Source organism: Isoptericola sp. NPDC019482 (genome assembly GCF_040632295.1).
In the GTDB taxonomy this organism is placed as follows: Bacteria; Actinomycetota; Actinomycetes; order Actinomycetales; family Cellulomonadaceae; genus Isoptericola.
On sequence record NZ_JBEYBQ010000006.1, the window covers coordinates 1 to 55,594 of the forward strand.

General features: G+C 73.7%; 55 protein-coding genes (1 of these 55 cut by a window edge). 37 read left to right on the plus strand and 18 right to left on the minus strand.

What is annotated here, in order from left to right:
- Positions 1-190: 190 nt before the first annotated feature.
- Positions 191-1,579, minus strand: coding sequence for a phytase (locus ABZ493_RS06375; RefSeq protein ID WP_430581342.1), 1,389 nt, complete (start codon positions 1,577-1,579; stop codon positions 191-193).
- 262 nt (positions 1,580-1,841) lie between these two features.
- On the opposite strand from ABZ493_RS06375, the gene ABZ493_RS06380 reads away from it, so the two are divergent.
- Positions 1,842-3,050, plus strand: coding sequence for a DUF4143 domain-containing protein (locus ABZ493_RS06380; protein ID WP_430581343.1), 1,209 nt, complete (start codon positions 1,842-1,844; stop codon positions 3,048-3,050).
- Between the two features lie 6 nt (positions 3,051-3,056).
- Here the strand turns inward: ABZ493_RS06380 and ABZ493_RS06385 are convergent, their stop codons facing one another.
- Together ABZ493_RS06385 and ABZ493_RS06390 are read right to left on the minus strand one after the other, a co-directional pair.
- A complete protein-coding gene (locus ABZ493_RS06385) occupies positions 3,057-3,728 on the minus strand; it encodes a TrkA family potassium uptake protein (protein ID WP_430581344.1) in 672 nt (223 codons plus the stop codon).
- Between the two features lie 45 nt (positions 3,729-3,773).
- The gene (locus ABZ493_RS06390) at positions 3,774-5,162 is read right to left on the minus strand and encodes a potassium transporter TrkG (RefSeq protein WP_430581345.1); all 1,389 of its coding nucleotides are present in this window, start codon (positions 5,160-5,162) and stop codon (positions 3,774-3,776) included.
- A gap of 64 nt (positions 5,163-5,226) precedes the next feature.
- Between ABZ493_RS06390 and ABZ493_RS06395 the strand changes: the two genes are divergently transcribed.
- Positions 5,227-6,402: an acetoin utilization protein AcuC gene (locus ABZ493_RS06395; RefSeq protein ID WP_430581346.1), complete on the plus strand. Its 1,176-nt coding sequence runs from the start codon at positions 5,227-5,229 to the stop codon at positions 6,400-6,402.
- Between the two features lie 154 nt (positions 6,403-6,556).
- Positions 6,557-6,655: a 30S ribosomal protein bS22 gene (locus tag ABZ493_RS06400; RefSeq protein ID WP_003792170.1), complete on the plus strand. Its 99-nt coding sequence runs from the start codon at positions 6,557-6,559 to the stop codon at positions 6,653-6,655.
- Positions 6,656-6,752: 97 nt separating this feature from the next.
- Here the strand turns inward: ABZ493_RS06400 and ABZ493_RS06405 are convergent, their stop codons facing one another.
- Positions 6,753-7,556: an HAD-IB family hydrolase gene (locus ABZ493_RS06405; protein ID WP_430581347.1), complete on the minus strand. Its 804-nt coding sequence runs from the start codon at positions 7,554-7,556 to the stop codon at positions 6,753-6,755.
- 41 nt (positions 7,557-7,597) lie between these two features.
- Here ABZ493_RS06405 and ABZ493_RS06410 point away from each other — a divergent pair, with 41 nt between their 5' ends.
- Together ABZ493_RS06410 and ABZ493_RS06415 are read left to right on the plus strand one after the other, a co-directional pair.
- The gene (locus ABZ493_RS06410) at positions 7,598-7,864 is read left to right on the plus strand and encodes a glutaredoxin family protein (protein WP_430581463.1); all 267 of its coding nucleotides are present in this window, start codon (positions 7,598-7,600) and stop codon (positions 7,862-7,864) included.
- A gap of 31 nt (positions 7,865-7,895) precedes the next feature.
- A complete protein-coding gene (locus ABZ493_RS06415) occupies positions 7,896-8,555 on the plus strand; it encodes a redox-sensing transcriptional repressor Rex (protein WP_430581348.1) in 660 nt (219 codons plus the stop codon).
- Between the two features lie 56 nt (positions 8,556-8,611).
- On the opposite strand, the gene ABZ493_RS06420 is transcribed toward ABZ493_RS06415, so the two are convergent.
- Positions 8,612-9,160 carry a YceI family protein gene (locus ABZ493_RS06420; RefSeq protein WP_430547745.1) on the minus strand — a complete coding sequence of 183 codons (549 nt, stop codon included), beginning with the start codon at positions 9,158-9,160 and terminating at the stop codon, positions 8,612-8,614.
- A gap of 102 nt (positions 9,161-9,262) precedes the next feature.
- Here ABZ493_RS06420 and ABZ493_RS06425 point away from each other — a divergent pair, with 102 nt between their 5' ends.
- From ABZ493_RS06425 to ccsB, 8 genes are all read left to right on the plus strand, one after another.
- Positions 9,263-9,769, plus strand: coding sequence for a MarR family transcriptional regulator (locus ABZ493_RS06425; RefSeq protein WP_430581349.1), 507 nt, complete (start codon positions 9,263-9,265; stop codon positions 9,767-9,769).
- Positions 9,770-9,988: 219 nt separating this feature from the next.
- Positions 9,989-11,203, plus strand: a complete 1,215-nt coding sequence (locus ABZ493_RS06430) for a pectate lyase (protein ID WP_430581464.1) — start codon at positions 9,989-9,991, stop codon at positions 11,201-11,203.
- A 203-nt stretch (positions 11,204-11,406) separates the two neighbouring features.
- Positions 11,407-12,213, plus strand: a complete 807-nt coding sequence (locus tag ABZ493_RS06435; protein WP_430581350.1) for a pectate lyase — start codon at positions 11,407-11,409, stop codon at positions 12,211-12,213.
- 90 nt (positions 12,214-12,303) lie between these two features.
- A complete protein-coding gene (locus ABZ493_RS06440) occupies positions 12,304-12,948 on the plus strand; it encodes a histidine phosphatase family protein (RefSeq protein ID WP_430581351.1) in 645 nt (214 codons plus the stop codon).
- Positions 12,945-13,580 carry a TlpA disulfide reductase family protein gene (locus tag ABZ493_RS06445; protein WP_430581352.1) on the plus strand — a complete coding sequence of 212 codons (636 nt, stop codon included), beginning with the start codon at positions 12,945-12,947 and terminating at the stop codon, positions 13,578-13,580. Before ABZ493_RS06440 ends, ABZ493_RS06445 begins: the two co-directional genes overlap by 4 nt.
- Positions 13,580-14,359, plus strand: coding sequence for a cytochrome c biogenesis protein CcdA (locus ABZ493_RS06450; protein ID WP_430581353.1), 780 nt, complete (start codon positions 13,580-13,582; stop codon positions 14,357-14,359). The genes ABZ493_RS06445 and ABZ493_RS06450 overlap by 1 nt, the downstream gene beginning before the upstream one ends.
- Positions 14,359-16,128: a cytochrome c biogenesis protein ResB gene (locus tag ABZ493_RS06455; protein WP_430581354.1), complete on the plus strand. Its 1,770-nt coding sequence runs from the start codon at positions 14,359-14,361 to the stop codon at positions 16,126-16,128. The genes ABZ493_RS06450 and ABZ493_RS06455 overlap by 1 nt, the downstream gene beginning before the upstream one ends.
- A gap of 2 nt (positions 16,129-16,130) precedes the next feature.
- Entirely contained in the window at positions 16,131-17,129 is a 999-nt protein-coding gene (gene ccsB, locus ABZ493_RS06460; RefSeq protein WP_430581355.1) for a c-type cytochrome biogenesis protein CcsB, read from the plus strand.
- A 78-nt stretch (positions 17,130-17,207) separates the two neighbouring features.
- On the opposite strand, the gene ABZ493_RS06465 is transcribed toward ccsB, so the two are convergent.
- On the minus strand, positions 17,208-17,567 hold the full coding sequence (locus tag ABZ493_RS06465) for a PLD nuclease N-terminal domain-containing protein (RefSeq protein ID WP_430581356.1): 360 nt from the start codon (positions 17,565-17,567) through the stop codon (positions 17,208-17,210).
- Between the two features lie 55 nt (positions 17,568-17,622).
- Between ABZ493_RS06465 and ABZ493_RS06470 the strand changes: the two genes are divergently transcribed.
- Complete coding sequence (locus ABZ493_RS06470; RefSeq protein ID WP_430581357.1) at positions 17,623-17,898, plus strand: DUF4229 domain-containing protein; 276 nt, start codon at positions 17,623-17,625, stop codon at positions 17,896-17,898.
- 31 nt (positions 17,899-17,929) lie between these two features.
- Here ABZ493_RS06470 and ABZ493_RS06475 read toward each other — a convergent pair whose 3' ends face one another.
- Complete coding sequence (locus ABZ493_RS06475; protein ID WP_430581358.1) at positions 17,930-18,799, minus strand: 1,4-dihydroxy-2-naphthoate polyprenyltransferase; 870 nt, start codon at positions 18,797-18,799, stop codon at positions 17,930-17,932.
- Between the two features lie 49 nt (positions 18,800-18,848).
- Positions 18,849-20,081, minus strand: a complete 1,233-nt coding sequence (locus ABZ493_RS06480) for an AMP-binding protein (protein WP_430581359.1) — start codon at positions 20,079-20,081, stop codon at positions 18,849-18,851.
- 106 nt (positions 20,082-20,187) lie between these two features.
- Between ABZ493_RS06480 and ABZ493_RS06485 the strand changes: the two genes are divergently transcribed.
- Positions 20,188-21,294: a DUF3048 domain-containing protein gene (locus tag ABZ493_RS06485; protein ID WP_430581360.1), complete on the plus strand. Its 1,107-nt coding sequence runs from the start codon at positions 20,188-20,190 to the stop codon at positions 21,292-21,294.
- Positions 21,295-21,363: 69 nt separating this feature from the next.
- Complete coding sequence (locus ABZ493_RS06490) at positions 21,364-22,425, plus strand: DUF3048 domain-containing protein (protein WP_430581361.1); 1,062 nt, start codon at positions 21,364-21,366, stop codon at positions 22,423-22,425.
- Between the two features lie 22 nt (positions 22,426-22,447).
- Here the strand turns inward: ABZ493_RS06490 and ABZ493_RS06495 are convergent, their stop codons facing one another.
- The 4 genes from ABZ493_RS06495 to ABZ493_RS06510 all read right to left on the minus strand — a co-directional run bounded on the left by ABZ493_RS06495 (position 22,448) and on the right by ABZ493_RS06510 (position 27,806).
- The gene (locus tag ABZ493_RS06495) at positions 22,448-24,094 is read right to left on the minus strand and encodes a PQQ-binding-like beta-propeller repeat protein (RefSeq protein ID WP_430581362.1); all 1,647 of its coding nucleotides are present in this window, start codon (positions 24,092-24,094) and stop codon (positions 22,448-22,450) included.
- A gap of 87 nt (positions 24,095-24,181) precedes the next feature.
- A complete protein-coding gene (locus ABZ493_RS06500) occupies positions 24,182-25,801 on the minus strand; it encodes a PQQ-binding-like beta-propeller repeat protein (protein ID WP_430581363.1) in 1,620 nt (539 codons plus the stop codon).
- Positions 25,802-25,897: 96 nt separating this feature from the next.
- Positions 25,898-26,890: a 1,4-dihydroxy-2-naphthoyl-CoA synthase gene (locus ABZ493_RS06505; RefSeq protein ID WP_430581364.1), complete on the minus strand. Its 993-nt coding sequence runs from the start codon at positions 26,888-26,890 to the stop codon at positions 25,898-25,900.
- Between the two features lie 4 nt (positions 26,891-26,894).
- Positions 26,895-27,806: a DMT family transporter gene (locus tag ABZ493_RS06510; protein WP_430581365.1), complete on the minus strand. Its 912-nt coding sequence runs from the start codon at positions 27,804-27,806 to the stop codon at positions 26,895-26,897.
- 126 nt (positions 27,807-27,932) lie between these two features.
- Between ABZ493_RS06510 and ABZ493_RS06515 the strand changes: the two genes are divergently transcribed.
- Genes ABZ493_RS06515 through ABZ493_RS06535 form a run of 5 tightly spaced genes read left to right on the plus strand, consistent with a single transcriptional unit; the run spans position 27,933 to position 30,888 of the window.
- Positions 27,933-29,333, plus strand: a complete 1,401-nt coding sequence (locus ABZ493_RS06515) for a PLP-dependent aminotransferase family protein (protein WP_430581366.1) — start codon at positions 27,933-27,935, stop codon at positions 29,331-29,333.
- A 53-nt stretch (positions 29,334-29,386) separates the two neighbouring features.
- Positions 29,387-29,797: a hypothetical protein gene (locus ABZ493_RS06520; RefSeq protein WP_430581367.1), complete on the plus strand. Its 411-nt coding sequence runs from the start codon at positions 29,387-29,389 to the stop codon at positions 29,795-29,797.
- Entirely contained in the window at positions 29,790-30,029 is a 240-nt protein-coding gene (locus ABZ493_RS06525) for a helix-turn-helix transcriptional regulator (RefSeq protein WP_430581368.1), read from the plus strand. Before ABZ493_RS06520 ends, ABZ493_RS06525 begins: the two co-directional genes overlap by 8 nt.
- Positions 30,029-30,373 (plus strand): SdpI family protein, encoded by a 345-nt coding sequence (locus ABZ493_RS06530; RefSeq protein WP_430581369.1) that lies wholly within the window; start codon positions 30,029-30,031, stop codon positions 30,371-30,373. The genes ABZ493_RS06525 and ABZ493_RS06530 overlap by 1 nt, the downstream gene beginning before the upstream one ends.
- On the plus strand, positions 30,370-30,888 hold the full coding sequence (locus ABZ493_RS06535; protein ID WP_430581370.1) for a hypothetical protein: 519 nt from the start codon (positions 30,370-30,372) through the stop codon (positions 30,886-30,888). The genes ABZ493_RS06530 and ABZ493_RS06535 overlap by 4 nt, the downstream gene beginning before the upstream one ends.
- Before the next feature lie 14 nt (positions 30,889-30,902).
- Here ABZ493_RS06535 and ABZ493_RS06540 read toward each other — a convergent pair whose 3' ends face one another.
- On the minus strand, positions 30,903-32,612 hold the full coding sequence (locus ABZ493_RS06540; protein ID WP_430581465.1) for a BCCT family transporter: 1,710 nt from the start codon (positions 32,610-32,612) through the stop codon (positions 30,903-30,905).
- 338 nt (positions 32,613-32,950) lie between these two features.
- Here ABZ493_RS06540 and ABZ493_RS06545 point away from each other — a divergent pair, with 338 nt between their 5' ends.
- The 4 genes from ABZ493_RS06545 to ABZ493_RS06560 all read left to right on the plus strand — a co-directional run bounded on the left by ABZ493_RS06545 (position 32,951) and on the right by ABZ493_RS06560 (position 37,905).
- A complete protein-coding gene (locus ABZ493_RS06545; RefSeq protein WP_430581371.1) occupies positions 32,951-33,118 on the plus strand; it encodes a hypothetical protein in 168 nt (55 codons plus the stop codon).
- Positions 33,119-33,193: 75 nt separating this feature from the next.
- Entirely contained in the window at positions 33,194-34,210 is a 1,017-nt protein-coding gene (locus ABZ493_RS06550) for an o-succinylbenzoate synthase (RefSeq protein ID WP_430581372.1), read from the plus strand.
- Positions 34,207-36,036: a 2-succinyl-5-enolpyruvyl-6-hydroxy-3-cyclohexene-1-carboxylic-acid synthase gene (gene menD / locus ABZ493_RS06555; protein WP_430581373.1), complete on the plus strand. Its 1,830-nt coding sequence runs from the start codon at positions 34,207-34,209 to the stop codon at positions 36,034-36,036. Before ABZ493_RS06550 ends, menD begins: the two co-directional genes overlap by 4 nt.
- A gap of 96 nt (positions 36,037-36,132) precedes the next feature.
- On the plus strand, positions 36,133-37,905 hold the full coding sequence (locus ABZ493_RS06560; RefSeq protein WP_430581374.1) for a trypsin-like peptidase domain-containing protein: 1,773 nt from the start codon (positions 36,133-36,135) through the stop codon (positions 37,903-37,905).
- A 197-nt stretch (positions 37,906-38,102) separates the two neighbouring features.
- Here the strand turns inward: ABZ493_RS06560 and ABZ493_RS06565 are convergent, their stop codons facing one another.
- A complete protein-coding gene (locus tag ABZ493_RS06565; protein WP_430581375.1) occupies positions 38,103-38,702 on the minus strand; it encodes a TetR/AcrR family transcriptional regulator in 600 nt (199 codons plus the stop codon).
- A 156-nt stretch (positions 38,703-38,858) separates the two neighbouring features.
- Here ABZ493_RS06565 and ABZ493_RS06570 point away from each other — a divergent pair, with 156 nt between their 5' ends.
- The gene (locus ABZ493_RS06570) at positions 38,859-39,449 is read left to right on the plus strand and encodes a DUF6230 family protein (protein WP_430581376.1); all 591 of its coding nucleotides are present in this window, start codon (positions 38,859-38,861) and stop codon (positions 39,447-39,449) included.
- A 28-nt stretch (positions 39,450-39,477) separates the two neighbouring features.
- A complete protein-coding gene (locus tag ABZ493_RS06575) occupies positions 39,478-41,046 on the plus strand; it encodes a DUF6114 domain-containing protein (protein ID WP_430581377.1) in 1,569 nt (522 codons plus the stop codon).
- 114 nt (positions 41,047-41,160) lie between these two features.
- Here ABZ493_RS06575 and ABZ493_RS06580 read toward each other — a convergent pair whose 3' ends face one another.
- The 3 genes from ABZ493_RS06580 to ABZ493_RS06590 form a co-directional block, all read right to left on the minus strand.
- On the minus strand, positions 41,161-42,510 hold the full coding sequence (locus ABZ493_RS06580) for an isochorismate synthase (RefSeq protein ID WP_430581466.1): 1,350 nt from the start codon (positions 42,508-42,510) through the stop codon (positions 41,161-41,163).
- Positions 42,511-42,673: 163 nt separating this feature from the next.
- Positions 42,674-44,137, minus strand: a complete 1,464-nt coding sequence (locus ABZ493_RS06585) for a nucleobase:cation symporter-2 family protein (RefSeq protein ID WP_430581378.1) — start codon at positions 44,135-44,137, stop codon at positions 42,674-42,676.
- A 129-nt stretch (positions 44,138-44,266) separates the two neighbouring features.
- Complete coding sequence (locus ABZ493_RS06590; protein WP_430581379.1) at positions 44,267-45,622, minus strand: 8-oxoguanine deaminase; 1,356 nt, start codon at positions 45,620-45,622, stop codon at positions 44,267-44,269.
- Positions 45,623-45,808: 186 nt separating this feature from the next.
- On the opposite strand from ABZ493_RS06590, the gene ABZ493_RS06595 reads away from it, so the two are divergent.
- Positions 45,809-46,504: a demethylmenaquinone methyltransferase gene (locus ABZ493_RS06595; RefSeq protein ID WP_430581380.1), complete on the plus strand. Its 696-nt coding sequence runs from the start codon at positions 45,809-45,811 to the stop codon at positions 46,502-46,504.
- Between the two features lie 197 nt (positions 46,505-46,701).
- A complete protein-coding gene (locus ABZ493_RS06600; RefSeq protein ID WP_430581381.1) occupies positions 46,702-48,024 on the plus strand; it encodes an MFS transporter in 1,323 nt (440 codons plus the stop codon).
- 96 nt (positions 48,025-48,120) lie between these two features.
- On the opposite strand, the gene ABZ493_RS06605 is transcribed toward ABZ493_RS06600, so the two are convergent.
- On the minus strand, positions 48,121-48,345 hold the full coding sequence (locus ABZ493_RS06605; protein ID WP_430581382.1) for a YtxH domain-containing protein: 225 nt from the start codon (positions 48,343-48,345) through the stop codon (positions 48,121-48,123).
- Between the two features lie 300 nt (positions 48,346-48,645).
- Between ABZ493_RS06605 and ABZ493_RS06610 the strand changes: the two genes are divergently transcribed.
- From ABZ493_RS06610 to ABZ493_RS06645, 8 genes are all read left to right on the plus strand, one after another.
- Positions 48,646-49,959 (plus strand): geranylgeranyl reductase family protein, encoded by a 1,314-nt coding sequence (locus ABZ493_RS06610; protein WP_430581383.1) that lies wholly within the window; start codon positions 48,646-48,648, stop codon positions 49,957-49,959.
- A 46-nt stretch (positions 49,960-50,005) separates the two neighbouring features.
- Positions 50,006-50,368: an NADH-quinone oxidoreductase subunit A gene (locus ABZ493_RS06615; RefSeq protein WP_429735904.1), complete on the plus strand. Its 363-nt coding sequence runs from the start codon at positions 50,006-50,008 to the stop codon at positions 50,366-50,368.
- 109 nt (positions 50,369-50,477) lie between these two features.
- The gene (locus ABZ493_RS06620; protein WP_429735902.1) at positions 50,478-51,029 is read left to right on the plus strand and encodes a NuoB/complex I 20 kDa subunit family protein; all 552 of its coding nucleotides are present in this window, start codon (positions 50,478-50,480) and stop codon (positions 51,027-51,029) included.
- Complete coding sequence (locus tag ABZ493_RS06625; protein WP_430581384.1) at positions 51,026-51,835, plus strand: NADH-quinone oxidoreductase subunit C; 810 nt, start codon at positions 51,026-51,028, stop codon at positions 51,833-51,835. The genes ABZ493_RS06620 and ABZ493_RS06625 overlap by 4 nt, the downstream gene beginning before the upstream one ends.
- Positions 51,832-53,181 (plus strand): NADH-quinone oxidoreductase subunit D, encoded by a 1,350-nt coding sequence (locus tag ABZ493_RS06630; RefSeq protein WP_430581385.1) that lies wholly within the window; start codon positions 51,832-51,834, stop codon positions 53,179-53,181. The genes ABZ493_RS06625 and ABZ493_RS06630 overlap by 4 nt, the downstream gene beginning before the upstream one ends.
- Positions 53,178-54,047, plus strand: coding sequence for an NADH-quinone oxidoreductase subunit NuoE (gene nuoE, locus ABZ493_RS06635; RefSeq protein WP_430581386.1), 870 nt, complete (start codon positions 53,178-53,180; stop codon positions 54,045-54,047). The genes ABZ493_RS06630 and nuoE overlap by 4 nt, the downstream gene beginning before the upstream one ends.
- The gene (gene nuoF, locus ABZ493_RS06640) at positions 54,040-55,374 is read left to right on the plus strand and encodes an NADH-quinone oxidoreductase subunit NuoF (protein ID WP_430581387.1); all 1,335 of its coding nucleotides are present in this window, start codon (positions 54,040-54,042) and stop codon (positions 55,372-55,374) included. The genes nuoE and nuoF overlap by 8 nt, the downstream gene beginning before the upstream one ends.
- On the plus strand, positions 55,374-55,594 hold the beginning of the coding sequence (locus ABZ493_RS06645) for an NADH-quinone oxidoreductase subunit G (RefSeq protein WP_430581388.1). The gene runs 2,437 nt beyond the window's last position; the window shows 221 of its 2,658 coding nt (coding positions 1-221); the start codon lies at positions 55,374-55,376; its stop codon lies off the right edge, out of view. The genes nuoF and ABZ493_RS06645 overlap by 1 nt, the downstream gene beginning before the upstream one ends.

Below are 55,594 nucleotides of genomic sequence, written 5' to 3' on the forward strand. Positions count from 1 at the left end.
ACTCATCGCCCGCGAGATCTACCACGTCCTAAGAACCCCGACCCAAACCACCGGCAGCACCTACCCCGCCCCTTGACGATCCATAGGAGCATCCGCCCAACCGCGAGATAGAGAAGGCAGGTCCGCGAGATAGAGAAGCCCCGGACCGAGGCTTCTCTATCTCGCGCTGCGGGCTTCTCTATCTCGCGGGTCAGCGGAACCGGGGGTCGTTCCCGGCACGGGTGCTGACGACGAGGCCGAGCTCGTCGGCGACGTCGTCCCAGGCGACGTACGAGAACCCGGTCGCGTCGCCGCGGCCGTCCTCGACGTCCGCGCCGGTCTCCGGCTCGTCGTGCGTCACGAGCAGCCCCTGGCGGTACTGGCCGACGGGGCGGTTGGTGACCGCGAGCCCGTCGGAGCCGTTGACGTCGTCCACGCCGTCCTCGCCCGCCACCCGGAAGGAGCCGAGCGCCCGGTGGCGGCCCGTCGTCGAGTAGACGGCGTAGGTGTCGTCGCCCTGGCTGGACACGATGACGTAGCCGGTGCGGCCGGGCCCGTGGTAGACGTCGACGCCCTCGGCGTCGGCGGTGAGCAGGTCGCCGCCGAACGGGTTCGCGGCGACGGCCTCCTCCTGCGACGAGCCGTCCGCCGGGGCGCACTCCTCGGTCCCGGGGTCGTAGGCGTCCTCGACGCCGAAGTCGGTGACCGTGTCGACGAGCCGCGGCTCTCCCGTGCCGAGCGGCAGCGGCAGGCGCCACAGGCCGACGTCCTCCTGCGCGGCGTACAGGGTGCCCGTGCGCTGGTCGACGGACAGCCCCTCGAGCTGCGGTCCCACGCCGGGCTCCTCGCACGGCGTCCACGTGGTGCCGTCGGACAGGTCGAACGACGCGGGCAGGTCGAGGTGGTCGACGTCCGCGTACCCGACGGTGCCGTCGGCGGTCGGCGCGATCCGCGCGGTGGCGACGCGGGTGGTGCCCTCCTGGGTCACGACCGCGTACGCCTCGCCGTCGCGCGGCTGCCACACCGCCAGGCCGTACGCGGTGTGCTCGGAGTCGACGCCCGCCCGGTCGGGCTGGAAGAGGAAGTCCTGCTCGGCCGCGGTGATCTCGGTGAGCGGCGCGTCGGCGGCGGCGCCGCCCGGGTCGACCGCGAAGAACCGGAGCTGGTCGTTGTACCGGTCCGAGACGACGGCGACGTCCACGGTCTCGCCGCCCACCCGCAGGCCGTAGGCGATGTCGATGTTGTTGAACCGGCCGACGACGCCGTCCGCCCGCGGCGCCGGGTCCGCGGCGAGCGACTGCAGCTCGCGACCCGCCGTGTCGTACACGCGCAGGCCGCCCTCCTTGGCCGTCGCGAGGACCAGCGAGTCGCGGGAGCCGCCCGGGTGCACCCAGATGGCGGGGTCGTCGCCGGACGCGCTGCCGCCGGCCTCGTCGTCGTACAGCGGGGGCGTCTCGACGTCGGTCGTCACGGTCGCGACGCCGCGACCGGGGCGGTCGTGGCCCTGGCCAGGCCCGTGGCCCCACGCCGCGGAGGCGGGGACGACGGCGAGGGCGGGGAGCAGCAGGAGCGCCGGCAGGGCGCGTCGGGGGCTTCGCATGAACGGGACTCTGGTGTGCCCAGGGGGCGCGTCGGTGGCCGGGTAATGAACCGGAGACGAACCCTCGGCGGTCTTCCCGCGGGGGCAGGGCTCGGTGCCCTCGAGACACGCGGAACCGGAGCGTAGAGTCACGCGAATCTGTAGCGTAGGGAGGCGCGAACCTGTAGCGTAGGAGGCTCCGATTCTGTAGTTTTGCCTGGTGGAGTACACGAAGAGGGTCGTCGACGGCGGACTTGATCGGATGCTCGCAGAGCTGCCCGCGGTGGCGATCGTCGGCGCCAAGGCAGTGGGCAAGACCGCTACGGCGCAGCGCCGTGCGACCTCGGTCGTCGACCTGTCCGACCCCGACGAGACAGACCTCGTCGGTGCGGATCTGCGACGGGTCACGCGCCTGCCACGGCCAGTCCTGATCGACGAGTGGCAAGTGCTCCCCAGGGTGTGGGATGTCGTCCGGCGCGGCGTGGACGACGGTGCCGAACCGGGATCGTTCCTCCTGACCGGGTCGGCGACTCCCGTCGAACGGCCGATGCACTCCGGCGCGGGGCGCATCGTGGAGCTGCGGATGCGTCCGATGACGCTCGCAGAGCGTGGGGTGGCGGCGCCGACGGTGTCGCTCGCCGGGCTGCTCGCTGGTGGCGGGGACGTGGAGGGGGAGTCGGTCGTCGCGCTCGAGGACTATGCGGACGAGATCGTCGCGTCGGGGTTTCCTGGGCTCCGCCACCTCACCGCACGGGGGTCCCGCGACGCGCTGGACACTTACCTGCGGCTCGTCGTCGAGCGTGACTTCCCGGACGCAGGGCGAGAGGTCCGCAGACCGGGCACCCTGCGCGCATGGATGCGCGCCTACGCCGCCGCGACGTCGACGACGGCGTCGTACACCGAGATCCTCGACGCGGCGACCGCGGGTGAGCCGGGCAAGCCCGCGAGGACGACGACGGCGGCCTACCGGGAGACGCTCGAACGCATCTGGCTGCTGGAGGAGATGCCGGCCTGGGTCGGGGCGGGCAGTCCCCTGACGGCGCTGGGCCGCTCGCCGAAGCATCACCTGGCCGACCCTGCGCTCGCCGCGCGTCTGCTCGGCGTGACCGCGGAGAACCTGTTGGACCGCCCGAACCCGGACGGTGCCTCGATCGCTCGCCGGGGGAGCCTCTTCGGCGCTCTCTTCGAGAGCCTGGTGACGTTGTGCGTCCGCGTCTACGCGGAGGCGGCCGGGGCGACCGTCAGTCACCTTCGGACGCATCGTGGTGACCATGAGATCGACCTCGTCGTCGAGCGCGACGACGGGCGAATCCTGGCGGTCGAGGTCAAGCTGGGCGCCATGCCGAGCGATCGCGACGTGCGGCACCTGCACTGGCTCGCCGAGCGAGTCGGGCCCGGTGTGATCGACTCGGTCGTCATCACCACAGGGCGGGCGGCGTACCGGCGACCCGACGGCATTGCCGTGGTCCCCCTCGCGCTGCTCGGCCCGTGACGACGGTCAGGGCCGCGCGGAGAACCGCTCCAGCAGGTCGGCGTGGCCGGAGCAGACCAGCAGGTCGTTGGCGCTCACGCGCGTCTCGGGCGTCGCGTACTGGAACTCCACGCCGGGCGACTTCACGCCGATGACGGTGACGCCGTACCGCTTGCGGATGTCCGACTGGGCGAGCGTGAAGCCCTGCATCTCCTTCGGCGGCCGCATCTTCACGATGGTGAAGCCGTCCTCCACCTCGATGTAGTCGAGCATCTTGCCGCTCACGAGGTGCGCCACGCGGGAGCCGGCGTCGGCCTCGGGGTAGACGACGTGGTGCGCGCCGATGCGCGTGAGGATGCGGCCGTGCTCGGCGGAGATCGCCTTGGACCAGATCTGCGGGGTGCCGAGGTCCACGAGGTTGGCGGTGATGAGCACCGACGCCTCGAGCTCCGTGCCGACGCCCACGACGGCGACGCCGAAGTCCTTGGCGCCGAGCTGGATCAGGGCCTCCGCCTCCGACGCGTCCGCCTCGACCAGCGGCAGCCGACCGGACCACTGGGCGACGAGCTTCGGGTCGCGCTCGACCGCGAGCACGTCCTGGCCGAGCCGGTCCAGCGTCGTCGCGAGCGAGGACCCGAAGCGGCCGAGGCCGATCACGAGCACGCCCGCGTCGCGCGCGGGAGCCTTCTTGTCCGCCACGGTTCTCCTCTTTCAGGCAGGTCGGTCAGGCACGTCGGTGCGAGGTCACCCGATGATCGGGCGTTCCTCGGGGAAGCGTACGATGCGGCGCCGGTCGCGCAGGGCGAGTGCGCCCATCAGCGAGACGACGCCGACGCGCCCCACGAACATCAGCCCGCTGAGCCAGTACTTCGCCGGGTCGGGCAGGTCGGCGGTGATGCCGGTGGACAGCCCGACCGTCGCGAAGGCCGAGATCACCTCGTAGAGGATCTCCGACAGGCTGAACGGGGTCATGCGCAGCAGCGCCAGGCACGAGACCAGCACCGCGGTCGCGCCCATGAACATCACCGCGATGGCGAGGCGGATCGTGTCGCGAGGGATCCGTCGCCCGAACGCGTCCGTGTCCTTGTCGCCCCGTGCCTCGGAGAGGATGGCGAGCAGCATGACGGCGAGGGTGGTGACCTTGATGCCGCCGGCCGTGGACGCGGAGCCGCCGCCCACGAACATGAGCGCGTCCGTGACGAGCCAGGTCTCCTGGTGCATCTCGTGCACGTGCACGCTGCTGAACCCGCCCGAGCGGGGCATCACCGAGGCGAAGATCGACGACAGCACGCGCGTCGCCCCGTCCTGGGCGCCGAGGGTCGCCGGGTTCGACCACTCCAGCGCGCCGATGAGCACCGCGCCCCCGAGGAGCAGCGCGAGGCTCGTGGTCACGGTCAGCTTGGTGTGCAGGGACAGCGACCGGATCCAGTGATGCCGCCGACGGCGGTGCGTCATGATGTTGAGGATCACGGGAAAGCCGAGGGACCCGATGAACACGCCGAGCGCGATCGGGATCAGCACGAACCAGTCGGAGGCGAACGGCAGGAGCCCGTGCTCCGTGGGCACGAAGCCGGCGTTGTTGAACGAGGACACGCCGTAGAACACCGCGTGCCAGGCCGCCAGGCCGACGGAGTCGCCCAGAGCGAGGAAGCGCGGGAACAGCAGGATCGCGATGGCCAGCTCGATCGTGGTGGCCGTGATGATGATGGTGCGCAGCAGGGCGCCGACCTCGCCGAGCCGCTCGGTCTTGGTCTCCGACGCGGTGAGGAGCTTCTGGGTCAGCCCGAGCCGTCGTGAGACCGCGAGGCCGACGAGGGAGGCGAGGGTCATGACGCCGAGCCCGCCGATCTTGATGCCGAGCAGGATGATCACCCGGCCGTACTCGGACCAGTAGGTCGCGGTGTCGTGCACCACCAGCCCGGTGACGCACACCGCCGAGGTCGCGGTGAACAACGCGTCGACGATCGCGGCGCCCCGGCCGGACGACGTCGCCCACGGGGGCAGGAGCAGGAGTGTGAACAGGGTGATGACGGCCGCGAAGACCGTCATCGCCAGGCGGGCCGGGTACTCGCGGGCGACCTGGTCGACCCACCCGCGCACGGCGATGGCGCGGCCGCCCCACGTCCCCGGCACCCTGCCCCCTCTCGCCCCTCAGTCGCTGGGCACAGCCTGCCACGCCGTCGGCTACCGTGACGGGATGCGCGTCGCCCGGCTGCTGTGGAGCCCCGAGCTCCTGCGTTACGACTTCGGCCACGGGCACCCCATGGCGCCCGCCCGCCTCGACCTCACGATGCGGCTGGTCGCCGACCTCGGCCTGCTCGACGAGCCCGCCCTCGAGGTGGCCGACGTGCACCCCGCGACCGACGCGCTCATCGAGACCGTGCACGACGCCGCGTACGTCGCGGCGGTGCGGCGCGCGGCCGCCGACGGCACCCCCGACCCGGCGCGCGGCCTCGGCACCGAGGACGACCCGGTGTTCCCGGCGATGCACGAGGCCGCGGCGCGGCTGGTCGCGGCGTCGGTGGACGCGGCGGAGTCCGTCTGGTCGGGGCGCGTGGCCCACGGCGTGAACATCGCGGGCGGGATGCACCACGCCCAGCGCGGCGCGGCGTCCGGCTTCTGCATCTACAACGACGCGGCCGCGGCCGTGCAGCGGCTGCTCGACCTGGGGGCGGAGCGGGTCGCGTACGTCGACCTGGACGCCCACCACGGCGACGGCGTCGAGGCGATCTTCTGGGACGACCCGCGCGTGCTCACCGTGTCCGTGCACCAGGACGGGCACACGCTGTTCCCGGGCAGCGGCAACGCCGGGGACACGGGCGGGACGGCGGCGCAGGGCACCGCGGTGAACGTGGCGCTGCCGCCGCGCACCGACGGCGCGCACTGGCTGCGCGCGGTGGACGCCGTCGTCCCGGCGGTGGTGCGGGAGTTCCGCCCGCAGGTGATCGTGTCGCAGCACGGCTGCGACGCGCACGGCAACGACCCGCTCACCGACCTCAACGTGGGGGTGGGGGCCCAGCGGACCGCGGCCCGCTGGGTGCACGACCTGGCGCACGAGCTGGCCGACGGGCGCTGGGTGGCCCTCGGGGGCGGCGGCTACGCCGTGGTCGACGTCGTGCCGCTGGTGTGGGCGAGCCTGGTGGCCGAGGCGGCGCACGCGCCGCTGGCGATCGGCATCGAGCTGCCGGAGTCCTGGCGGCGGGAGGTCGAGGAGCTCTCCGGGCTGGACCCGGCCGAGCGGCTGGGCAGCGGAGACGTCGCGTGGCGCCCGTGGTCGGACGGCTACGACCCGGCCGACGACGTCGACCGCGCGGTCCTCGCCACCCGGCGCCACGTGTTCCCCACCTGGGGGCTGGACCCGTACCGCGACTGACGTCACGGCGCCGGTCGGACGGGCGCCGGTCGGGAGGACGCCGGGCATCGGGTACCCTGGGGGACGGACTTTTCCGCGTTGGTCGGCTGCTCCTGGAGACAGGGCTCCTGGGACCAACCGTGTTCCACCGACCGACAAGCATTGTGAGGACCTCATGGGCTCCGTCATCAAGAAGCGCCGCAAGCGCATGGCGAAGAAGAAGCACCGCAAGCTGCTGCGGAAGACGCGTCACCAGCGTCGCAACAAGAAGTGACGTCGTCCGCCTGACGGCGGACAGCGTGCGCGAACGGGCCCGGCACCTCCACGGAGGTGCCGGGCCCGTTCGCTGTTCCCGGACCGTGCGGGCGCGGTCAGCGGCCCTGCAGGCGCCGCCGGATGCTGCGGAGCACGAGACCGGCGACCCAGGCGGCGCCGGCCCATGACGCCGTCTTCATCCCGCGCCCGGCCACGCGCCGTCCGCGGCCGCGGAACTCGCGGATGGGCCAGCCGACCTCCTTGGCGTGCCGGCGCAGGCGTACGTCGGGGTTGATGGGGCACGGGTGCCCGACGGTGCGCATCATGGGCAGGTCGTTGAGCGAGTCGCCGTACGCGTAGGAGGCCGACAGGTCGATGCCCTCGCGCTCGGCGAGCTCGCGCACGGCGGCGGCCTTCGCCTCGCCGTGCATGAGGTCGCCCACGAGGCGGCCGGTGTAGAAGCCGCCGGAGTGCTCCCCGATGGTGCCGAGGCAGCCCGTGGCGCCGAGGCGGCGGGCGATGAGACCGCCGATCTCGACCGGCGTCGCGGTGACGAGCCACACCTGGTCGCCGGCGGCGAGGTGCTCGTCGAGCAGCCGTTTCGTGCCGGGGAAGATGCGCAGCTCGAGCACGGTGTCGTACACGTCCTCGCCCACGGCGGTGATCTCCGCCACCGAGCGGCCGGCGATGAGCGACAGGGCGCGGCTGCGCACGGTCTCGATCTGGGAGCGGGACTCGCCGAACACCACGTACTTCGCCTGGATCAGCGCGAACCGCAGCAGGTCGCGGGTGCCGAAGAACCGGCGCTGGTACAGGGCGCGCGCGAGGTGGAAGGCGCTGGCGCCCCGGATGATGGTGTTGTCGACGTCGAAGAAGGCTGCGGCGCGCGCCGGCGGGGAAGACTCGGCGGGCGACGGCATGCGGTCCACTGTATCGGCGCCGCTAGTCTTGGCAGGTGAGCATGCCGCAGGGATCCGAAGGTGAACCCCGGGTGCTGCTGTACACGCGCGCCGGCTGCCACCTGTGCGAGGAGGCTCGGGCGGTGGTCGCGGACGTGTGCGGCGCGGCGGGGGAGCCGTGGCGGGAGGTCGACATCGACGTCGACGGCCCCGGCGGTGACCTGGTGGGCAAGTACGGGGACTACGTGCCCGTCGTCGAGGTGGACGGCGTGCAGCAGGGCTTCTGGCGGGTGGACGGCGCGCGGCTCGCGCGTCGGCTGGCCCGCTGAGCCCGGGAGAGGACGACAGGGTGATCCAGCAGTGATCGAGCTCGGTGAGGCGACGGTGCCGGCCGCGACGGTGGCGCGGCTGCCGTACTACCTGCGCGCCCTGCGCGACCTGGCGGAGGGCGGCGTGACGACGACGTCGTCGTCGGAGCTGGCGGAGCGGTCGGGGGTGGGGTCGGCGCAGCTGCGCAAGGACCTGTCCTACCTCGGGTCGTTCGGCACGCGGGGCGTGGGTTACGACGTGCAGTCGCTGGCGCAGTACATCGCGACGGCGCTGGGCCTGGGGTCGGAGCACCGCCTGGCGATCGTCGGCATCGGCAACCTGGGGCACGCCCTGGCGAACTACTCGGGTTACGCGGCCCGCGGGTTCCAGGTGGTGGCGCTGCTGGACGCCGACCCGCAGGTCGTCGGGAACTCCGCGGCGGGGCTCGCGATCGAGCACGTCGACGCGCTGGAGGAGGTGCTCGCGCGCACCGGCGTGTCGATGGTGGTCCTGGCGACGCCCGGGCCGGTGGCGCAGCCCATCGCCGAGCGGATCGTGGCGTGCGGTGTCCGGGAGATCCTGTCGTTCGCCCCCGTGGCGCTGCAGCTGCCCGACGACGTCGTCGTGCGCTCCGTGGACGTGGCCGGCGAGCTGCAGATCCTGGCGTTCCACGCCGCGGCGCGCGCCGCGACGAACGGCACGCCGAGATAGAGAAGCCAGACCCCTCTCTATCTCGCGGGTCTGGCTTCTCTATCTCGGCGAGAGGGTCAGTTCTGCTTGATGGCCGAGACGTCGAGGGCGATCTTGACCTTGTCGCCCACGAGGACGCCGCCGGTCTCGAGCGCGGCGTTCCAGGTCAGGCCGTAGTCCTTGCGCGAGATCTCGATCTCGGACTCGAAGCCGGCGCGCGGGTTGCCGAACGGGTCGGTGGCGGTGCCGGTGAACTCGGTGGGCAGCTCGACCGAGTTGGTGACGCCGTTGATCGTGAGGTCGCCGGTGATCGTGTAGTCGTCACCGTCGGTGGAGATGCCCTTGGAGGCGAAGGACCAGACCGGCTTCTCCTCGGCGTGCCAGAAGTCGGCGCTCTTCAGGTGGCCGTCGCGGTTCTCGTCGCCCGTGTTGACCGACGCGGCGTCGAGCTCGGCGGAGACGGCCGACGACTCGAGGTCGTCGCCCACGGTGATCGCGCCGGACGTGATGGCGATCGTGCCGCGCACCTTGGCGATCCCGGCGTGGCGCACGGAGAACGAGGCGGTCGAGTGGGCGGTGTCGATGGCGTAGGTACCGGCGGTCAGGCCTGCGGGCAGCGCGGTCATGGTGTCTCCCTCGGGTTGGGTCGTGCTGACGTTCACCAAGATAGTTGATGAATCAACTATCGTCACGGGGGGTGGAACGCGGCGCTCTCGTAACCTATTCCCGTGGGTGCGACGAGGGCGCGGGAGCGCGACGACGACGGCCGGGCGGACGTGCGCTGGCTCGACGAGAAGCAGCAGTGGGCGTGGCGGCGGTTCCTCGAGGGGACCTCCCGCTTCTTCGAGGCGCTCGGGGACGCGCACGACGAGGGGCTGCCCGTCACGCTCGGCGAGTACCACCTGCTGGTGCAGCTCTCCGAGGCGCCGGGCAGGACGCTGCGGATGTCGGCGCTCGCGGACTTCCTCGCGCTGTCGCGCAGCCGCCTCACGCACACCGTCGACCGGATGGAGAGGCGCGGGCTGGTGGTCCGCACGCCGGTGCCCGGCGACCGGCGCGGCGTGAACTGCGTCATGACCGACGCCGGGTTCGCCGCGCTCGTCGACGCCGCCCCGGGTCACGTCACCGCCGTCCGCCGCCTGCTGGTGGATGCCCTCACCGACGAGGAGCTCGCCACCCTGGGGCGCGCGATGGCGAAGGTGGCCGACGCGGCCAGGGGGCCCGTCGAGAGTTAGGCCGGCGCTCCCGTCTCGGGGCGTGAGAAACCGGTTGCTCGCCTCCTTCAACGTTGGAGAAGATGGCGGCGAGGCGGAAACGGATTTCGCGCGGCGCGTGCCTGGCCCGGACACCGGGAGCGGCCGCCCGCCCCCGGATCGCACCATCGGGGCTCGCTCCATCGAGCTCGAGAGGGGTCGACGATGACCCGAGGCACAAGGAGAGGTCGGTTGCGAGGGGTGGTCGCGGCGGCGGTCGCCGCGGTCGTGGTCGCCGTCACGGCGCTGGTCGGGACGGCGGTGCCCGCCGCGGCGGCCTCCGTCGACACGGGCGCCTGGTACGTGCTGCTCAACCGGCAGAGCGGCAAGGCGATGGAGGTGGCCAACTGGTCCACCGCCGACGGCGAGATCGTGCAGCAGTGGGACCGCAACGACGGGGCGTGGCAGCAGTGGCGCTTCCTCGACTCCGGCGACGGCTACTACCGGCTGCAGAACAGGAACTCCGGCAAGGTCCTCGACCTGTGGGAGTGGAGCCTGTCGGACGGCGCCGGGTTCCGGCAGTTCGGCGACCTGAACGCCGCGAACCAGCAGTTCCGCCTGGTCGACTCCGAGGGCGGCAGGGTCCGGCTGCTCAACCGGCACTCCGGCAAGGCCGTCACGGTCACCGACCGGTCCACGGCGAACGGCGCCACGGTCACCCAGCTGACCAACGCCAACCAGTACAACCAGCAGTGGGAGCTCGTGAAGGTCGGCTCCGGCTCGACGCCGCCCGGCTCGTTCCCGGCGTGGCCCTCGGCGAACGGCCAGCAGAAGGTCTCGGACACGATCGAGGTCAGCGGCACCCTCGACGGCGGCATGAAGCGCTACTACGGGATCTCCTCGGGTGACCAGGACGAGTCGCAGCCGCCGATCTTCGAGCTCTCGGACGGCGAGACGCTCAAGAACGTCATCATCGGCACGGGAGCGGGGGACGGCGTGCACTGCACCGGCACCTGCACCCTGCAGAACGTGTGGTGGGAGGACGTCGGCGAGGACGCGGCGACGCTCAAGGGCTCGTCGTCGTCGCAGGTGATGACCGTCGACGGCGGCGGCGCCCGCTCGGCGTCCGACAAGGTGTTCCAGCACAACGGCCCCGGGAAGTTCGTCATCAAGAACTTCCAGGTCGAGGACTTCGGCAAGCTCTACCGCTCGTGCGGCAACTGCTCGAAGCAGTACGCGCGCACGGTCGTGGTCCAGAACGTGCAGGTCACCGCACCCGGCAAGTCGCTGGTCGGGATCAACTCCAACCTCGGTGACAAGGCCACGCTCTCGGGCGTGACGATCCTCGGCGACTCCTCGCGGAAGATCTACATCTGCGAGGAGTACAAGGGCGTGACCTCCGGCGAGCCCAGCAAGATCGGCGACGGCCCGTCCGCCGCCTGCGGGTACTCGTCGTCGGACATCACCTACCGCTGACGCGCCACGGCGCCGGACGGCCAGGGCCCGGGGTGGTGCGCGCACCACCCCGGGCCCTTGGCGTGCCGGCGGCCCCGCTCGGCGGCGTCTCGCGGAGCGAGAAGCCGGTTGCTCGGGCGTACAACGATGGAAGAGGGTGGGGTGAGCGGCGTCGAGGGCGCCGCTCCAGCCAGAACGATGTGACGAGTCGAAAGGGATCGACGATGACCCGGAAGACGACGAACAGCAAGGGACGCACCCGCGCGACCCTCGGGGCGCTCGCGGGGACGGCGGTGGCGGTCGGCACGGCGGTGCTGGTCTCCGCGACGCCCGCCACGGCCGACGCCACGGCGGCGGACTGGCCCACGGCCACGGGCGACCAGGACGTGACCGAGACCATCGAGGTGAGCGGCACGTTCGACGGCGAGCTGGTGCGCTACGGCGGCATCGGGTCGGGGGACCAGGAGGAGGGGCAGGACCCCATCTTCAGGCTCGAGGACGGCGCGGTCCTCAAGAACGTCATCCTCGGCGAGGACGCGGGCGACGGCGTGCACTGCGACGGCACCTGCACCCTGCAGAACGTGTGGTGGGAGGACGTCGGCGAGGACGCCGCGACCCTCAAGGGCAACTCGTCCGACGACCAGACCATGACCGTCGACGGCGGCGGCGCCCGCAACGCCGACGACAAGGTGTTCCAGCACAACGGGCCGGGGAACTTCGTCATCAAGAACTTCCAGGTCGAGGACTTCGGGAAGCTCTACCGTTCGTGCGGCAACTGCTCGACCCAGTACGACCGCCACGTGACGATCCAGGACGTGACGGTGACGGCGCCGGGCAAGTCGCTCGCGGGGATCAACTCCAACCTCGGCGACACCGCCACGATCTCGGGCGTCACGATCCTCGGTGACGACGACCAGGACATCGCGATCTGCGAGGAGTACGAGGGCGTGACCGACGGGGAGCCGGAGAAGATCTCCGAGGGCCCGTCCGACGCCTGCCGCTACTCGGAGTCCGACATCAGCTACCAGTGATCCCGCCCCTGCGGTGACAACGGTCACAGACCTCCGGGGCGTCCGCTGAGCAGGACCTGGGTACCCCGGAGGTCTGGGACACTGGGACGCATGGCCACCACCACCGTCCATCTCGTACGGCACGGCGAGGTCCACAACCCGGACGGCGTCCTCTACGGGCGCATCCCCGGCTACCGCCTGTCCGACCGAGGCCAGGCGATGGCCCGCCGCGTGGCGCAGCACCTGTCCGGAGCGGGCCGCGACGTCGTCGCCGTCGTCGCCTCCCCGCTGCAGCGCGCGCAGGAGACCGCGACGCCGACGGCCGAGGCCTTCGGCCTGAGCCTCGCCACCGACCACCGGCTCGTCGAGGCGGGGAACCACTTCGAGGGCACGACGATCGGGAAGAACCCGGGGCAGCTCGCCAACCCGAAGTACTGGCGCTACCTGTGGAACCCGCTGCGCCCGTCGTGGGGCGAGCCGTACGCGGACCAGGTGACCCGGATGCGCGCCGCCGTGGACGACGCGCGCCGCGCCTACGAGGGCCACGAGGTCGTGCTGGTCAGCCACCAGCTCCCGGTGTGGGTCACGCGCCGGTCGTACGAGGGCGGCTCCCTGGCGCACGACCCGCGCCGCCGGCAGTGCGCCCTCGCGTCGATGACGTCGCTGCGGTTCGACGGCGAGACGTTCGTCGGCCTGCACTACACCGAGCCCGCCGCCGACCTGCTCGCCGGCGCCGACCCGGTGCCGGGGGCATGATGCGCACCGCCCGTCCGCGCGCGCTCCGGCGCGCCTCCGCGGCCGTCGGTGCCGTGCTCGGCCTCGGCCTGCTCGCCGCGTGCGGCGCCCAGGACTCGGGCGCGGGCGACGTCGTCGGGCAGGGCTTCGTCTCCGGCGACGGCTCCGTGAAGCAGTGGGACGCGGGAGACCGCGAGGACCCCGTGACCGTCGAGGGCACGTCGTTCGAGGGCGACGAGGTGAGCACCGCCGACTGGCTCGGCGACGTCGTCGTGGTCAACACCTGGTACGCCGGGTGCGCGCCGTGCCGCGCCGAGGCGCCCGACCTCGTGGCCCTCGCCGACGAGCGCGAGGCCGATGGCGTGCGGGTGCTCGGCATCAACACCGAGGACGAGGCCGGCGCCGCCCTCTCGTTCCAGCGCACCTTCGACGTCCCCTACCCGTCGATCGAGGACCGCAGCGGCCAGGTCGTCGCGAAGCTGTCCGGCGTCGTGCCGCTGCAGGCCGTGCCGTCGACCGTGGTGCTCGACGCCGAGGGCCGTGTCGCGGCGCGCGTCATCGGGCAGGCCGAGGCGTCCACGCTCGACGCGATCGTCGACGAGGTGCTCGCCGAGTCGGGCGGCGGCTCGGGCGACGGCGCGAAGGGCGCCTGATGGGCGAGACCTTCGCGACCACGGTGTTCAGCGGCTCGATGCTGCTGGCGCTGCCCGTGGCGCTGATCGCCGGCCTGGTGTCGTTCGCGTCGCCGTGCGTGCTGCCCCTGGTGCCCGGCTACGTCGGGTACGTGAGCGGCATGGCCGCCGCGTCGGCCGGGACGGGCGCCAAGGGGCGGCCCGGGGTGCCGCAGGACCCGGCCCGGCGCCGCGTCGTCGCCGGCGTGGCCCTCTTCGTCCTCGGATTCACCGCGGTGTTCGTGGCGTTCATGGCCGCGGCGGGCGCGATCGGCTCCTACCTGGTGCAGTGGGAGGGCACGATCATGCGGGTGCTCGGGGTCGTCGTGATCCTCATGGGCCTCGCGTTCCTCGGCGCCGTGCCGTTCCTGCAGCGCGAGCGGCGCATGCACCTGAGCCCCCGGGCGGGCCTGTGGGGCGCGCCGCTGCTCGGCGTCGTGTTCGGCCTCGGCTGGACCCCCTGCATCGGCCCGACGCTCGCGGCCGTGCAGACGCTGGCGCTGGACCAGGCGTCGGCCGGTCGCGGGCTGGTGCTGGGGATCGCGTACTGCGTCGGGCTCGGGGTGCCGTTCCTGCTCGTGGCGCTCGGGCTGCAGTCCTCGCAGCGCATGCTCGGTTTCCTGCGCCGGCACCGCCTGGGCATCCAGCGCGCGGGCGGCGCCCTGCTGGTGCTGGTCGGCCTGGCGCTGGTCACGGGGCTGTGGTCCACGTGGACCAGCCAGCTCCAGGGCTGGATCGGCGGATTCGTGACGGTGGTGTGATGAGCGAGAAGGCGACGTACCGACCGGAGGGCATCAACGACGCGTTCGTCGAGGGCCGCGCCGACGCCGGGCCCTCGTCCGCCGCCGAGGGGACGGCCAAGCCCGCCGGCCCGAACCTCCCGACGCTGGGCTGGCGCGGCATGCTGCGCTGGACGTGGCGCCAGCTCACGAGCATGCGCGTGGCGCTCATGCTGCTCATGCTGCTCGCCGTCGCGGCCGTGCCCGGCTCGGTGCTGCCGCAGCGCGGCCAGGACGCCGCCGCGGTGCTCGAGTACCTCGGGGACCACCCCACGCTGGGGGAGTGGCTGGACCGGTTCGGCTTCTTCGAGGTCTACAGCTCGGTCTGGTTCTCGGCCATCTACATCCTGCTGTTCGTGTCCCTCGTGGGCTGCATCGTGCCGCGCACGCTGGCGCACGCCCGCAACCTGCGGAACCGCCCGCCGAGGACGCCGGTGCGCTTCGGCCGCTTCCCCGCCACGGCGGAGGCGAGCACGACGGCGTCGCCCGACGAGGTCGTCGACGCCGTGGCCGGCCACCTGCGCGGCCCGCTGCGCCGGTTGCCCACGTTCCGCGTCGACGTCGGGTCGGAGGAGCCGCGGCTCGGCCGCCCCGCCACCCGCACGGTCGCCGCGGAGCGCGGCTACCTGCGCGAGACGGGGAACCTCGTCTTCCACCTCGCGCTGCTGGGCCTGCTCGTCTCCGTCGCCCTCGGCCAGCTGCTGCACTACCGCGGCCAGGCGATCGTCACGGAGGGGCGCGGCTTCGCGAACGCCGTCGTGGACTACGACACGTTCGACAAGGGCGCCTGGTTCCAGCCGTCGTCGCTGTCCCCGTTCTCGATGACGCTCGACTCGTTCGACTCCGAGTTCGCCTCCGACACCGTGGCGTTCGCGCAGGCGCGCGACTTCACCGCCCACGTCACGGTCACCGAGCCGGACGGCGGGCAGCACTCCGACCAGATCAAGGTCAACTCCCCGCTGACGGTGGACGGCGCCAAGATCTACCTGCAGGGCAACGGCTTCGCCCCGGAGATCACCGTCAAGGACGGCGCGGGCGAGATGGCGTTCTCCGGCCGCGTCCCGTTCCTGCCCGAGGACACCATGTACACGTCGCGCGGCGTCGTGAAGGTGCCGGACGTGTCGAAGGGCCAGGAGCAGATCGGCCTGGTCGGGTACTTCCTGCCCACCGCCGTCGTCGAGGCGGACGGTTCGGCCCGCTCCGTGTTCCCGCAGCCGCAGAACCCGCTCATGGTGCTCGAGGTGTACCGCGGCGACCTGGGCCTGGACGAGGGCGTGCCGCAGAACGTGTACCGCCTCGACACCGCGTCGCTCACGCCGTCGGTGGACGAGGACGGCCAGACGGTCAAGCTGCTCGTGAAGCCCGGGGAGACGGTCGAGCTGCCCGACGGCCTCGGCACCGTCACCCTCGGCGAGGAGGTGCCGCGCTACGTCGCCCTCGACCTGCGCTACGACCCGTCGCTCGCCTGGGTGCTCACGTTCTCGCTGCTCGCGCTCGCCGGCCTCGCGGTCTCGCTGTTCACGCCGCGCCGTCGCGTGTGGGTGCGATCATGGGAGACCACGGAGGACGACGGCCGGGCCGTCACGCACGTCGAGCTCGCCGGGCTCGCGCGCGGCGACGACGCCGGCCTGCAGCGCGAGGTCGACAAGGCACTGGCAGCGGTGCCGGGACTTCTCGACGGCACGAGTGACGACACGACCGACGACGACCCGCTCGCCGCCGACCACCAGAGAACCGCCACGGAGGACTGACCATGCAGATCGCCGAGCTGAGCGTGCTGCTCGTGTGGGGTGCCGCCACGGCGCTCACGATCGCGCTCGTCGCGTTCGCGATCGACCTGGGCCGCCGCACGGAGGCCCGGGCCGAGGCGCACGCCGAGGCGCGCACACCCGTCGCGGTGGGTGCCGGGTCCGCGCGCCCGTCGACCGGGGACGCGCCGTCGTCGGACGGCGGGGCAGCCGCGCCCGTGCGCCGTCGCGCCGCAGGCATCGCCATGTCCACCACCTGGCTCGGCACCGCCATGCTGCTCGTGGCGATCGTGCTGCGCGGGCTCGCCGCCGGCCGCACGCCGTGGGCCAACATGTACGAGTTCACGCTGGTGGGGTCGTTCATGGCCCTCGCGGTGTTCCTCGGCATGAACCTGCGCAAGGACTTCAAGTTCCTCGGGGCGTTCGTCACCGGGCTCGCCGTGCTGTTCCTCGTGCTGGGCCTGAACGTCTTCTACGTGGCCGCGACGGGCGTGCAGCCGGCGCTGCAGAACTACTGGCTGGTCATCCACGTGGGCGTCGCGATCAGCGCCACCGGCATCTTCACCGTCGCGTTCGTCGCCTCGGTGCTGCAGCTCCTGCGCGACAGCCGCGACTCCGGGTCGCCGTACCTGCTGCGGCCCGGCTTCCGCTGGCTCGACCGCGTGCCCACCCCGACGTCGCTGGAGGCCCTGTCCTTCCGCCTCAACGCGGTCGGCTTCGTCCTGTGGACCTTCACCATCATCGGCGGCGCCATCTGGGCCGAGCATGCCTGGGGCCGCTACTGGGGCTGGGACCCCAAGGAGGTCTGGAGCTTCGTCATCTGGGTCGTGTACGCGGCGTACCTGCACGCCCGCACCACCCGCGGCTGGGACGGCCGCCGCGCCGCCTGGTTCGTCGTCGTCGGCTACCTGTGCGTGCTGTTCAACTTCACCGGCGTGAACCTCATCTTCAACGGCAAGCACTCGTACTCGGGCCTGAACACCGACAGCACCGGCGGCGCCTGACCCACCCGACCGCTGTGAGCGCGAAAGAGGGGACTATCCGGTCGCGGATAGTCCCCTCTTTCGCGCCCACAACGTGTGTCAGGGGGCGTCGCCGCTGCCGCCGCCCTCGCGCTCGCGGCGGCGCTTCTCCTGCTCGAGGCGCCACAGGAACTCCGGGTCGTCGTCCGGGGCCACCGGGCCGGACGGGCGGCGCGGCCCGGAGGGGCCGGGGCGCCGGGGGCGGGACGACGGCCCGCGACCGCCGCCGGACGCGCGGCGGGCGGACTGCTTGACGACGATCCACGCGACGGCGCCGAAGATCGGCAGCAGCACGATGATCACCGCCCACAACCAGCGGGGCAGCCCGCCGCGCTCGTCCTCCTCGGAGCCGAACAGGTCGAGGAGGGCGTACAGGGCGAGCCCCACCACGAGGAGGGGGAGGATCACACGCGCGAACATGCCTCCAGCCTAGTTCGGCGTCGGGATGCACAGGAATCGCGCCTACCCTGGAACGGTGCCCCTCGTCATGTACACCGTCTGGCGGATCCTGCTGTTCGTCGCCGCCCTCGGCGCCGGCTACCTGCTCGGCCTGCGCAGCTGGCTCCTCGTCCTGGTCGCCGCCGTCGTCGCGTTCGCCGTCTCCTACCTCGCGCTGAGCAGGCCGCGCGACGCCGCGGCGCGCTGGCTCGCGGAGAAGGACCAGCGGCGCAAGGACGGTTCCGACAAGCACGACGTCGACACCGACTACGAGGACTCCGTCGTGGACCGGGAGAACCCCACCGCGGGCTGAGCGGCCCGGGCGGGAGCGGTCCGAGCAGACGTCAGAGCGCCAGTCCGAGGGCCAGCAGCACGCCGTAGGCGAGCTCGAACATCCCGGTCCCGGCGAGCACCTTCACCAGCAGCGGCCCGCGCGCGCCGGCGATCACCGGCGTCACGAGCAGCGCGGCGGGCAGCAGCAGCACCGTGACGAGCATTGCCCACGGCGACCAGGCCGCGCACACCATGCCCAGCACCACGGGCAGCAGGATGCACGCGGCGTACCAGCGCCGGGCGCGGTGGTCGCCGAGGCGGACGGCGAGCGTGCGCTTGCCGGCGACGACGTCGGTCGGGATGTCGCGCACGTTGTTCACCATGAGCAGCCCGCAGGCGATCAGGCCGACGCCGACCGCGCCGAGCACCGAGGGCCACGTGAGGGTGTCGGCCTGCGTGTACGTGGTGCCGAGCGTCGCGACGAGCCCGAAGAAGACGAAGACGCCCACCTCGCCGAGCCCGGCGTAGCCGTACGGGTGCTTGCCGCCCGTGTAGTACCAGGCGGCCAGCACGCACAGCACGCCCACCGCGAGCAGCCACCAGTGCCCGCTGACGGCGCACAGCGCGAGGCCCAGCACCCCGGCGACGCCGAACGACGCGAACGCGGCGCCCTTGACGCGGCGGGGCGGCGCGATGCCGGACGCGGTGAGGCGCAGCGGCCCCACGCGGTCCACGTCGGTGCCGCGCACGCCGTCCGAGTAGTCGTTGGCGTAGTTGACGCCCACCTGCAGGGCGAGCGCGACACCGAGCGCGAGGACGGCGGGCAGCCAGGCGAAAGCGTCGACGTCCGCCGCGGCGCCGGACCCGATCAGCACCGGCGCGGCCGCGGCCGGCAGGGTGCGGGGGCGTGCTCCGGCGATCCACTCGCTCGTCGTGGCCATGGTTCTCCGTCCGTCGGTGCGGCGCCGGGGCGTCGCGTGCGCGAGCAGGTCAGGCGTGCGCCTCGTGCTCGCGGACGAGGGCGACGACGCCGCTGCGGTCCACCTTGCCGGGGCCGCGCAGGGGGAGCGCGGCCACCCGGTACACGCGGCGGGGCGCGGACGGCGCACCCAGCCTAGTCGCGACGGCGGAGCGCACACCCGCCAGGTCGTCGGGCGCGACCGGCGTGAGTCCCGCGCCCCCGGTGGGAGTCGCGACGACGGCGACGAGCGCCTGCCCCCACTCGGGGTCCGGCACGCCGACGACGCACGCCTCGCCGCCGAGCAGCTCGCCGACCACCGCCTCGACGGGCGCGGGGGCGACGTTCACGCCGCCCGTCACGACCACGTCGTCCGCGCGGCCCAGCACCTGCAGGGTGCCGTCCGGTCGCAGCCGGCCGAGGTCGGAGGTGCGGAACCAGCGCGACCCGTCCGGGTCGGTGCGGAACGCCGCCGCCGTGGCGGCGGCGTCGCCCAGGTACCCGGCCGCGAGTGTGGGCCCGCCCAGCTCGACGACCCCCACCCCCCCGGACCTGTCAGACCCAGCGGGGGCTATACCCCGCTGTGGCTCTGACAACTCGGGGGGGACGACGCGGACCCGGACGCCGCGCAGGGGCCCGCCGTCGTACACGCAGCCGCCGGCGGTCTCGGACATGCCGTACGTCGTCACGACGCGGACGCCCGCGTCGGCCGCCCGCGCCAGCAACGCCGGCGGCGACGCCGCACCGCCGAGCAGCACCGCGGCGCAGCGGGCCAGCGCCGTCAGTCCGCGGGGCGCGCCGTCCTGGGCGGCGGCGAGCAGACGGTGCACCTGGGTGGGCACCAGCGACACGTACACCGGGTCGCCGCCGGCGGCGTCGAGGGCCGGCTCCAGCAGGTCGGCCAGGCCGTCGGGCGTGAAGTGCCCGTCGGGGTCGGCGGCCGTCAGCGGCGTGCCGGCGAGCACCGACCGGACCACCACCTGAAGGCCCGCCACGTGCGTGGGCGGCAGCGTCAGCACCCACCGACCGGGGCCGCCCAGTCGCTCGTGCGTGGCCGACGCGGACGCGCGCAGCGCCGCGGCGGGCAGCGCGACCTCGCGCGGCGTCCCCGTCGACCCGGACGTGCGCACCACGAGCGCGGTGTCCGTCGGCATCGGGGACGACGTCGCGCGGGGCAGCGGGACGACGGCGGGACCGCCGTCGAGGGCGGCGCGCACGGCGTCGCGGAGCACGGCGACGGACGGGGGGAGCGAGGCGCGAGGCACCGCACCAGCGTAGGTCGGGCGGCACCCCGGGCCGCCGCGGGCCTGCCGTAGGGTGGCACGGTCCCGGCCCGGGAGGGTCGCACGTACGTCGAGGAGGACGCCGAGGATGCCCACGAAGCCTGCAGGCGCGCCCCGCGGCGCCCGGAGCGGAGCCGTCGGCGCGCTGGTCGCGCTCGCCCTGCTGACCACCGCGGCCTGCGGCGTCGGCGAGCCTGCGGCGCCGCCCACGGTGACGGCCGCCCCGGACGTCGCCGTGCCGAAGGCGGCACCCCCCGACCCCGTGAAGCCGAAGCCGAAGCCGAAGCCCGCGGTCTGGCCGCTCACCGGCCAGCGCACCGGGACCGCGAAGGTGCCGGCTCGTGCCGCCGTCGCCGTCAAGATCGAGAACTCGGTCGCGGCCCGCCCGCAGCGAGGCCTGCAGTCCGCCGACATCGTCTGGGAGCAGGTGGTGGAGGGCGGGATCAGCCGCTACGTCGCCGTCTACCACTCCACGCTGCCCGGCACCGTCGGTCCCGTCCGATCCGTGCGCCCCATGGACCCCGCCATCGTCGCCCCGATGCACGGCGTCCTCGCGTACTCCGGCGGTCAGCCGCCCTTCATCCGTGCCGTGGGGAAGGCGGGGGTGCAGTCCGTGACCATGGACAGCGGCGACCCCGGCTTCTGGCGCAGCGGCGCCCGGCTCGCGCCCCACAACGTGTACGGCTCGGTCAAGAAGTTCGCCAAGCAGGCGAACGGGAGCCGCGCCGAGCCCCCGGCGGCGCAGTTCTCCTACGCGGCGAAGCGCGGGCAGGGCTCCGCCGCGAAGAACGACCGGAAGGGGCGCGTGGCCGACGTCCGCCTCTCGCCGGCGCAGCGCACCGTGTGGCGCTGGAAGGGCGACACGAAACGGTACGCGCGGTACGACGGGTCGACGCCGTCGATCTCGTCAGGGAAGCAGCTCGAGGCCCGGAACGTGCTGGTCCTGTCCGTGAAGCTGAAGAACACGAAGTACCGCGACCCGAGCGGCGCACCCGTGCCCGAGACGCAGATGGTGGGCAGCGGCAAGGGCGTGCTCCTCACCCGCGGCAAGGCGCTCAACGTGACCTGGAAGAAGAAGGGCACCCGCTCGCGGCTCGTCCTGACGACGCCGGGCGGCAAGCCGGCGCTGCTCGACCCGGGGAACCTGTGGATCGAACTCGTGCCGCGCGGCAGCGGGTCGTGGCGGGTCAGTTGACACCGGATCGGGCCGCCGCGGCCTACGGTGGGGTGTGATCGCGCGCACACCTGCCCTGGAGGCCACCGCATGACCGCCACGCCCCGCCCCTTCCGCGCCCGCGGCGCCGCCGTCCTCGCGACCGCCGCCCTCCTCGCGCTCGGGGCGTGCTCGTCCGGCGGGTCGCCCACGCCGACCGTCACGCCCGACACGGCAGCCGAGAAGGGGGCGCCCCCGTCGCCCACCATGCCCTCCGCCTGGCCGCTCACCGGCGTGCGGTCGGACGACGTCGCCGCCCGGCCGGCGCTCGCGGTGAAGATCGAGAACGCCCCCCAGGCGCGGCCGCAGACCGGCCTGGAGGACGCCGACCTGGTGTGGGAGGAGGTCGTCGAGGGCGGCATCACGCGCTTCGTCGCCGTGTACCACTCGCGGATCCCGAAGGCGGTGGAGCCCGTGCGGTCGGTCCGCCCCATGGACCCCGACGTCGTCGCGCCGCTCGGCGGGCTCCTCGCCTACTCCGGCGGGCAGACGCCGTTCATCGACGCCGTCGAGAAGTCGGGCACCCAGTCGGTGATCATGGACCGCGGCGACGCGGGCTTCTCCCGCGACCCGGGTCGCGCCGCGCCGCACAACGTCGTCGGCGACCCGAAGGCGTTCCTCGACCAGGACGACGACGACCGCACCGTGCCGCCGCCCGCCCAGTTCCGCTACGCGGGGAAGGCCGGCGAGGGCACCGCGGGCGGTGACGGGAAGAAGGCGGCGACGCTCGACGTGACCCTCAGCCCGGCGCAGCGCAGCGTCTGGGACTGGTCCGGCAAGGAGAAGCGGTGGTTGCGCAGCGAGGGGTCGCGCGAGTCGGTCTCGTCGTCGGGGGAGCGGCACGCGGCCGCCAACGTCCTCGCCCTGTCGGTCGACGTGGTGGACACGAAGTACAAGGACCCGGCCGGCGCGCCCGTCCCGAAGGCGGAGCTGATCGGCAAGGGCAAGGGGGTGCTGGCGTCGTCGGGCCGGACCGTGTCGGTGCAGTGGTCGAAGAAGGACCAGGCGTCCCCGATCGAGCTGACCCGGGACGGCGAGCCCGTCGAGCTCGACCCGGGCAGCACGTGGATCGAGCTCGTCCCCCAGGACGGCGGGAGCTGGAAGGCGTCCTGACCGTCGACAGGAACGCCGGGCCTCAGGGAGCCGCCAGCCCGGACACGGCGCTCCCGACGGACACGGGGTTCCCGTCCGCGGAGAACAACCCCGACACCATCCCCCTGCCGGCGCGCTCCCAGGTCGTGCTCCCGTCCCGCAGGTCGAGGGCGACCAGGCGGCGCGGGACGCCCGCGCCGTCGTCGTCGGTCCAGGTGTTCGGGGAGATCGCGAGCAGCAGGCGCGTGCCGTCCGTGACGACGCCGGTGACGGTCTCGCCCTCCTCCGGGTCGGCGTCGAGCAGGCCCGCCAGCCGCCACCGACGATCGCCGGTGCGAGCGTCCAGGGCCATGACCGAGGAGTCGTCGGCGAGCACGATCGTGTCCCCGACCCGGGCGAGCGGTGTCGTCAGGGGATCGATGGAGACCGACCACGCCGGGACGTCGCCGGTACCGAAGGCGGCCAGGGCGGGTGCGCTCCCGTCGGCGCCCAGGAGCGCGAGCCGGGGGGCGGACGGCTCGGTGTCGATGGTCGGGGTGACCGCGAGCCCGTGGATCGTCGCCCGTCGCTCGCCGTGCGCGTCGAGGATCGCGCTCGTCTCGCCGGGAACGAGGTAACCCCCGTCCGGCTCGGCGACCAGAGACTGCCAGTCGTCACCGATGTCGATGCTCTCGCCGGTCGGCGTGACCGCGCGGGTCAGGCCGCACAGGCCGAGCGTCGTCGACGACGGGGTCGCGTCGACCCAGGGTTGCGGCGCGACGGTCCGGCCGCCCTGGCCGTCCTCCACGACCCCGCACTCCTCGAGGGCGCCCTCCGTGAGCCGGACCGACACCTCGGCGCGCACCTCGCCGGTGACGGCGTCGATGATCCGCAGCGACGGGTCGTGCCAGCCCGCGTCGCGCAGGGTGCGCAGCAGGCTCGCGGCGTCGTCGCCCTCCCGCCAGGGGACCTCGTTCACGGGGGACTCCTGGTCGAGCACCGCGACCGTCCGGCCCGCGGCCGGCAGCACCTGGGACCACGAGGACACGCCGGCGTCGTCCTCCCCGGGCGCGTCGACCGGCTCGAGGAGGTCCAGCTCGCGTTCGCTCACCACCGTGCCGTCGGCGTCGAGCACGGTGACGCGGGAGAGGTCCTCGACGCAGACCACCGAGTCCACCGGGGCGCTCCAGTCGACCGCGGTCCAAGGGGTCGGCCCGCACGTCGCGGCGTCGTCGAACGGGTGCTCCCACACGACGTCGCCGGTCGCCGCGTCGACCGCCCGGACGCCGTCGGAGCCGGTGACCGCCAGCACCCCGCCGGGCAGGACGGCCGCGAGGGACGACCCCTCCGGGAGCGACCAGGTCGTCTCGACAGGGTCGGACAGGTCGCCGACGACGCCGGGCATGCCCTGCACGGCCTCGGCGCGCAGCCGCTCGGCGCGGGCGTCGAGGAGGCCGGGGGTGACGGCGGCGGCGGTGGCAGCGACCACGACGACGGCGGTGCCGGCCGCGACGGCGACGCGGCCGCGGCGGGGCAGGGCGCGCCACCGGGCGACGGCCCGGTCGCGCAGGGCGGTGCGCCGTCGGCCGGTGCGCCGTCGGCCGTCCGTCGGCTCCTCGTCGGGAGTGGTTCCCGGGGCGTCCTCGAGCTCGTCGTCGGGCACGAGCTCGAAGGTGGTCATCGGCTCGGCGCGACGGAACCTCGGCGGCATGCCCGGAGGCTACCGGCCCACCCACGCCCGGGACGGCTCGTCCGCCGCGGCGGGCGGGTGAGATCCGGGGAGGCCGCGAGCGTGGCGTCAGCCCAGGCCGCGCACGGCGCCCGCGAAGGCCACCACGTGCCCCCCGATCGTCAGGAGCCCCTCGAGGTACCCGTCCTGCTCTCGCTCCCACAGCGTGGTGCCGTCGCGCACGTCGAGGGTGACCAGGCGGTTCCGGTCGCCGCCGCCGTGCCCGCTGACGCCGACGAGCAGGCGGGTGCCGTCCGTGACCGCCCCGGCGACCCACTCTCCCGAGCCGTCGTCAGACCTCCGGAGGAGGTCGTCGCGGTCCCAGATCTCGTCCCCGGTGGCCGCGTCGACCCCGACGAGCCCGGATCCGTCCTGCACGACGACGACGCCGTCCACCCGCGCGAGCACCCCGCCGAAGTCGTCCGTCACGACGCTCCACCACCTCTCGCCGCCGTCCGGACCGATCGACGTGAGCCGCGGCGGACCTGTCGCGCCGTCGCCCATCCCGGCCAGTGCGAGGTACGACGAGCCGGGCTCTGCGTCCACCAGCGGCGGGATCACCAGACCCGGGACCGTGGCGACGACCGTCCCGTCGTCGTCGAGCACGGTGCTGCCGTCCTCGCCCGCGACGACGAGGCCCCCGTCCGCGAGCGGTCGCGCCCAGGCGCCCTCCGGGTCGACGTCGATCGCGGTGCCCCGGGGCGTGACGAGGACGGCGGCGCCGCACACCGACAGCGTGACCAGCGACGAGGAGGCGACGACCGACGGGTAGGTCATCAGCTCGGGCGCCTCGCCGTCGTCCTGCATCATCCCGCAGGCACCGAGGTCCTCGGCCCGCAGGTGCAGGGTCGCCTCCCCGCGCACCTCGCCGGTGAGCGCGTCCTCGACGCGCACGGTGGGGTCCACCCAGCCGTCGGCGCGGAGCGCGCGCAGGGTGCCTGCGTCGGGCAGGTCGTCCGACGGCCACGGGGCGGTGGCGTCACTCAGCCCGTCGACGACGGCGAGCGCCCCGCCCCCGGCGGGCACCACCACGGGCGCGCCGTCCGGTGCCCCGTCGTCGTACGCGTCGGCCCGTGCGGGGCCGAACGACCTCTCCCCGACGACGGCGCCGCCGGCGTCGAGCACGGTGACGGTGCGGTCGTCCGGGTTGCCGGTGAGGCAGACCGCGACGTCGGCGGGCCGGGCCAGGTCGTCCGTGATGCCGCCTCGCGGACCGCACGTCGGGAACGTGCCCACCTCGCGCCGCCACGCCTCGTCGCCGGTGCCGGCGTCGAGCGCGGCCACGGAGGTGCCGTCGGTGGTGAGCACGAGGCCGCCGGCGAGCGTCACCAGCCCGTCGCCGTCCGGGAGCTCCCAGGTCTCGGCCAGCGGTTCCGACAGGTCCTCGACGGCGCCGGGCAGGCCGCGGATCGCGTCGGCGCGCAGTCGCTCCGCGCGGGCGTCCAGCAGGCCCGGGGCCACGGTGGCCGTGGCGACGGCGAGCACGACGACGGCGGCGCCGGCCGCGACGGCGACGCGGCCCCGGCGGGACAGGGCGCGCCAGCGGGCGAGGGCACGCTCACGCAGGGGGAGGCGTCGGAGGTCGTCGTGCTCCTCGCCCGGGGCGACTCCCGAGCCGCCCTCGCGCTCGTCGTCCGGCACGAGCTCGAAGGTGGTCATCGGCTCGGCGCGACGGAACCTCGGCCGCATGACGGGAGGCTATCGGCCCCACGAGGCTCCTGCGGTCGCCGGTCGACCTCCGGCCGGGTGAGAAATCGCAGGCCGGCGTCGTGGCCGGTCAGAGGCTCAGAACGCGTACGGGAACCGGGACCAGTCGGGGTCGCGCTTCTCGAGGAACGCGTCGCGGCCCTCGACGGCCTCGTCGGTGAGGTAGGCGAGGCGCGTGGCCTCCCCGGCGAAGACCTGCTGGCCCATGAGGCCGTCGTCGGCGAGGTTGAACGCGAACTTCAGCATCCGCACGGCCTGCGGCGACTTGCCCGCGATGGTGCGCGCGTAGTCGATCGCGAGCCCCTCGAGGTCGTCGTGCTCGGCCACCTCGTTGACGCCGCCCCAGCGCTCGGCGTCGTCGGCCGAGTACTCGCGGGCGAGGAAGAAGATCTCCCGCGCGCGCTTCTGGCCCACCTGCCGCGCGAGGTAGGCGGAGCCGTAGCCGCCGTCGAACGAGCCGACGTCGGCGTCGGTCTGCTTGAACCGCCCGTGCTGGCGGCAGGCGATCGACAGGTCCGCCACCACGTGCAGCGAGTGCCCGCCGCCGGCCGCCCACCCGTCGACCACGGCGATGACGACCTTCGGCATCGTGCGGATGAGGCGCTGCACCTCGAGGATGTGCAGGCGCCCGGCGCGGGCGGGGTCGACGGCGTCCGCGGTCTCGCCCAGGACCTCGCCGCCGCCGGCAGGGTCCTCGACGGACGTCGTGTACTGGTAGCCCGAGCGGCCGCGGATACGTTGGTCGCCGCCGGAGCAGAACGCCCAGCCGCCGTCCTTCGGGGACGGGCCGTTGCCGGTGAGCAGCACGGTGCCGACGTCGGACGTCATGCGGGCGTGGTCGAGCACCCGGTACAGCTCGTCCACGGTGTGCGGGCGGAACGCGTTGCGCACCTCGGGCCGGTCGAACGCGACGCGCACCACGGGCAGGTCGCGCACGACGACGCCGTCGGCGTCGCGCTCCACGCCGCGGTGGTAGGTGAGGTCGGTGAGGCCCTCGAACCCGGAGACCTCGCGCCACCGCGCAGGCTCGAACGTGTGGGAGACGGTGCGGGGGAGGGGTGCGCTGCTCACGCCGTCACCCTAGTTCGTCGGCGTCCCCCGGGCGGCGCCGGGACGACAGCCCGAGGGCGAGGCCGCCGGCGACGACGACCGCGCCGGCCACGCCGTGGGCCGTCGGGGCCTCGACGCCGAGCGCGAGCGACGTCGCCAGGGCGGCCACGGGCATGAGCCCGGCGAAGAGCCCTGCGCGGGCGGCGCCGACCCGCGCGAGCCCGGAGTACCAGAGCAGGAACGCCACCGCGGTGAGCACGACGGACAGGTAGGCCAGGGCCGCGAGCTCGCCGCCGTCGGGCACGGCGAGCAGCGGCCCGGGGGCGAGCAGGCCGAGCAGCAGGAGCTGCGGCACGGCCGCCACGCAGGCGTAGGCCGAGACGCGCAGCGGCCCGAGGGTCGGCAGCAGCGGGACGGCGAGCAGCGAGAACGCCGCCTCGCACGCCAGCGCCCCGACCGCGAGGGCCAGCCCGAGCGGGTCGGCCGACCCGAGGCCCTCGACGAGCGCGACCCCGGCCGTGACGACGACTGCTGCGGCCAGGGTGCGGGGCGCCAGGCGACGCTCGCGCACGGCCTGGGTCGCGGCGAGGACGACGGGTGTCGCGCCCACCACCGCCCCGACCAGCGACGGCTCGGCGTGCCGGGTGGCGAGGACGACGAACGCGCTGAACCCGGTGAGGCCCGTGGCCGCGAGCGCCAGCAGGCGGCCCGCCTGCCGCGGCGTCGGGAGCACGAACGCGACCTGACGCCAGCGCATCACCGCGAGCAGGCAGAGCGCCGCGACGGCGTAGCGGACGGCCTGCCCGCCGAGCACGGGGTAGTCGGCGAGCGCGGCGGAGGCGGTGAACGACGCGCCGACGAGCGCCATCGCCGCGCCGCTGCGGACGTACGCGGCCCGGAGGCCGTCGGTGCCCGCCGGTGTCGGGGGCGCGAGCACGTCGCCGACGGCGGGGTCGAGGAGGTCATGCCGTCGACGCTAGGGACGGTCTGGACCGGTGGGCAGGGCCAGTTCGGTGCTGGTTCACTGGGCCAGATACGTCGGCGAGACGAGGAGCGTGACCCGATGAGGCGGCTGGAGCCCGAGGACCTGGTCCTCGTCCTCGGCGCGCGCCCGCCGTCCGACGTCGGCGCCTGGCTGCGCGACGGCCTGCGCGACGCCGTCGCGTCGGGACGGCTGGAGGCGGGCGCCGCGCTGCCGTCGTCGCGGTCGGCGGCCGCGGGGCTGGGCGTGGCGCGGGGCACGGTGGCGGCGGCCGTGGACGAGCTCGTGGGGGAGGGCGTGCTGGAGAGCCGTCCGCGCTCGAGCGTCGTCGTCGCCGACCTCGCCCTGCGCCCGCGCGGCACGGCGCCCGGGCCCGCCCGCCCGGGGGTCGCGACGGAGCGCCCGGCCAGCGTCGGCTCGCCCGACCCGGGGCTCTTCCCGCGCGCGGCGTGGGCTCGCGCGGTGCGCGACGCGATGCGCGAGCTGCTCGACGCCGAGCTCGGCTACCCCGACCCGCAGGGGCTGCTCGTGCTGCGCGAGGCGCTCGCGGGACACCTGCGCACCGCTCGGGCCGCCCCGGTCGAGGCCGAGGACGTGGTGATCGTGAGTGGCGTCGCGCAGGCGCTGGCCCTGCTCGGCCAGGTCCTCGCGGGCGGCGATCCCGCGGGGCGCGTCGTGGTCGAGGACCCGGCGTCCCCGGGCGTCGTCGAGCAGCTGAGGGGAGCCGGCCTGGACGTGGTGCCGGTGCCGGTCGACGAGCGTGGGCTCCGGACGGACGGGCTGCCCGACGCCGCGGCGGCGGTCGTGACCCCGGCCCACCAGTTCCCCCTCGGCGTCGTCCTGGCCCCCGACCGCCGGCGCGAGCTGGTCGCCTGGGCCCGCGACGGCGACCGCCTGCTCCTGGAGGACGACTACGACGCCGAGCTCCGGTACGACCGGCAGCCCGTCGGCGCCCTGCGCGGCCTGGCCCCGGAGCGCGTCGCCCTGCTCGGCTCGGTGTCCAAGCTGCTGTCCCCGGCGCTGCGACTGGGCTGGGTGGTCGCGCCGCCCGGGGTGCGCGACGCGCTCGTCGACGCCAAGCGGCGCGCCGACCTCGGCTGCTCCGTCCCCGAGCAGGCCGCGTTCGCCCGGCTGATCGCCGACGGCGCGTACGCGCGGCACCTGCGTCGTGCTCGGCTCACGTACCAGCGCCGCAGGGGGTTGCTGCTCGACGCGCTCGCGCGCGACGCGCCGCACGTCCCGGTCGAGGGCGTGGCCGCCGGCCTGCACCTCGTCGTGCGGCTGCCGGACGGCGACGCCGAGGCGCGGGCGGTGTCCGCGCTGCGCGCCGCCGGCGTGCCGGCCGAGCCGCTGTCCGGCACGGCGGCGCGCGGCGACACCCGGGGTGTCGTCGTGGGCGCTGCGCGGGTGCAGGGTCCGGCCGTGCCGCGGGTGGTCGAGATCCTTCGGGCCGCGGCCGTGGGCGCCGGGGTCGGTGTGTAGCTCACTTCACATCGGAGGTGAAGTGTGCTTCACTCGACCCCATGCTGAGCCGCGTGACCCGCACCCTCGTGACGACGACCGTCGTCCTGGTCACGGTGGGCGGCCTGCTCGGCGTGCTCGTGGGCGACGACGCCCCCGCCGACGCGCTCGACGGTGTGCTGGTGGGGCTCGCGGTCGCGGTGGCGGTCGGGGTGCACCTGCTGGTGCGGTCCGCCGCGGGGCGCGGTGTCGAGGCGTCCGCGCCCGAGTCGGCCGAGGACTCGGTGGAGCGCCGGGTGTGGGTGGCGGCCAGCTCGGCCGCGTTCGTCGACGCCGTGAGCGTCCTGGTCCTGGTCGTGCTGCTGGGGCTGTGGTCCGACGGGGAGTGGTCGCGGTGGCTGCCGCTCGCCGGGCTCGCCGCCGTCCTCGTCGATCTCGGCGTCCGCGTGCGTCGTGGGTGGCGCGAGCAGGTGGGCGGTGCGTAGCCGGGTCCGGGAGCTGCGCTCGGCCGCGGGCCTGACGCAGGCGGACCTGGCCGACCGGGTCTCGGTGTCGCGCCGCACGATCATCTCGATCGAGCAGGGCCGCTTCGACCCCAGCCTGCCGCTCGCCTTCCGCCTCGCCCGGGTGCTCGACACCCGCGTGGACGAGCTGTTCATCCCCGACGACGACGGCGATCCTGCCGTCGTCGTCCGATCCGACGAAGGAGCGGTCTGATGGTGTTGCTGCTGGTGGCGATGGTGCTCGCGCTCGGGGTGTGGCTGGTGGCCCTGGCGGCGGCCCGCGGGCGCCTCACCGCCAACGGTGCGATCGGCATCCGGACGCCCGCCACCCAGCGCTCGCAGGAGGCCTGGGTCGCGGCCCACCGTGCGGCGCTGCCGCTGGTGGCCTGGGGCGGGCTGGCGGTCGTCGCCGCGGCCCTCGTCGTGCTGCTCGGTGGGTTCCTCGAGCCCGCCGGGCTCGAGACGGTGGGCATCACCCTGGTCCTGGCGGAAGGCGTCCTCGTCGTGATCGCCGCCGCCGTCGCGCACCGCGCCGCTGTGCAGGTGCCCGCGCCGTGAGCGGCGCGCCGGGTCCGCAGGGGCCCGTGCCCGCCGAGCTGTTCACCGCGCCCACGCCGGGAGGGATCCGGGGCCTCGGCGTCGGCATCGCCGTGGTCGAGGCGGTCGGGACCGGCTGGGCCGTGGCGGCGTTGCGCGGCAACCCCGGGCTCCTGGTCGCCACGCTCGTGCCGCTCGCCGTCGGGGCCCTCGTCGCCGCGGCGCTCGTCGTCTGCCGGATCTCGGTCACGGTCGCCGAGGACTTCGCGGTCTTCGCGTTCCGCCCGCTGCACCGGGCCGTCGTCGACACCGCCGACATCGAGTCCGTCGAACTCGTGGACCGGGTGGACCCCGTGAGCCTCGGCGGGGTCGGGCTGCGCCGGATGCCGGGCAAGGTCACGGGCCTGTTGTGGGGACCCGGGCCGGGAGTCGAGGTCCGCACGTCCCGCGGCGCGCGGATCGTCGTCGCGGTCCCCGCCGCCCGCGAGCTGCACGACGCGCTGGCCGCGGCCAGGGCACGGCACGCCACCGGCTGACCGCCGAGCCGCCTCTACTCGGTGTCGCGGTCGGCCTCGTGGGCGGTCTCCGCGCGGGCCACCACGTCGCCGGGAAGGTCGACATCGTCGGGCACCTCGACGCCGTCGGGCGTGATCGGTCGGTCGGAGGGTTCGACCGCGAGCGCGAACTCGTCGCCGTGCTCGGTGACGCCGGCGATGACCGCCTGCTTGACGGCCTCCCGGGCGTACTTTTGCCGGACGATCATCGGGTCCTGGTTGAGGTCTCGGGTCAACGACACCATCAGCAGCACCATCACGACCACGAACGGCAGAGCGACCAGGATGGTGAGGTTCTGGAGGCCGGTGAGCGCGTCGTTCCCGCCCACGAGGAGCATCACCGCGGCGACCGCACCTGTCGCGACACCCCAGAAGATGACGTTGGGACGACTCGGTTCGGCGCTGCCGCGTTGCGACAGGGTGCCCATGACGATGGAGGCGGCGTCCGCACCGGAGATGAAGAAGATCGCGACCAGGATCATCACGACCACGGTGGTGAGCGACTGCCACGGGTACTCGGCGAGCATCCCGAACAGCTGTGCCTCCGTCTCCCCGGCGCCGGCGATGTCGGTGCCGCCCTTCTGGAGGAAGAGACTCGCGCCACCGAAGATGCAGAACCACACGATGGTGACCAGGCTCGGCACCAGGAGGACACCGCCGACGAACTGGCGGATCGTCCGGCCGCGGGAGATCCGGGCGATGAACATGCCGACGAAGGGCGTCCAGGAGATCCACCAGGCCCAGTAGAAGACGGTCCACTGCGCCAGCCAGTCGCTCGTGGACACGCCGCCAGGTGTGGTGCTGCTGTCGGCGCCGGTCCGGGCGGCCATCATCGCCAGGTCCTGGAAGTAGGTGCCGATCGAGTTCGGGACGAGGTTCAGGATGAACACCGTCGGCCCGACCACGAAGACGAACACCGCCAGCGCCAGGGCCAGCACCATGTTGATGTTCGACAGCCACTGGATGCCGCGGGCGACGCCGGAGACCGCCGAGAGCACGAAGCAGGCCGTGAGCACCGCGATGATCACGACCAGGACGCCGTTGCCGACGTCGCCGGCCCAGCCGACGACCTCCATACCGCTCTTGATCTGCAGCGCCCCCAGACCGAGCGAGGCGGCCGACCCGAACAGCGTCGCGAAGATCGCGAGCATGTCGATGACCTTCCCGGCCGGGCCGTGCGCGTGCCGACCCAGCAGCGGCTCGAACACCGAGGAGATCAGCTGCTTGCGGCCCTTGCGGTAGGCGCTGTACGCGATCGCCAGCCCGACGACGGCGTAGATCGCCCAGGGGTGCAGCGTCCAGTGGAACATCGTGGTGGACATCGCGTGCTGGACGGCCTCGGGGTTGCCGGCGTCGACGGTGCCCGGCGGCGGGTCCACGTAGTGGGCGAGCGGCTCGGCGACCCCCCAGAAGATCAGCCCGATGCCCATCCCGGCGGAGAACATCATCGCCACCCAGGACACCGTGCGGAACTCGGGGGCCTCGCCGTCGGCGCCGAGCGGGATGGCGCCGAACTTGCTGATCGCCAGCCACAGGCTGTACACGACGAACAGGCTGGCGGTCAGCACGAAGAGCCAGCCCATGTTCGTCGTCACCCAGCCCAGCGCCGCGCTGGAGGCGCCCGCCAGGCCGTCGGTGTCGACGAAACCCCAGACGAGGAACGCGACGGCCACGGCAGCCGTGACCCCGAAGACGACCCAGTCCATCGGGCTGCGCCGCTGCTCGTCGACCCCGATCGGGTAGTCCAGGGCCGGGTGCGGCACCACCTCGGCGGTCGGGGACCTGAGGGCGCGCCCGACCCTGTCCGCCGCGTCCTGCGCGTGCCGCTTCGCGCCACGCTGTTCGACCTTGCCCGACTGCTCGTTCACTGCGTGACCCCGTCCGTGACTTTGACGTCCAGCTCCGTGTGCCCAGGTGGGACGGCTTTCGACCGTCTCGCACCTGGCCGCCTCGTGCAACCGCTGCGGACCGCGGGCGCGCTCCCGTCGCGGCACGCCCGGCGTTCCTCCCGACCGCGCGCCACGAGCGGGCGCACCCTGGAGGCATGAGCGTGCGGGAACCGGACGACGCCGTGGTGGACCCGGAGGACGTCGCGCACGAGATCTTCGTGTACGACGCCGAGACGGTCCGCCGCGACGCCCAGCGCATCGGTGGCCGTCCCGCTCCGAGCCCGTTGACGTACGTGCCGGAGCTGACGGACTTCACCGACTGACCGACCCGGGGCTCCGACGGGGCGCCCCCGGCCCGCGCGCGCCCGCGCCGCGGGACCGGACAGTAACCTGAACGCGTGCAGCTGCTGCGTGAGATCGTGTACCGCACCCCGCTGACCACCAGGTTCCGCGGCCTCGACGAGCGCGACGGCCTGCTGCTGCGGGGCGACGCCGGCTGGGGCGAGCTGTCCCCGTTCTGGGACTACGACGACCCGGAGTCCGTGACCTGGCTGCGCGCCGCGCGCGAGGCCGCCGACGTCGGTTTCCCCGCCCCGGTGCGCGACCGCGTGCCCGTCAACGTCACCGTGCCGGCCGTCGGCCCGGAGCGGGCGCGGGAGATCGTGCTCGCGTCGGGCGGCTGTCGCACCGCCAAGGTCAAGGTCGCGCAGCGCGGCCCGTCGGTCGACGAGCGCCCGGGGGCGCTGGAACCCCTCGCGGCGGAGGAGGCGCGCGTCGCCGCCGTGCGCGCCGCGCTCGACGAGGCGCACGGCCCCGGGGTCGGGGCGATCCGGGTCGACGCGAACGGCGGCTGGACCACCGACGAGGCCCTCGCCCGCATCCCGGTGCTCGACGCTGCCGCGGGAGGACTGGAGTACGTCGAGCAGCCCTGCGCCACGGTCCCCGAGCTGGCCGCCGTCCGTCGCGGGCTGCGCTCGCCCGTCCCGGTCGCCGCGGACGAGTCGATCCGCCGCGCCGCCGACCCGCTGCGGGTGGTGCGCGAGGACGCCGCGGACGTCGTCGTGCTCAAGGTGCAGCCGCTCGGCGGCGTGCGCGCCTGCCTCGACCTCGCCGAGCAGGTCGGCCTGCCGGTCGTCGTGTCGTCGGCCCTCGAGTCGTCGGTCGGGCTCGCCGCGGGCGTGGCGCTCGCGGCCGCGCTGCCGGAGCTGCCGTACGCCTGCGGCCTTGCGACATCCCAGCTCCTCGCGCACGACGTCGTCGCCGACCCGTTGCTCCCCGTGGACGGGGCGCTCCCCGTGCGCCGCCCCGCGCCCGACGCCGCGGCCCTCGCCGCGGCGGAGCCCGACCCGGCGACCCGCGAGCGGTGGCTGGCCCGGTACGCCCGCCTGTCCGCGCTGCTCGAGGAGGCCGCGTGAGCGCCGCCCTGCCACCCTCGCTCGTCGCGGCGCGGGCGATCGTGACCGACCTCGCGCTCCAGGGCGTGCGCGACGTCGTGCTGGCACCCGGCTCGCGGTCCGCGCCCCTCGCCTACGCGCTGGCCGAGGCCGACGACGCCGGCCTGCTCACGCTGCACGTGCGGGTCGACGAGCGCTCGGCCGGCTTCCTGGCCCTCGGGCTGTCCCGGGGGGCGGAGCCCGTGCTCCGGGGCGCCGGGGACGACCAGGTCGAGCTGCCCCGGCCGGTCGCCGTCGTCACGACGTCCGGCACCGCCGTCGCCAACCTGCACCCCGCGGTGCTCGAGGCGCACCACACCGGGGTGCCGCTCGTGGTGCTCGCCGCCGACCGGCCGCACGAGCTGCGCGGCACCGGCGCCTCCCAGACCACGGACCAGGTCGGAATCTTCGGCACCGCCGTGCGATACGCCGTCGACGTCCCCGCCCCCGACGGGCGCGACGGCGAGGTGCGCGACCTGCTCGGCACGCTCGGGAGGGCGCTCGCGGCGGCGCAGGGCCTGCGCGACCGGCACCCCGGCCCCGTGCACGTGAACCTCGCGTTCCGCGACCCGCTGCACCCGCCCGCGCCGCTGGCGCCCCTGCCGCCCGAGGAGACGTGGCCCGAGGGGTTCCGCCGCACGACCGTCGTCCCGCCCGCCCCCGCGCCCGCCGGGGACCCGGCGCTGCACGGTGACCCGGCCCGGACGCTGGTCGTCGCCGGCGACGGCGCGGGGGCGGTCGCGCGCGCGGTGGCCGAGGCGCAGGGCTGGCCGCTGCTCGCGGAGCCGTCGTCGGGCGCCTGCGGGGGGCCCAACGCGGTCGCGGCGTACCGGTCGGTGCTCGGCGTCGAGGAGCTGACCCGCGACGTCGAGCAGGTGGTCGTCTTCGGCCGCCCGACCCTGTCCCGGCCCGTGCAGCGGCTGCTGGGGCGGCCCGACGTCGTGGTCACGGTCGTCGCGCCGGGCGGCGGCCCGTGGCCGGACGCCGCGCGGAACGCCGAGCTCGTCGTACCCGCCCTGGCGGAGCGGTGGTCGGCGCCGGCGTCGCCGGTCGACGCCCCGGCGGACGGGACTTTCCTCGCGCGCTGGCGTTCCGCCGGCCGCGCGGCGGCGGCCGTCGTCGACGCCGCCACCTCGGACGACGCCGTCGGCGACGGGCTGCTGTCGGCCCCGCACGCGGGGCTGGTGGTCGCGCGCGCCGTCGCGTCCGTGCTCGGCCCGAACGACGTGCTGGTCGTCGGGTCCTCGAACCCGGTGCGCGACCTGGACCTTGTGCTCGGGCTGGACCACCCGCAGGCCGGGGACCTGCCCGACGTGCTCGCCAACCGGGGGCTGGCCGGCATCGACGGCACCGTGTCGACGGCGACCGGCGTCGCGCACGCCGCCGCCCGCCAGGGGCGCCGCACGCGCGCGCTGGTCGGCGACCTCACCTTCCTGCACGACGTCGGCGGGTTGCTCCGTGGGCCGCACGAGCCGCCCGTCGACCTGGAGATCGTCGTCGTGAACGACGACGGTGGCTCCATCTTCGCCACCCTCGAGCACGGCGAGCTCGCCACGTCGTCCGCGGCCGGCGCCGCCACGTTCGAGCGTGTCTTCGGCACCCCGCACGGCGCGACCCTCGGGAACCTGTGCGCCGGCTACGGCGTGGACCACCAGCTCGTGCTCGACGTCGGCTCGTTGCGGCACGCCCTGCGGGCGCCCTCGCGCGGCGTGCAGGTGATCGAGGTACGGGTGCCCCGCGTCGACCGGCTCGCCGAGACCCGCGACCTGGCCGCGCGCGTCGGCGCGGCGGTCCGGGCGACGCGCTGACCTGCGACGACGCGATTCGCAGCAAGTTCTCAGGTTGAGCCAAGGACCGGACCAGGATGGGGTGGTCCCCTGGGGGCACACATCGAGGAGGGCACCATGAGCACCGACAACCCGGGCGCACCGCAGCCGTCGGGCGCCGACGAGCCGAACCGGAGCGAGAACACCGCAGAGCAGCCGGCCGCGCAGCGGCCGGAGCCTGCGGACCGCCCCGCGCCGGAGCCGGCCACGCAGGACACCCAGCACCTCACCGTGCAGCCGACCCAGCAGATCCCCACCCAGGGGACGCCCCAGCAGGGGCCGCCGCAGCCCCCCGCCCCGCAGCAGGCGTCGCAGCCGCAGTACGGCGCGCAGCAGCCGCGGTACGGGCAGATGGCGGCCGGGTCGCCGTACTACGCGCAGCAGCAGTCGCAGCACCCGCAGGGTGCGCAGCAGCAGTACCCGCAGCAGCAGCACCAGCAGCAGGGCCAGCACCCGCAGGGCCAGCCGTACGGCCAGGGCCCGGGCAACCCCTACGGCCTGAACCAGTCGTCCCCGCAGCAGGGACCCGGGGGAGGGGCCGCCACGAAGCGTGAGCGGTCCGTCTGGGTCCCCGTGGCCAGCGCGGCGGTCATCGCGGCCGTCCTCGCGAGCCTGGGCACCGCGGCGGCGACCGGCGCGTTCGACGCGGGCAACCCGTCGTCGCTGGCGAACGTCGGCGCGAGCTCGCAGGCCACCGACGAGGCCCCGGTCAAGAACTCGACCTCGAACAACCCGGACTGGGAGGCCGTCACGACGGCCGTCGCCCCGTCCGTGGTCGCCATCCAGGTGCAGAGCGAGTCCGGCGGTGCCGAGGGCTCCGGAGTGATCTACGACGACCAGGGCCACATCGTCACGAACAACCACGTCGTCTCGGGCGCGCAGAACGACACCGTGCAGGTCACGCTGTCCGACGGCCGCCTGTACGAGGCGACCATCGTGGGCACCGACCCGACCACCGACCTCGCCGTCGTCAAGCTGAAGAACCCGCCGGACGACCTGAAGCCCGCCGCGTTCGGCTCGTCCGACGACGTCACGGTGGGCGACGCCGTCCTGGCCGTGGGCAACCCGCTCGGCCTGGCGAACACCGCCACCACCGGCATCGTGTCGGCGTTGGACCGCCCGGTCTCGGCGTCGGGGGAGGACGGCAGCACGCAGGTCGTCACCAACGCGATCCAGATCGACGCGGCGATCAACCCCGGCAACTCCGGCGGCCCGCTGTTCAACGCGCAGGGCCAGGTCATCGGCATCACGTCGTCGATCGCCACGATGTCGAGCGGCATGAGCGGCGAGCAGTCCGGCTCGATCGGGCTCGGGTTCGCCATCCCGGTGAACCTCGCGACGAACATCGCCGACCAGCTGATCAAGGACGGTTCGGCGGAGCACGCGTTCCTCGGCGTGACCATGCAGGACGCCACGGCCTCGGCCGACGGCGTCACGCGCCGCGGCGCCGAGGTGGTCGAGGTGTCGTCCGGTTCGCCCGCCGCGGACGCCGGCCTCCAGGCGGGGGATGTGATCGTCGCGATCGACGACGACTCCGTCAACGGCGCCGAGTCGCTCACCGCGTACGTCCGGGAGAAGGCGGCCGACCAGAAGGTCACGCTGACCTACGTCCGCGACGGCAAGACGCAGACCGTCGACGTGACCCTCGCCGTGCGCGACGAGTCCGCGACGGACCAGGGCGGTCAGGGCGACCAGAACGGGCAGGGTGACCAGGGCCAGGACGGTCAGGGTGACCAGGGCCAGGACGGTCAGGACCAGGAGCAGGGCCAGGGCGGGTCCGACCAGTCCGACCCGGGCAACCTGCCTGGCTGGCTCGAGGACCTGCTCCAGGGCGGCAGCGGCACCAACTGAGCCGCGGCCGGCCGGGTCACGCACCCGGCCGGCCGCACCGAGCAGCCCCGCGGGCCCGCGACGACTCCCCCCTCCCCGTCGCGGTCCGCGGGGCTTTGCCGTGCGCGAAGCGGTCGGCTCGCGGGGTGGTGAGCGGGTGTCTGGCCCTTTCTCGAGGACGGGACGGGGTGAGACGCCCGCTCAGAGCGTGCGCGCGGTCAGTCGGTCGAGGGGTGCAGGGCGGCGAGCACGCCGAGCGCGCTGCGCTCGAGGAAGTCGGCGAGCTCGGACGGGGCGATGTCGGGGTCGGTCGCGGCCTCGACGAGCGCCTGCTCGGCGAACGAGATCCACGAGTGCAGCGCGACCTCGAGCAGGGGCGTGTCGGCGACACCGATCTCGTGGAAGGCGTCGCGCAGGTGCCCGGCGAGCACGTCGCGCGCGTGCTGGATGGTGGCGCGCACGTGCTCGTCGCCGGAGGCCGCGCCGCGGACCAGGGAGTAGAAGGTGGCGTCGTGGTCGTGCACGAACTCGACGAACCGGTCGAGGGTGTCGCGGAGGCGCTCGCGCGGCGGCAGCTCGGGCCGTGGCTGCGTGGCGTGCAGCATCGCGTCGCGCGCCGTGCGGACGATGGCGGAGTGCAGGCCCTGCCGGTTGCCGAAGTAGTAGTGCACGAGGCCGGGGGAGACGCCGGCCTGCGCGGCCAGGTCCTCGACGGTGACGGCCTCCAGGGGGCGGTCGGCCAGCGCCGCCACCCCGAGCGCGATGAGCTGCTGCCGGCGTTCGTCGGGGCTCATCCGGGTGCGTCGCGCGGCTGCCATGTGCTGAGCATATGGCCGTTCCGGCAGGTCGCGGACGCGTCGTCGGGGGCTCGCCGACACGCGCGTGGACGCCTATTGACGTCGCCTCAGTAAGGGGCGTACCGTCGCCACTCGTCGGCGACACAGGGGTCGCCATGTCGTCTTGTTGGAGGGGAAATGAAGCTCAGCGCACTGACGCGCACGCGTCGAGGCCGTGCGATGCTCGCGGCGGTCCCGACGGTGGCGGTGATCGGCGTCCTCATGGGCGGCGTCGCCCAGGGCGCCGTCCCGGTGTCGATGGCGATCTCGGGCCAGCAGTTCAAGATCGCCGCGGACAAGCTCGACGGGACCGGGTTCTCGCAGTACGCCGGCGAGTCCAAGGACGCCGACGGCAAGTCCCGCCCGGTGGCGATCGCCAACATCAAGGACGCCACGCTGCACAACCTGTGCCAGTCGGTGAAGGTCCCCGGCATGCCGCTGGGCCTGCTCATCTCCGCGGGCACCAACCCCAAGAACCCGGTCAAGGCGACCGACCTGCAGATCGGCATGAGCGACCTGCGCGGCACCGCGCAGTTCAACCAGATCCGGATCGGCGTCGACGCGTCCACCGTGAAGACCAAGGCGCACGGCAGCAAGGGCGACTTCGCCATGGACTCCGACGCCATCACGATCGACGACCTCAAGCAGGTCTCGACGAGCACGTCGGCCGCGGTCTTCAAGCTCACCGACCTGCACCTGAAGATCTCCGACGGCACCGAGTGCTTCTGAGCGGCCCCGGCGACCAGGGAGACCAGGCGTGAGCGACGAGAACACCTCGATCCCCGAGGCGTCCCCCGAGCCGTCGGCATCGTCCCCGGCCCCGACCCCGGAGGTGCCGGCCACCCGCCGCCAGCGGTTCGCCGCGTGGCGGGCGGCCCGGCCCTTCTGGGGCGGCACGCTGGCGATCCTGTCCGGCGTGGTGCTGTGGTTCTCCGGTCGGCTGCAGATCGACAACTTCGAGATCCAGCTCGGCATCGAGGGCATGCAGTCGACGCTGCTGCCCGTGGCGCTGGTGCTCCTGGGCGTCCTCGTGATGACGCAGCCGCAGTTCCGGGTCTTCTACGGCGTGATCACGCTCGCGATCGCCGTCTACTCGCTGCTCGGGGTCAACCTGGGCGGCTTCGGCGTCGGGATGATCCTCGGCGTGGTGGGCGGCATCCTCGCGGTGTCGTGGATGCCTCGGTCCGCCGAGGCCGAGGGGACGGCGTCGTCGACGGACGAGACGCCCGCCGCGGCGTCGGCCGCCGTGCCCGCCGACCCGCGTGACGGTCAGGACGTCAGCCTCGCCGAGATCCTGCCGTTCGACGACGAGCCGGCCCGCGGCGGGCGGCACGTGGCCGTCGTCGCGGCCGTCGCCGTGCTCGCCGTCGCGGGCACGGGCACGACGGCGGTCGAGGCGGCCGCGGCGCCCGCGGCGCAGGTGCGCACGGCGTCCGACTGCTGGGACCCGCTGGGCTGGCTCGAGTGGGCCTGCGGCAGCGACGACGAGGCCGAGCCCACGCCCAGCCCCTCGCCGTCGGCCACGGACGGTCCCGGTGACTCCGGCGGCACGGACGACGGCGACGACGCGACGGCCGGCAGCGACGCCGGGGTGGCGGGCGGCGACGCCTCCGCCGACGATGCGACGGCGGGCGAGGACGCGGACCCGCCCACCCCGGGGCAGGCCCCCGAGGACGCGGCGACGGACGAGGACGCGACGGACGCCGACGGCAAGGATTCCGACAAGGACGGCAAGGCCGAGGAGGACACCCCGGCCGAGGAGCAGGCGCAGGACGACGTCGAGAAGGAGTTCAAGCTCGAGCTCGGCCCCTGCGCGCGGATCACGTTCGGGGGCGAGTACGACATCAACGTCTCGCTGCCGGGGGACTGCGGCAAGCGCGAGGACGCCAACGTGTTCTCGATCGACGGCGAGCTCGAGACGCGGGACCTGCAGCTGCCGCTCACCGGCATCAACGGCATCGACGTGGTCAACGTGCCGGTGACGAACGACGGTCCCCGCCGCGACGCGCTGCGGATCGACGTCGACTACGTCAAGGTGCCGGGGTTCTGGCTCAAGACCTACGCCGACAACAACGGCAAGGTCGGCGGCACCCTGACCGACGCGGACTACGTGTCCATGGAGGGCGACGCGCAGATGTACATCTCGTCCATCCATGCGGACCTGCCCGACGGCGACGACTGGGCGGAGCTGGGGGAGAAGATCGCGGCGGGCGCGTCGCCGGTCGAGATCCTGCTCGGCCTCACCGACGCGCGGATCGGCCTCATGGGGGCCACCTCGGACAAGCAGGTCTGGTCCGGATTCCGCGAGCAGGTCTGGGAGGAGTAGGCCGCAAGGTCGTGCGAGGGGCGCCGGGGGAGTACCTGCTACTACCTCGGCGTCCCTCGTACTACCTCGGCGTTTCTCGTACTACCTCGGCGTTTCTCGTACTACCTCGGCAGGTCAGTCGGCGCCGAGCGCCCACCGCATGGGTTCCAGCTTCGCCTCGGACTCGGCGAGCTCGGCCTCCGGGTCGGAGGCGGCGACGATGCCGCAGCCGGCGAAGAGGCGGACGTGCCGCGGGTCGGACGCCGAGAGCTCGGCGGACCGCAGCGCGATGCCCCACTCGCCGTCGCCGTCGGCACCCACCCACCCGACGGGCCCGGCGTAGCGGGACCGGTCCATGCCCTCGATCTCGCGGATGAGGTCGCGGGCCACGTTCGTCGGCGTGCCGCAGACGGCGGCCGACGGGTGCAGCGCGGCGGCCAGCGTGAGCGACGACGGCGCGCGCGACGTCGCGGACGCGCCGCGGTCCAGGACGCCCGTGACGTCGGACGCGAGGTGCATGACGTTCGGCAGGTGCAGCACGAACGGGGCGTCGGGGACGTTCATCGACGAGCAGAACGGCTCGAGCGCGGCCGCCACGGAGCGCACGGCGTACTCGTGCTCCTCGAGGTCCTTGGAGGACCGGGCGAGCTGCGCCGCGTGCAGCAGCGCGTCGTCGTCGGACATCCCGGCCTCGCGGCGGATGGTGCCGGCCAGCACGCGGGAGGTGACGAGCCCCTTCTCGCTGCGCACCAGCAGCTCGGGGGTGGCGCCCACCATGCCGGAGACGGAGAACGTCCAGCAGGCCTCGTAGCGGTCGGCGAGGCGGCGCAGCAGCCAGCGCGGGTCGAGGGGGTGCTCGGTGGTGGCGAGCACGTCGCGCGCCAGCACCACCTTCTCGAGGGCGCCCGACTGGATGCGGGCCACGCCCTCGCGCACGACGGCGGGCCAGTCGGCGGCGGCGACGGCGCCGTCGGCGAAGCGGACGCGGCCAGGGGCGGCGACGTCCGTGCGAGGCTCGCGGCGCAGCGCGGCGGTGCCGGGGGCCGCGTCGAGGCTGGCCCCAGGGGTGATGGTGGTCATCCAGGTGACGCCGGCCCGGCGGCCGACGACGATCCGCGGCACGACGAGCGACCCGTCCGGCCGCGGCTGGCCGGCGTCGTCGCCGTCCTGGTCGTCGAGCTGACCCGCGTCGTCGAAGGCGAACGTGCCGAACGCGACGGGCCCCGTGCCGGGCAGGCGCACGTCGTCGCGCACGACGGCCCGCTGGAGGGTGGCCTGCCAGGCGGCCTCGGCGTCGGCGAACCGGCCGGGCCCGAAGGTGTCGAAGCGGAGCGCCTCGCCCCAGCCGACGATGCCGTCGCCGCGCCGCACCCAGCTCAGCGGGCGGGTGTCCGGCAGGAGGTCGACGAGGGCGGTGAGGCCGCCGGGAAGGTCGTCGATCCGGGAGGTGCGGACCAGGAGCGCGAGGGGCTCCGTGACCGGCATGGCCGGCGCTGTCGCGGGATCGGGGCTGGTGCCGGTGGTCGTGCCCGGGTGGGGGCGCGGCGCCGGCAGAGGCGTGGCGGACATCGGCTCCAGAGTACGCCCGACGGTCCGCCACGCCCCGCTCACGGTGCGAGGGTCAGCCCCGCGTGCTGCGGCGACGAGCTCACCTCGAGGTCGCCTCGCCCTCCCGCCGGTTGGAGCGGTTGAGCACGCCGTCGTCGGCGAGGTCCCCGAGCTGCTCGTCGTCGACGGCCTTGCTCGCGGTGCCCTTGACGAGGACGGACGGGTTCTCGGGCGTCCCGGCCTTGATGTGGTTGAACAGGATGTTCAGCAGGATCGCCATGAGCGCGGCCGAGCTGATCCCCGAGTGGAAGATGGTGCCGAACCACGTGGGGAACTGGTCGTAGAAGTCGGGCTTGGCGATCGGGATCATGCCGAACGAGATCGACGCGGCCACGATGATGAGGTTCATCGAGTTCTTGTAGTCGACCTTGGCGAGCGTGCGGATGCCCGACGCCGCCACGGAGCCGAAGAGCACCACGCCGGCGCCGCCGAGCACGGGCGTCGGGACGGCGGCCACGACGCGGCCCAGCACGGGCAGCAGGCCCAGGACCACGAGGATGCCGCCGCCGGCGGTGACCACGAAGCGGGACTTCACCCCGGTGATCGCGACCAGGCCCACGTTCTGGGCGAACGCCGACTGCGTGAAGGAGCCGAAGACCGGCGAGACGACCGACGACGCCATGTCGGCGCGCAGGCCGTTGGCGATGCGCTTGCGGTCCACCTTGGTGCCGACGATCTCGCCGACGGCGATGATGTCCGCCGTCGTCTCCGTGAGGGTCACGAGGATGACGATGAGCATCGAGACGATCGCCGCGACCTCGAACGTCGGGGCGCCGAAGCTGAACGGCATCGGGAACGCGACCACCGGGCCCTCGCCGACGCCGGCGAAGTCCGCCATGCCGAGCGCGAGGGCGATCAGCGTGCCGGCCACGATCGCGATGAGGATCGACAGTCGTGAGATGACGCCGGAGCCCACCTTGGACAGCAGGACGACGATCGCGAACGTGAGGAACGCCAGCCCGATGTTGCTCGTGGAGCCGTAGTCGGGCGCCTCGGCGTTGCCGCCCATCGCCCAGTTCGCCGCCACCGGCATGAGGGTCAGTCCGATCGTCGTGATGACGACGCCGGTGACCACGGGCGGGAAGAACCGGATGATCTGGGCGAAGAACGGCGTGATGAGGAACCCGATCGCCGAGGCGACGAGCACCGCGCCGAGGACGGCGGGGATCCCGCCGCCGCCCCCGACGATCGCGACCATGGTCGAGACGCCGGCGAACGACACGCCCTGCACCAGCGGCAGCTGGGAGCCGAAGAACTTGATCCCGACGGTCTGCAGGATCGTCGCGAGACCGCCCATGAAGAGCGACGCGGCGATGAGCGTGCCGATCTCCGCCGAGGTGAGGCCGGCGGCCCCACCCACGATGAGCGGCGGGGCGATGATGCCGCCGTACATCGTGAGGACGTGCTGGAAGCCGTACCCGATGGTGGCGCCGAGCGGCAGGCGCTCGTCCTCGGGGCGGGCGGGGCTGGTCGCCGCCGCCCGGGGGGATGCGGACCGTGACATAGCGGACCTCCTCGTTCGCTATCGATGGCCATATCTTCCGGTGTGCGGAAGAAGCCTTCCACTATTCGACCGGCAAGTGTGATCTGTGTCAACCCCTTCCGGGGGGTGGATCTGGGACCCGCCGCGGTGTCAGCCCGCGACGAGCCGGCGTGCCGCCTCGCGGTGCTCGGCCAGCAGCGCGGGCAGGTCGAGGCCGACCACCGCGCCGTCGACGACACGCCACTCGCCGCCGACCATCACCCGGTCGGCGCGGTCCGCGCCGCACAGCAGCAGGGCGGCGACCGGGTCGTGCGAGCCGGAGAAGCGGGGCTCGTCGAGCCGCCACAGCGCGAGGTCGGCCTGCTTGCCGACGGCCAGCACGCCCAGGTCGTCGCGGCCCAGCACGCGGGCCGAGCCGCGCGTCGCCCAGCCGAGGGCGCGCGCCACCGGCACCGAGGCGCCGTACTTGAGCCGCTGCAGGTACAGGGCCTGGCGGGCCTCGGGCAGCATCGTCGACGCGTCGTTCGACGCCGAGCCGTCCACGCCGAGGCCCACGGGTGCGCCGGCGTCCTCCAGCTCCACCACGCGCGCGATGCCGGACGCGAGCCGCATGTTCGACGTCGGGCAGTGCGCCACGCCCGTGCCGGCCGCCCCGAGGCGGGCGATCTCGGCGTCGTCGAAGTGGATGCCGTGGCCCAGCCAGGCCCGGTCGGTGAGCCAGCCGACCGACTCGAGGTAGTCCACGGTGCGCATGCCGAACTTCTCGCGCAGGAAGTCCTCCTCGTCGATCGTCTCGGCCAGGTGGGTGTGCAGACGCACGTCGTGCCGCTCCGCCAGCTCGGCGGTGTCGCGCATGTTCTGGGTCGTCACGGAGAACGGCGAGCAGGGCGCCAGCGCGATCTGGATCCGGGCCCCGGCACCGCGCTCGTGGTACGTGGAGATCAGCCGCTCGGAGTCGGCCAGGATCGTGTCCGGGTCCTGCACCACCGACTGCGGCGGGAGGCCGCCGTCGTCCGTGCCGAGCGTCATGGACCCCCGCGTCAGCGTGGCGCGCATCCCGAGCTCGCGGACCGCCGCGACCTGGATGTCGATCGCGTCGTCCAGCCCGGCCGGGAACACGTAGTGGTGGTCCGCCGCCGTCGTGCAGCCGGACAGCAGCAGCTCGGTCAGCGCGACCTTCGTCGCGAGCTCGTGGGCGCGGGGTGTGAGGCGCGCCCAGACCGGGTAGAGCGTGGTCAGCCAGGGGAAGAGCTCGGCGTCGGCGACCGGCCCCCAGGCGCGCGTGAGGGTCTGGTAGAAGTGGTGGTGCGTGTTGATCAGGCCCGGCGTGACCACGTGCTCGGACGCGTCGAACGTCTCGTCGACCAGGGTCGACGGGCTCGCCCCCGCCGCGACCAGCTCGGTGACCACGCCGTCCGTGACGACGACGCCGCCGCGCGCGTCGGGCGCCCCGGGTGCGTCGTCGGCGGTGAAGACGGCCAGCGGGTTCTTGATCCAGGTGCTCATCGGTGCCTCCATGGCGGCGGCACCGGGGGAGCGGCGCCGCGTCGCGCCGGCTCAGTGGTCCTGTCTGCCGATCCAGGGAGCGACGGCACCGCGCCGTCCTCTGCGGCCGACGGTAGGCGAGCGTCGCTCGCACCGTCAACGGTGCGGGCCTCGGCGCGTGCTGCCGTGCGTGGGAGCATGACGTCCATGTCCCGCGCCAGCCTGGAGAAGCAGCCCGCCGAGGTCGCGTCGATGTTCGACGGGATCGCCAAGCGCTACGACCTCGTCAACGACCTCGTCTCGCTCGGGCAGGACCGGCGCTGGCGCCGCGCGGTGGTGGACGCCGTCGCGGCCGTCCCCGGCGAGCGGGTGCTCGATCTCGCGGCCGGCACCGGCACGTCGAGCGAGCCGTTCGCCGCCGACGGCGCGCTGGTCGTGCCGTCCGACTTCAGCCTCGGCATGCTGGCCGTGGGCAAGGAGCGCCGCCCGGACCTGCCCTTCGTCGCGGGCGACGCGACCCGGCTGCCGTTCGCTGACGGCGCGTTCGACGCCGTGACGATCAGCTTCGGGCTGCGCAACGTGGTCGACACCGACGCCGCGCTGCGCGAGATGCTGCGCGTCGTGCGGCCCGGCGGTCGGGTGGTGATCTGCGAGTTCTCGACGCCGACGTGGGCGCCGTTCCGCACGGTGTACATGGAGTACCTGATGCGCGCGCTGCCGGTGGTGGCGGGCGCCGTGACGCGCGATCGCGGGTCGTACGACTACCTCGCCGAGTCCATCCGGAGCTGGCCCGACCAGGCCGCCCTCGGCCGCCGGCTCCTCGACGCCGGCTGGGACCGCGTGTCGTACCGCAACCTCACCGGCGGCATCGTGGCGCTGCACCGGGCCGTCCGCCCGGCCTGACCTCGTCCGCCGCTCACGGCGGCAGTTCGGGCCGAGGGCGGCAGTTCGAACTGCCGCCGCGAGCGCGAAGTGCCGCGCCGAGCGGTCCGGGCCTGGCTCTTTGACGCCCGCGAGTGCCCCGGCGTATCGTCGATCCGATCCTGAAACGATTCAAAGACGATCGGCACGACGACGTACACGCAGGGAAGGCACGGTCGATGACGACACCACACGGCGCGACGGCGGGCGGCGGCGCCCGTCTGCACGGCTACCGGGCGACGGTCGCGGTCGCGATGTCCAACTACATCGAGGCGGGCTCGATCATCGCGCTCGCCACCAGCCTCACGCTCTGGCAGGAGCACTTCGGGCTGAGCAACCTCGCCGTCGGGCTCGCCGCGGCCCTGAGCGCCAACGCGTTCGGCGCGGCGGTGGGCGCCATGATCGGCGGCCCGCTCGGCGACCGCTACGGGCGCAAGTTCATCTACACCTACGACCTGCTGCTCTACATGCTCGGCACGGCGTTCATCGTGTTCGCCGGCGCCCCGTGGATGCTGTTCGTCGGCATCGTGCTCACCGGCATCGCCGTCGGCGCGGGCGTGCCCGTCGCGTGGACGTACATCGCGGAGGAGGCGCCCGACGACCAGCGGGCCAGGCACGTCGGCACCGCCCAGCTCGCCTGGTCGCTCGGCCCGTTCGTCGGCTTCGTGCTCGCGACGGCGCTGGTCCCCCTCGGCCTGCTCGGCAGCCGCATCATCTTCGCGCACCTGTTCGTCATCGCGTTCGTCACGTGGTGGGTGCGGCGCGGGCTGGCGGAGTCGGACGTCTGGAAGGAGTCCAACGCCAAGCAGGTCGCCCTCGGCCGCAAGCGCCGCGGCTTCCGCGAGCTGGTCTCGCACCCGCAGAACGTCAAGGCGCTGGTGTTCCTCGTGGGCGTCTACGCCCTGTGGAACACGGTGGCCGGGCAGGCCGGCATCTTCATGCCGCGCGTCTACCAGACGGCCGGCGTCGAGAGCGCCGTCGCGCAGAACCTGCTGCAGGTGCTGGTCTGGGGCCTGACGTCGGCGGCCACCTTCTGGGGCTTCATGAAGTACGGCGACCGGGTGAGCCGCCGCCTGCTCTACGGCATCGGTGCCGTGATGGCCGTCGCGGCGTGGATGATCCTCGCCTTCGTGCCGCACGTCTCGATGCCGCTGCTCATCGCGTACGCCGTCCTGTGGGGCGTGTCGGCCGGCATCGGCGCCCAGGCGTTCTACGCGCTGTGGACGGCCGAGCTCTTCGCGACGGCGTACCGCGCGTCGGCGCAGGGCGTGCTGTTCTTCGTCGCCCGCATCGCGGTGGGCCTGCTGAGCTACCTGTTCCCGACGATGCTCGCCGAGCAGGGTGTGCCCTTCGTGGGCGGGATCATGGTCGCGCTGCTGGTCGCCTCGCTGGTGATCGGCGTCGTCTGGACGCCCGACACCGCGGGCAAGAGCCTCAAGGAGATCGAGAAGGAGCGCTACGGCGCCGACCTCGACGAGGCGGAGGTCTCGGGCGTCCGCTGACCCCGCACCGGCGGTCCGCATCTGTTCGGCAGCGGGTGGATCGGTTCGGCACGTGACGGTGCCGAACTGATCCACCCGCTGCCGAACAGGTCGTGGTCAGCTGGGTGAGCCGCCGGCGGTGCGGTCCTTGAGGGCGCCGCCCTGCTCCTTGGCGAACTCGGTCACGCTGCTCGTGACGTCCGAGACCTTGGCCTGCACGCGCGGGTCCTTCCAGGTCTCGGTCGCCCAGTCCTTGGCCTTGTCGAGCTGCTGCCGGCCCTTCTCGGTGCCGAGCAGGTAGCCGAGCGCCGCGCCGACGACGAATGCCGGTCCTGCCTTCATGTCGCGCCTCCTCATGGTCGTGCGGATGGTGGCCGCTGGTGGCCGGGTCGTGGGTCGTGCGCACGACCGTAGGCGCGACCGCCGTCGTACGCACCCCGCGACATGCCGACGCCGGCACCCTGCCGGACCTGCGGGGACGCGCCGTCCCGCGACGCCGCGGAGCGTCATGCAGCCAAGGAAGGGTTACCTTCCTACACAGCGCCGCCAGAACGTGACTAGAGTGCTCGCAAGAGTTGTGATGGGGTTCACAAATCGACTCCGGCACCGTCGCCGGGGCGCTCGAGGGAGCGAGGTGAGCACGTGCGGTCAGGTCGCGTCGACGACGCCGACGTCATCGTCGTGGGCGCCGGCCCGGCCGGTTCGTCCACGGCCCACTGGTGCGCGGCCGCGGGCCTCGACGTCCTCCTGCTCGACAAGGCCTCCTTCCCCCGCGACAAGGTCTGCGGCGACGGGCTGACGCCCCGCGCCGTCGGCGAGCTGGCCCGCATGGGGCTCGGCACCCGCGCGGAGGACGGCTGGATCCGCAACGAGGGCCTGCGCGTGGTCGCCGGCGCCCGGTCGTGGGAGCTGCCCTGGCCGGACCTCGACTCGTTCCCCGGCTACGGCATGGCGCGCTCGCGCATGTCGCTGGACCACCGGCTGGCGCAGCACGCGCAGGCGGGCGGCGCCAAGCTGCTCGAGCGCACCAAGGTGACCGGGCCCGTGCTCGACGAGCGCGACGGCCGCGTCGTCGGCGTGCGCACCCAGCCCCTCGACGGCGACGGCCGCGCCGACGGGGCGGAGGTCACCTACCGGGCGCCCGTCGTGGTCGCGGCCGACGGCGTCTCCTCCCGCTTCGCGACGGGCCTCGGCCTCACCCGGCGCGACGACCGCCCGCTCGGCACGGCGGTGCGCACGTACTTCCGCACGGTGGGCACGTCGCGGCACGAGGACGCGTGGATGGAGTCGCACCTCGAGCTGTGGGACGGCGCGCCCGGCGCCTCGAACCTGCTGCCCGGCTACGGCTGGATCTTCGCGCTCGGCGACGGCACCGCCAACGTGGGCCTCGGCTCGGTCAGCTCCACGCCGGCCCGCCAGTCGGCGAGCGGCCATGACTACAAGGGCATGATCCAGGCCTGGATGCGCAACGCTCCGGCCGAGTGGGGGTTCACCCCGGAGAACCAGGTGGGGCCGGTCCGCGGCGCCGCGCTGCCGATGGGCTTCAACCGCAGCCCGCTCTACCGCGACGGCGCGGTGCTGGTGGGCGACGCGGCCGGCATGGTCAGCCCGTTCAACGGCGAGGGCATCGCCTACGCCCTGCAGGCGGGGCGGGTCGCGGCCGACGCGATCGCCCAGGCGCGCACCCGCGCCACGGACGACGCCCGCGAGCGGACGCTCGCGTCCTATGCGGACCGGATGTGGGCCGACCTGGGCGGCTACTACACGCTGGGCCGCTGGTTCGTGCGGCTCATCGAGCACCCGCAGATCATGCGGATCTGCGTGCGGTACGGGCTGCCGCGGCCGGTGGTCATGCGGTTCGTGCTCAAGCTGCTGTCCGACTGCTACGAGCCGCGCGGCGGTGACTGGGTGGACCGGGTCATCGCGGGGCTCACGAGGGTGGTCCCGGCGGCATGAGCGCACACGAGCACAAGGGAGTGGTCGAGATGCAGGTGGTGACGCGATGACGAACCCGTACGTGCCGGTCCTCATGCTCATGGGCGTGGCCCTGGTGCTCGCCGTGGGCGGCGTGGCGGCGAGCGCCGTCATCGGGCCCAAGCGCTACAACCGGGCCAAGCTCGACGCCTACGAGTGCGGCATCGAGCCGACGCCGCACGCGGTCGGGGGCGGTCGCCTGCCGGTCAAGTACTACCTGGTGGCGATGACGTTCATCGTCTTCGACATCGAGGTGGTCTTCCTCTACCCGTGGGCCGTGGACTTCGCGGTGCTGGCCGGCTTCGGCCTCGTCGCGATGCTCACGTTCCTCGCCCTCATCACCGTGCCGTTCGTCTACGAGTGGCGGCGCGGCGGCCTCACCTGGGTCTGACGCACGACCTGCACGACCTGCACGACCTGCACCACCCAGCACGACACGGCACTACGGACGGCATCGGCGCCGAGGATCCTCACGCCGATGTTCACGAAGGGGAGGGGTCATGGGCCTGGAAGAGGCTCCGTCGGGCTTCCTGCTGACGACGATCGAGGACCTGGCGGGCTACCTGCGCAAGGCGTCCGTGTGGCCGGTGACGTTCGGACTGGCGTGCTGCGCCATCGAGATGATGGCGGCCGGCGCGTCGCGGTTCGACCTGTCGCGGTTCGGCATGGAGGTCTTCCGGGCGTCGCCGCGGCAGGCGGACCTCATGATCGTCGCGGGCCGGGTGAGCCAGAAGATGGCGCCCGTCGTGCGGCAGGTCTACGACCAGATGAGCGAGCCCAAGTGGGTGCTGTCGATGGGCGTGTGCGCGTCCAGCGGCGGCATGTTCAACAACTACGCGATCGTGCAGGGCGTCGACCACATCGTGCCGGTCGACGTGTACCTGCCCGGCTGCCCGCCGCGCCCGGAGATGCTCATCAACGCGATCCTCGCGCTGCACCAGCACATCCAGGACTCGCCGCTGGGCGTGAACCGCAAGGAGGCGGCCGCGGCCGCCGAGGCGGCGGCGCTCGAGGCCACCCCGACGTTCGAGCTCAAGGGGCTGCTGCGATGACGGACGGCACGACGGCGGGCGGCGCGGCGGACAAGCCCGTCCCGCAGCCGGAGGAGGTGCTCGGGCCCCGCTCCGGGGAGCTGGTGGCGGGCAGCGAGCAGGCCGGCCGTGGCGGCCGCGGACCGGAGGTCGTCGAGGTGCGGCGCGGCATGTTCGGCGTCCACGGCTCGGGCGACACGTCCGGGTACGGCGGCCTGGTGCAGCCGGTCGCGATGCCCGGCGCCGCGACGCGGCCGTACGGCGGCTGGTTCGACGAGGCCGTGGACGTGCTGGCCGAGGTGCTCGGCGAGCAGGGCGTCGCGTTCGACGCCGCCGTGGAGCGCGTCGTCGTCGACCCGCACACCGACCCCCCGAGCCCGCACGCCGAGCTCACGCTGGACGTGGCGCGCGAGCACCTGCTCGCCGTCTGCCGGGTGCTGCGCGACGACCAGGACCTGCGGTTCGAGCTCAGCCTCGGCGTCTCGGGCGTGCACTACCCCGACGACACCGGCCGCGAGCTGCACGCCGTCTACCACCTCACCTCCGTGACGCACGGCCGCCGCGTGCGGCTCGAGGTGTCGGTGCCCGACGCCGACCCGCACATCCCGTCCACCACGTCGCTGTACCCCACCAACGACTGGCACGAGCGCGAGACCTGGGACTTCTTCGGGATCGTCTTCGACGACCACCCGGGACTGGCGCGCATCGAGATGCCCGACGACTGGCCGGGCCACCCGCAGCGCAAGGACTACCCGCTCGGCGGCATCCCCGTGGAGTACAAGGGCGCCACCGTGCCGCCGCCGGACACCAGGAGGTCGTACTCGTGACAACCACGGGCGCACCGCACGCCACCCGACCGCCGACCGCCGACGAGTTCGACCCCGGCATCCCCGGGTTCGAGGCCTCCGGCGGCGACTGGGACGAGATCGCCCGCGAGGCCGTGGGCGAGGAACGCATCGTCGTCAACATGGGGCCGCAGCACCCGTCCACGCACGGGGTGCTGCGCCTGATGCTGGAGATCGACGGCGAGACGGTCACCGAGGCCCGCTGCGGCATCGGCTACCTGCACACCGGCATCGAGAAGAACATGGAGTTCCGCACCTGGACGCAGGGCACCACGTTCTGCACCCGGATGGACTACCTGGCGCCGCTGTTCCAGGAGACGGCGTACTGCCTCGCGACCGAGAGGCTGCTCGGCGTCACGGACGACGTGCCGGAGCGGGCGTCGATCATCCGGGTCCTGATGATGGAGCTCAACCGGGTGGCGTCCCATCTCGTCTGCCTGGGCACGGGCGGCAACGAGATGGGCGCGACGACGGTCATGACGATCGGCTTCACGGCGCGGGAGGAGATCCTCCGGCTGTTCGAGGCCGTCACCGGGCTGCGCATGAACCACGCGTACGTGCGGCCGGGCGGCGTCGCGCAGGACGTGCCCGAGGGGTTCGAGGACCAGGTGCGGGCGGCGCTGCCGAAGGTCCGCCACTACCTGGGCCAGCTCGGCGACCTCATGCTCGCCAACCCGATCTTCAAGGCGCGGCTCACCGACGTCGGCGTGCTCAACCTGGCCGGCTGCATGGCTCTGGGCGTCACCGGGCCGGTGCTGCGCTCCACCGGGCTGCCCTACGACGTGCGCAAGGCGTTCCCGTACTCCGGGTACGAGACGTACGACTTCGACGTCCCGACGTCGACCGACGCGGACTGCTACTCCCGCGTGGTGCTGCGCCTGGAGGAGTGCTACCAGTCGCTGCGCATCGTGGAGCAGGCCCTCACCCGGCTCGAGGCGACGTCGGGGGCGCCGGTCATGGTGGCGGACAAGAAGATCGCGTGGCCGGCGCAGCTCGCGATCGGCGCCGACGGGCAGGGCAACTCGCTCGACCACATCCGCCAGATCATGGGCACCTCGATGGAGGCCCTGATCCACCACTTCAAGCTCGTCACCGAGGGCTTCCGGGTGCCGGCCGGGCAGGCGTGGCAGACCGTCGAGCACCCGCGCGGCGAGCTGGGCGTGCACGCGGTGTCCGACGGCGGCACCAAGCCGTACCGGGCGCACTTCCGCGACCCGTCGTTCAACAACCTCCAGGCCGTGTCGGTGATGTGCGAGGGCGGCCAGGTGGCCGACGTCGTCGTCGCCGTCGCGTCCCTGGACCCCGTGCTGGGAGGGGTCGACCGATGACGGCAGAACCCACGAGCGCCCGCTCGGCCACGCGGTACGACGCCGACACGCTCGCGTCGCTCGGTGCCGACGCGGCGGCCATCAAGGCGCGCTACCCGGACCCGCGCTCCGGGCTGCTGCCGATGCTGCACCTGGTGCAGTCGGTGGACGGGTACGTGAGCCGCGACGGCATCCTGTTCTGCGCCGAGCAGCTCGGGATGACGCCCGCCGAGGTGAGCGCCGTCGCCACCTTCTACACCCAGTACAAGCGGCACCCCAACGGCACCTACACCGTGGGCGTGTGCACCAACACGCTGTGCGCGGTGATGGGCGGCGACGCCATCTTCGACGAGCTGAGCGAGCACCTCGGCGTCGGGCACGACGAGACCACCGACGACGGCGCGATCACGCTCGAGCGCGTCGAGTGCAACGCGGCCTGCGACTACGCGCCGGTCGTGATGGTCAACTGGGAGTTCTTCGACAACCAGACGCCGGAGTCGGCCACGGACCTCGCCGACCGCCTGCGGGCGGGCGAGGAGGTGGCGCCCACGCGCGGCGCGTCGTCGGTGTGCGGCTTCAAGCAGATGAGCCGCGTGCTCGCGGGGTTCACCGACGGCCGTGCCGACGAGGGCGTGGGGGCGGGGGAGCCGACGCTCGCGGGCCTGCGCCTGGCGCGCGCCGCGGCCGCCGTCGACGGCGGGGAACCGGCAGAGCCCGCACCACGGGAGGGGACGACGGGCGCCGCCGCCGAGGTGCCGCCCGAGACGGGCACGGCCCAGTCGAGCGCTGAGCGCAAGCCTGCCGCGCCGGGGGACGAGAGCCCCGGCCGCTCGCCGTCGGGCGGCGACGCGAACCCCGAGCCGGAGAAGGGTGGCAGCGATGACTGACCTCATGCCGGTGCTCACGGACACGTGGGACGCCGACCGGTCGTGGAAGCTGGCCTCGTACGAGGCGGCCGGCGGGTACGCCGGGCTGCGCAAGGCCCTGACGATGGAGCCCGCGGACCTCGTGCAGGCGGTCAAGGACTCCGGGCTGCGCGGCCGCGGCGGCGCCGGCTTCCCGACCGGCATGAAGTGGGGCTTCCTGCCCCCGCCGGACGGCGGCCCGCGCTACCTCGTGGTCAACGCGGACGAGTCCGAGCCCGGCACGTGCAAGGACATCCCGCTCATGCTCGCGAGCCCGCAGCACCTGGTGGAGGGCATCGCGATCACCAGCTTTGCGATCGGCTGCCACCACGCGTTCGTGTACGTGCGCGGGGAGGTGCTGCACGTGTACCGGCGGCTGATGGCCGCGGTGCAGGAGGCGTACGACGCCGGGTTCCTCGGCAAGGACGTGCTCGGCTCCGGCTTCGACCTGGACGTCACCGTGCACGCCGGCGCCGGCGCCTACATCTGCGGCGAGGAGACGGCGCTGCTCGACTCCCTCGAGGGCAAGCGCGGCCAGCCGCGCCTCAAGCCGCCGTTCCCCGCCGTCGCGGGCCTGTACGCGCGGCCCACGGTGGTGAACAACGTCGAGTCCATCGCGTCGGTCCCGGGCATCGTCGCGCGCGGCGCCGACTGGTTCGCCGGCATGGGCACCGCGAAGTCGCAGGGTCACGGCCTGTTCTCCCTGTCCGGGCACGTCACCCGGCCGGGGCAGTACGAGGCGCCGCTCGGCATCACGCTGCGCGAGCTGCTCGACCTGGCCGGCGGGATGCGCGCCGGGCACGAGCTGAAGTTCTGGACCCCCGGTGGCTCGTCGACGCCGCTGTTCACGGCAGACCACCTCGACACCCCGCTCGACTACGAGTCCGTCGGGGCCGCCGGATCCATGCTCGGCACCCGCGCCCTGCAGCTCTTCGACGACACGACGTGCGTGGTGCGCGCGGTGAGCCGGTGGACCGACTTCTACGCGCACGAGTCGTGCGGCAAGTGCACGCCGTGCCGCGAGGGCACCTACTGGCTCAAGCAGGTGCTGCACCGCATCGAGGCCGGCCAGGGTGAGGAGCGCGACGTCGACCTCCTGCTCGACCTGTGCGACAACATCCTCGGCCGCGCGTTCTGCGCCCTCGGCGACGGCGCGACGTCGCCCGTGACGTCGAGCATCCAGCTCTTCCGCGACGAGTACCAGGCGCACATCGACGGCCACGGGTGCCCCTTCGACCCGAGCGCCAGCGCCCTGTTCCCGTACACCCCCAAGCAGGCACCGGCGCTCGCCGGGGCGGGAGGTCACTGATGACGGCGACCACGGACAAGTCCACCGCGGCCGCGCCCCCGGTGGAGACGGTCACGCTCACCATCGACGAGGTCGAGGTGACGGTGCCGAAGGGCACGCTGATCATCCGCGCGGCCGAGCAGGTGGGCATCCAGATCCCGCGGTTCTGCGACCACCCGCTGCTCGAGCCCGCGGGCGCGTGCCGGCAGTGCCTGGTCGAGGTCGCGATGCCCGACCGCGA

Excerpts from the sequence above, each read along its gene's own strand:
- ABZ493_RS06615 (WP_429735904.1), top strand. The coding sequence starts at position 50,006 with ATGACGAACCCGTACGTGCCGGTCCTCATGCTCATGGGCGTGGCCCTG.
- ABZ493_RS06375 (WP_430581342.1), bottom strand. The coding sequence starts at position 1,579 with ATGCGAAGCCCCCGACGCGCCCTGCCGGCGCTCCTGCTGCTCCCCGCC.
- ABZ493_RS06500 (WP_430581363.1), bottom strand. The coding sequence starts at position 25,801 with ATGCGGCCGAGGTTCCGTCGCGCCGAGCCGATGACCACCTTCGAGCTC.
- ABZ493_RS06420 (WP_430547745.1), bottom strand. The coding sequence starts at position 9,160 with ATGACCGCGCTGCCCGCAGGCCTGACCGCCGGTACCTACGCCATCGAC.
- ABZ493_RS06440 (WP_430581351.1), top strand. The coding sequence starts at position 12,304 with ATGGCCACCACCACCGTCCATCTCGTACGGCACGGCGAGGTCCACAAC.
- ABZ493_RS06435 (WP_430581350.1), top strand. The coding sequence starts at position 11,407 with ATGACCCGGAAGACGACGAACAGCAAGGGACGCACCCGCGCGACCCTC.
- ABZ493_RS06570 (WP_430581376.1), top strand. The coding sequence starts at position 38,859 with ATGAAGCTCAGCGCACTGACGCGCACGCGTCGAGGCCGTGCGATGCTC.
- ABZ493_RS06450 (WP_430581353.1), top strand. The coding sequence starts at position 13,580 with ATGGGCGAGACCTTCGCGACCACGGTGTTCAGCGGCTCGATGCTGCTG.
- ABZ493_RS06490 (WP_430581361.1), top strand. The coding sequence starts at position 21,364 with ATGACCGCCACGCCCCGCCCCTTCCGCGCCCGCGGCGCCGCCGTCCTC.
- ABZ493_RS06545 (WP_430581371.1), top strand. The coding sequence starts at position 32,951 with ATGAGCGTGCGGGAACCGGACGACGCCGTGGTGGACCCGGAGGACGTC.
- ABZ493_RS06540 (WP_430581465.1), bottom strand. The coding sequence starts at position 32,612 with ATGGACTGGGTCGTCTTCGGGGTCACGGCTGCCGTGGCCGTCGCGTTC.
- ABZ493_RS06515 (WP_430581366.1), top strand. The coding sequence starts at position 27,933 with ATGAGGCGGCTGGAGCCCGAGGACCTGGTCCTCGTCCTCGGCGCGCGC.
- ABZ493_RS06590 (WP_430581379.1), bottom strand. The coding sequence starts at position 45,622 with ATGAGCACCTGGATCAAGAACCCGCTGGCCGTCTTCACCGCCGACGAC.
- ABZ493_RS06410 (WP_430581463.1), top strand. The coding sequence starts at position 7,598 with ATGCCGCAGGGATCCGAAGGTGAACCCCGGGTGCTGCTGTACACGCGC.
- ABZ493_RS06445 (WP_430581352.1), top strand. The coding sequence starts at position 12,945 with ATGATGCGCACCGCCCGTCCGCGCGCGCTCCGGCGCGCCTCCGCGGCC.
- ABZ493_RS06400 (WP_003792170.1), top strand. The coding sequence starts at position 6,557 with ATGGGCTCCGTCATCAAGAAGCGCCGCAAGCGCATGGCGAAGAAGAAG.
- ABZ493_RS06465 (WP_430581356.1), bottom strand. The coding sequence starts at position 17,567 with ATGTTCGCGCGTGTGATCCTCCCCCTCCTCGTGGTGGGGCTCGCCCTG.
- ABZ493_RS06595 (WP_430581380.1), top strand. The coding sequence starts at position 45,809 with ATGTCCCGCGCCAGCCTGGAGAAGCAGCCCGCCGAGGTCGCGTCGATG.
- ABZ493_RS06565 (WP_430581375.1), bottom strand. The coding sequence starts at position 38,702 with ATGGCAGCCGCGCGACGCACCCGGATGAGCCCCGACGAACGCCGGCAG.
- ABZ493_RS06585 (WP_430581378.1), bottom strand. The coding sequence starts at position 44,137 with ATGTCACGGTCCGCATCCCCCCGGGCGGCGGCGACCAGCCCCGCCCGC.
- nuoE (WP_430581386.1), top strand. The coding sequence starts at position 53,178 with ATGACGGCAGAACCCACGAGCGCCCGCTCGGCCACGCGGTACGACGCC.
- ABZ493_RS06530 (WP_430581369.1), top strand. The coding sequence starts at position 30,029 with ATGGTGTTGCTGCTGGTGGCGATGGTGCTCGCGCTCGGGGTGTGGCTG.
- ABZ493_RS06625 (WP_430581384.1), top strand. The coding sequence starts at position 51,026 with ATGACGGACGGCACGACGGCGGGCGGCGCGGCGGACAAGCCCGTCCCG.
- ABZ493_RS06475 (WP_430581358.1), bottom strand. The coding sequence starts at position 18,799 with ATGGCCACGACGAGCGAGTGGATCGCCGGAGCACGCCCCCGCACCCTG.
- ABZ493_RS06455 (WP_430581354.1), top strand. The coding sequence starts at position 14,359 with ATGAGCGAGAAGGCGACGTACCGACCGGAGGGCATCAACGACGCGTTC.
- ccsB (WP_430581355.1), top strand. The coding sequence starts at position 16,131 with ATGCAGATCGCCGAGCTGAGCGTGCTGCTCGTGTGGGGTGCCGCCACG.
- ABZ493_RS06405 (WP_430581347.1), bottom strand. The coding sequence starts at position 7,556 with ATGCCGTCGCCCGCCGAGTCTTCCCCGCCGGCGCGCGCCGCAGCCTTC.
- ABZ493_RS06600 (WP_430581381.1), top strand. The coding sequence starts at position 46,702 with ATGACGACACCACACGGCGCGACGGCGGGCGGCGGCGCCCGTCTGCAC.
- ABZ493_RS06560 (WP_430581374.1), top strand. The coding sequence starts at position 36,133 with ATGAGCACCGACAACCCGGGCGCACCGCAGCCGTCGGGCGCCGACGAG.
- nuoF (WP_430581387.1), top strand. The coding sequence starts at position 54,040 with ATGACTGACCTCATGCCGGTGCTCACGGACACGTGGGACGCCGACCGG.
- ABZ493_RS06495 (WP_430581362.1), bottom strand. The coding sequence starts at position 24,094 with ATGCCGCCGAGGTTCCGTCGCGCCGAGCCGATGACCACCTTCGAGCTC.
- ABZ493_RS06395 (WP_430581346.1), top strand. The coding sequence starts at position 5,227 with ATGCGCGTCGCCCGGCTGCTGTGGAGCCCCGAGCTCCTGCGTTACGAC.
- ABZ493_RS06580 (WP_430581466.1), bottom strand. The coding sequence starts at position 42,510 with ATGCCGGTCACGGAGCCCCTCGCGCTCCTGGTCCGCACCTCCCGGATC.
- ABZ493_RS06485 (WP_430581360.1), top strand. The coding sequence starts at position 20,188 with ATGCCCACGAAGCCTGCAGGCGCGCCCCGCGGCGCCCGGAGCGGAGCC.
- ABZ493_RS06605 (WP_430581382.1), bottom strand. The coding sequence starts at position 48,345 with ATGAAGGCAGGACCGGCATTCGTCGTCGGCGCGGCGCTCGGCTACCTG.
- ABZ493_RS06620 (WP_429735902.1), top strand. The coding sequence starts at position 50,478 with ATGGGCCTGGAAGAGGCTCCGTCGGGCTTCCTGCTGACGACGATCGAG.